The organism is Methylibium sp. Root1272 (assembly GCF_001425905.1).
Lineage (GTDB): Bacteria > Pseudomonadota > Gammaproteobacteria > Burkholderiales > Burkholderiaceae_C > Methylibium.
This window is the reverse complement of record NZ_LMDY01000017.1, coordinates 162,661-218,883: the sequence shown is the minus strand read 5'-3', so window position 1 is coordinate 218,883 and position 56,223 is coordinate 162,661. Positions and strand designations below refer to the sequence as shown.

Genomic DNA, 56,223 nt, shown 5'->3' with positions numbered 1-56,223 from the left:
GGCATCAAGCTGTGCGAAAGCTACAACCGCCAGTACGGTCGCCAGTACGTCAGCGCGATGCCGACCAACCTGTACGGCCCCAACGACAACTACGACCTGGCGACCAGCCATGTGCTGCCGGCCTTGCTGCGCAAGGCGCACGAGGCCAGGCTGCGGGGCGACAGCGAACTCGTGGTCTGGGGCAGCGGGACGCCGCGGCGCGAGTTCCTGTATGTCGACGACCTGGCCGACGCCTGTGTCCACCTGATGGAACTGGGCTACGACGGCCCGATCGTCAACGTGGGCTGCGGAGCGGACCTCACCATCCGCGAACTCGCCGAGACGGTGATGCACGTGGTGGGCTTCGAGGGCCGCATCGTCTTCGACAGCAGCAAGCCCGACGGCACGCCGCGCAAGCTGCTGGATGTCTCGCGCCTCGCGGCGCTTGGATGGCGCGCGAAGGTTCCGCTCGAGGCGGGGCTCCGCCTCGCCTACGCGGCGGCACCGTTCGCGCGCGCTGAATGAACCCTGGGATGATCGACATGGCCGACGACCACAAGAAGACTGCATTGATCACCGGCGTGACGGGTCAGGACGGCGCCTACCTGGCCGAGCTGCTGCTCGACAAGGGCTACGAGGTGCATGGCATCAAGCGGCGCGCCAGCCTGTTCAACACCGACCGCATCGACCACCTGTACCAGGATCCTCACGTGGACCACCAGCGCTTCGCGCTGCACTACGGCGACCTGACGGACAGCACCAATCTCATCCGCATCATCCAGCAGGTGCAGCCCGACGAGATCTACAACCTCGCGGCCATGAGCCACGTGGCGGTCAGCTTCGAGACGCCGGAGTACACCGCCAACGCCGACGGCATCGGCACCCTGCGTCTGCTGGAAGCGATCCGCATCCTCGGGCTCGAGAAGAAGACGCGCTTCTACCAGGCCAGCACCAGCGAACTCTACGGGCTGGTCCAGGAGACCCCGCAGAAGGAAACCACGCCGTTCTACCCGCGCAGCCCGTATGCCGTGGCGAAGATGTACGCCTACTGGATCACCGTGAACTACCGCGAGGCCTACGGCCTGTATGCCTGCAACGGCATCCTGTTCAACCACGAGAGCCCGCTGCGCGGCGAGACCTTCGTCACCCGCAAGATCACGCGAGCAGTGGCCCGCATCGCCCTGGGGCTGCAGGATTGCCTGTACCTGGGCAACCTGAGTTCGCTGCGCGACTGGGGTCACGCCCGCGACTACGTCGAGATGCAGTGGCTGATGCTGCAACAGCCTCAGCCGGAGGACTTTGTCATCGCCACCGGCGTGCAGTACAGCGTGAGACAGTTCGTCGAGCTCGCCGCAGCCGAGCTCGGCATCCGGATCGCCTTCACCGGCCAGGGCGAGCAGGAGATCGGCACTGTCACGGCGGTGGACGGCGCACGCGCGCATTGCAAGGTCGGCGATGTGATCGTGCGGGTCGATCCGCGTTACTTCCGGCCCACGGAGGTCGAGACGCTGCTGGGCGACCCCAGCAAGGCCAAGGCCAAGCTGGGCTGGCAACCGACCACGACGTTGCCGGAACTGGTGCGGGAGATGGTCGAGGCCGATTACGCTGCAGCCCAACGCGACAATCTGGTTCGGCGGGCAGGCTTCCAAGCCTACGACTACCGGGAATGACGGCGGCTGCGACCGACACGCAGGCCCCGGCGAAACCTCATCGGTGGTGTGGGTCGACCGGTTTTGGTGCACGGCTACACTCAACGTTCACCCCGTGAACAAGCCCAGCATGTCCCACGTCATTGCCGTCAACGCACCTGATGCGGATGCGGCACACCTGCAAGTCCTGCGCGTCCTGGAGCGGCAACCTGCGCTCTCCCAGCGTGAACTGTCCGCGGCACTCGGGCTGAGCCTGGGGAAAACGCACTACCTGCTGCGCGCTTTGTTGGACCGCGGCCTGGTCAAGGCGAGCAACTTCAGGCGCAGTGATCGCAAACTGGCGTATGCCTATCTGCTGACGCCGGCCGGGCTGCGAGAAAAGCTTCGCCTGACCCGGCGCTTTCTGTCGCGCAAGGAAGCCGAGTTCGAGCAGTTGCAGAAGACGATCGCCGCCTTGCGCCATGAACTGAATGACGAGGAGTCGCGCTCTTGAATACCGCGCTGACGGCCTCTGCGGCGCCAGGCAAACGCACGCCCTGGCAGATCCAGCGCGCCGTGCTGTTCGCGTTGCTCCAGCGCGACCTGAAGGCGCGCTTCGGTGGCCGCTGGCTGGGCGGGATCTGGACGCTCTTCGAGCCGCTGGCCCATGTCGTGATCCTGATGCTGCTGTTCGGGTACTTGCGCCACCGCGTCGTGCCGGGCATGCCGTTTCCACTGTTTCTGGTGACTGGCCTGATTCCGTACCTCATGTTCCGCAATCTCACACTGCGGCTGATGAGTGCACTGGACGGCAGCCGTGGACTGTTCGGCTACCGCCAGGTAAAGCCGATCGACGTGCTGACAGCGCGCGCCGGCATGGAGGTGCTGATCTACAGCGTGCTATTCGTCGTGTTCCTCGTGGCACTGGGTTGGGCGGGTTTTCAGTGGTTTCCGGACCGCCCACTGCACCTCGCCGTCGCGAGCACGGTGCTGATCGTCTTCGGCTTCGGCCTGGGGCTGATGCTGGCCGTGCTGACCGATGACTGGCCGCAGCTCCGGATCTTCGTCCGCCTGGTGTTCATGCCCTTGTACTTCGTGTCCGGCGTGATCTTTCCCTTGCATTCGCTACCAGCCGAGTTCCTGCCGTGGCTGCTGTGGAACCCGCTACTGCACTTGGTCGAAGTTCACCGTGGGGACTTCGTCGAGAACTATCGGGTCCTCGAACAGGTCGACCTTTCCTATCCGGCCGGGCTGGCCCTCGCGACGCTGGCACTGAGCCTGGCGCTGTACCGAGTGCGCCGTCGGCGGCTCCTGTCCCGTTGAGTGATCCCGATGATCGAGCTGCGCCACGTCACCAAGTCCTACCCGACGCCGCACGGACGGCGCTATGTCTTCCGCGACCTGAGCTTTCGGTTTCCAGACGATGCCAGCATCGGCCTGATCGGCCCCAATGGCGCTGGCAAGTCGACGCTGATGCGACTGCTCGGCGGCATCGACGCACCCGATCAGGGCAGCGTGATCAGCGACGTCAACGTTTCCTGGCCCGTGGGTCTTGCCGGCGGCATGCAAGGTACCTTGAGTGGCCGGGATAACGTGCGCTTCGTCTGCCGTGTCTACGGTGCCGTAGGCCAATCCATGCAGTCGAAGATCGCCGAGGTCGAGGCCTTTGCCGAGATCGGCGAGTACTTCGACCTGCCGGTCAAGTCGTACTCCTCCGGCATGCGCTCACGCCTAGCTTTCGGACTGAGCATGGCCTTCGACTTCGACTATTACTTGATTGATGAAGTGATGGCCGTCGGCGATGCACAGTTCCGCGCAAAGTGCCAGGTGGCGTTTCGCAATCGACTAGAGCGTTCGAAGCTCATCCTCGTGTCGCACAACATGGTGGACATCCGCGAATGGTGTGACGTCGTCGTGCTGATCAAGGATGGCGTCGCAACCCTTTATGAGGACGTGGAGGCTGGCATCCTGGCCTACCAGGGCCCGGTCGACAATGCTGCGCTCCGTCGGGCTGCCAGAGCAAGGCGCGCCGCGCGAGCGGCTCGCCTTGCTGCTCTGGTATCAAGCACCGCTCCGGCTACTCCTTCCCCCGAAGCCCATCCATCGACCCAGACTGAAGCCACCGCATGAATCAATTGTTGGCACTCAATCCGCGACGCCTGAAGCTGCTGTTGATCGCGTTGCCCTTGGTGCTGGCGGCGCTGTATTACGGCTTAGTCGCAGCCGACCGTTATGTCAGCGAATCCATCATCACGGTACGCCAAGCCAACCAGGAGCAGTCTCCCGTTCCAGGGATCGCGCTGATGCTAGCCGGTGTCAACCCGCCGTCTCGCGAAGAAACGCTTTACCTGCAGCAGTACATCCACTCGCTGGATCTGTTGAAGCGGCTCGACGCACAGTTGGGTTTGCGGGCGCACTACGAGGCAGAGAAGGCAGACCTGGTGTTCCGGCTTTACGGGGGTCACAGCCAGGAAGAGTTTCTCGACTACTACCGCAACCGCATTGAGGTTCACTTCGACGACCTGACCTCACTGCTCACGGTCCGCGTGCAGGGCTTCAAACCGGAGTTTGCACAGAAGCTGAACGCAGCCATCCTGGAGGACAGTGAGCGTTTCGTGAATGCCTTCTCGCAGCGCATGGCGCGTGAGCAGATGGGTTTCTCCGAGACGGAACTCGAGCGTGCTGCTATGCGGCTGCAGAAGGCCAAGGCCGATGTGCTCGCCTTCCAGACCAAGCACAAGCTGCTGGATCCGGTGGCGCAGGCACAGGCCAGCGGCACGCTCACGGCAGAGTTGCAAGCAGGGCTGGCGCGCCAGGAAACCGAACTGCGCAACGCACTGACCTACCTCAATAGCAACAGCTACCAGGTCAAGGCGCTTCGCAGCCAACTGGACGCTGCGCGCGCGCAGCTCGAAGTGGAGCGCCTTCGCGCCACATCCGGGCGCAGCGGGGAGCGCCTGAACCGACTAGCGGCCGACTTCCAGGAGCTGATCCTGCAGGCCGGCTTTGCCGAAGACTCCTACAAGGTGGCGCTGGCATCGGTGGAGAACTCGCGGATCGACGCCGCCCGCAAGATCAAGAGCCTGGTCGTCATCGAACCGCCCTCCTTGCCCGAGACGGCCATCTACCCGCGACGCATTTACAACCTGGTGACGCTGCTTGTCGTGAGCCTGCTGCTCTACGGCATCGTTCGGCTCGTGATCGCAACGATACGCGAGCATCTTGACTGAGACCGCTCATGCACAAAGATCAATCAATGAACTACAGCGGTCCAGCCTCTCTGTCGATGAGGGCTGCGCTCGTGCGGGCGGCAGGCATGCTGGCTCTGGTGCTGGCAACCATGGGCATGCACGGACCCGCACGCGCCCAGCAGACCTTCAACGATCCGTTGAATCTGGGCCCGCGAGGGCTCACCGAGATACCTGCTTTCGTACGTCCTGCGCAGCCGGCTGCGGCGGCGTCTGCGCCGGCCAGTGCGCCGCTGCCGCCAGGGGGGCCCTTGCCGCCGGATCCCTACACGGCACTGAAGCCCATCGTCTTCGGCTCGCAGATCTTCACCGGCCGCTTCGGTGGCCAGGCCTTCACCGGCTTCAACCCCGACTACCAGATCGCGGTGGGTGACCGCATCCACATCCGTATGTGGGGCGCCTTCAACTATGAAGCCGCTCAAGCAGTCGACGCCCAGGGCAACGTGTTCATCCCCAACGTCGGCCCGATCAGCGTGCTCGGCGTGCGCAATGTCGACCTGAACAAGCAGATCGAGGCCCAGGTCAAGCGCACCTTCCGCTCCAACGTCGGCCTGTATGCCACCCTCGAAGCCGCCCAGCCCGTCAAGATCTACGTCACGGGCTTCGTGAGGGCGCCGGGGCTCTACAGCGGCCTTTCGTCGGACTCCGTGCTCGCCTACCTGGACCGTGCGGGCGGCATCGATCCCGACCGCGGCAGCTACCTCGAGGTGGACGTGCTGCGCGGCGGGCAGCCGCGAGCCAAGGTCAATCTCTACCGCTTCCTGCTCGACGGGCAGATTGCGCCGCTCCAACTGCAAGACGGCGACACCATCGTCGCATCGCCACGGAAACACACCGTGCAGGTGGCCGGGGAAGTGCTCAACCCCTACATCTTCGAGTTCGGCCAGGCCCAGGTCAGCGGCAGCGAGCTGTTGGCGGTGGCCCGCCCGCGCCCCGCCGCCACGCACTTGAGCATCGTGCGCAAGGTAGGCGCCGAGCTTCGCAGCGAATACCATGCGCTGGCTGAAGCTTCAAGGATCACCATCCATGACGGCGATGAAGTCACCGTCACGTCGGACAAGTACCCCGGCACGATCCTCGTGCGCATCGATGGCGCGCACCTCGGCGAACGGACGCTCGTGCTGCCCTATGGCGCCCACCTGAAGGATGCGCTCGCCCGCTTGAAACCGGCGCCGCAGGCTCGGGTCGAAGCGCTGCAGTTGTTCCGGCGCTCAGTGGCGGCACGGCAGAAGGAACTCATGGAGTCCTCGCTGCGCAGCCTGGAAACCTATGCGCTCACCGCACGCTCGGCCACCAGCGAGGAAGCCGCGCTCCGCGGCCGCGAGGGTCAGCAGATCCTGGAGTTCATCGAACGGGCCCGCAAGATCGAGCCTCGCGGGCAGGTGATCCTGGCGCAGGGAACGGCGGCCGGCGACACCCTGCTCGAGGATGGCGACATCATTCGCGTGCCCGAACGCAGCAACCTGGTGCTGGTGAGCGGCGAGGTGTTGTTTCCGAACGCGCTGGTCTACGACAGCCGGGCCAATGCCACCGATTACATCAACCGCGCCGGTGGCTACACCCAGGGCGCCGACGAAGCCAAGCTCATCGTCTTGCGCCAGGACGGCAGCATTGCCGAGGGCAGGCGTGCAGCACTGCAGCCAGGCGACGAGATCATGGTGCTGCCGAAGATCGAGACCAAGAGCGTGGAGTTGACGCGTGGCATTACGCAGATCATCTACCAGATTGCGATCGCGGCGAAGGTGTTACTCGATCTGTAGCTTGCTGTCGTCCGCGATCAGAACCGCTCACTCTCCATGATGGGCGGGCGCCGATTGCCGCATCCCCAAGAAGAATGAAACGAATACTGACCGTCTTCGGGACCCGCCCCGAAGCCATCAAGATGGCGCCGCTGGTGAAGCGGCTCGAGGCCACGCCTGGCATCTACAGCCGTGTTTGCGTGACCGCGCAGCACCGGCAGATGCTCGACCAGGTGCTGGAGTTGTTCGAGATCGAGCCCCACCACGACTTGAACGTCATGCGGCCCGGACAGGATCTCTTCTCGATCACGAGCGAGGTACTGCAGGCAACACGGCGGGTCTACGAGGCAGAGCGGCCAGACATGGTACTGGTCCATGGTGACACCACGACCACCTTCGCCGCCTCGCTGGCAGCGTTCTACCAGCGGATTCCGGTCGGTCACGTGGAGGCCGGATTGCGCACCGGCAACCTCTACTCGCCCTGGCCGGAAGAAGCCAATCGCAAGCTCACGGCCAGCTTAGCTCGCCTCCACTTCGCTCCGACCCCCGCGGCGCGCGACAACCTGCTGCGAGAGAACGTCGCGCCGGACCGGATCGTGGTGACCGGCAACACCGTCATCGACGCCCTGCTCACCGTGCAGCACAAGCTGGAGAGCACGCCATCGCTGGGGGGCGGGTTTGCGAGACAGTTCTCGTTTCTGCGAGACGATGGCCGGATGCTCCTCATCACCGGGCATCGCCGCGAAAATTTCGGTGACGGCTTCGAACGCATTTGCGAGGCCTTGGCCTCGCTGGCCCGAAGGTACGAAGACCTGCAACTGGTCTATCCCGTGCACCTGAATCCCAATGTGCGTGAACCGGTGCAGCGCCTGCTCAGTGGCATTGGCAACGTGCATCTCATCGAGCCGCTGGACTACCTGCCCTTTGTTTACCTGATGAACCGCGCCACCGTGATCCTCACCGACTCCGGCGGTATCCAGGAAGAAGCACCGTCACTCGGCAAACCGGTCCTCGTGATGCGCGACACCACCGAGCGCCCCGAAGCGGTGGAGGCGGGCACCGTGCGCCTGGTCGGTACGTGCACCCGATCCATCGTCGACGGTGTCTCGCTGCTTCTGGACGATCGCACTGAGTACGAGCGCATGAGCTTCGCTCACAACCCCTACGGCGACGGCCATGCCTGCGAGCGCATTGCACAAATGCTCGCTTCGCAGCCCATCTGAGACGTCTTTCCGCCGAACACCATGAACTCACCCGAAACCTTCACAACCGTATCGATGATCGGGCTGGGCTACATCGGACTGCCGACGGCCGCGATGTTCGCCGCGCGTCGCACCAAGGTGATCGGCGTCGACATCAACGCCCACGCCGTCGACACAATCAACCAGGGCCGCATCCATATCGTCGAGCCGGAACTGGACATGATCGTCCATAGCGCAGTCACTCAAGGATGGTTGCGCGCGACGACGCACCCGGAAGCTGCCGATGCCTTCCTGATCGCCGTGCCGACCCCTTTCAAGGGAGATCACGAGCCTGACGTCAGCTACGTCAGGTCTGCCGCCGAATCGATCGCGCCGGTGCTACGCAAGGGCAATCTCGTGGTCCTGGAGTCGACTTCCCCGGTAGGAACGACCGAACAGATGGTTCAGTGGCTCGCAGACGCGCGCCCCGATCTTCGATTCCCGGTCGACGGCGCCGGCGACGTCGACATCAATGTTGCGTACTGCCCGGAGCGCGTACTGCCAGGCCACGTGGTGCGCGAACTGGTCGAGAATGATCGCATCGTCGGGGGACTCACCCCACGCTGCTCGGAGCGAGCCGTGGCGCTCTACCGTACCTTCGTCAAGGGCGAACTGCTGGTGACGAACGCGCGCACTGCCGAGATGTGCAAGCTGACTGAGAACTCTTTTCGGGACGTCAATATTGCCTTCGCCAATGAACTTTCGATCATTTGCAACAGGCTCGGCATCAACGTATGGGAACTGATCAAGCTGGCGAACCGTCATCCGCGCGTCAATGTTCTCCAACCCGGCCCCGGCGTCGGCGGCCACTGCATCGCTGTAGACCCTTGGTTTATCGTTCACAGCAGCCCCGCTGAAGCGCGCCTGATTCGCACTGCGCGTCATGTCAACGATGACAAGCCCCTCTGGGTGATCGATCAGGTCAGTGAGGCAGCCCTTTCGATCGCCGCGGAAAAGGGCATCGATGTGGTCAATGTCCGGATCGCGTGCTTCGGCCTCGCGTTCAAGGCCAATATCGACGATCTCCGCGAGAGCCCCGCTCTGGAGATCGCGCAAGTGCTCGCGGAACGTCATCCCGGAACGGTGGTCGCGGTCGAGCCGCACATCGATGCGCCTCCCGAAGCACTGCAGCGGCTCGGTGTCAAGCTGGTGACCGCAGAGACGGCGCTCAAGCACTGCGATGTCGTCGTCCTGCTCGTCGATCACAGACAGTTTGGGACGCTCAGCCTCGCTCAGCTCGCGCACAAGCGCGTCGTAGACACCCGCGGACTTACTTTGGCCTGAGCGATGGCTTTCTCCGTGATGCAACCAGCACATCCGAAATTCCGAGCGCTTCACTCATGACGCAAGACTCTGTCGCAGCCTTCTTCAGCGATCTCGAGCCGTTCTTCTATGGGCGGAGCATGACGTACGTCGATGTAGGCGCATTCGAAGGCGAGGTGCTTGAAAAATTGATCGAGTCCTCGCTCAAGGTTGGCGAGGCCCATTTGTTCGAACCGAACCCGGACTCTTTCGCCACTCTAGAGCGCCGCGCCAAAGGGATGTTCAAGGGTCGACGTCTGGCGCTCCATGACGTGGCTTTGGGAGCAGAGAGAGGTGTCGTCAAGCTGACGAAAGCACGCAGCATGACTCGCGTTGCGTACGAGCCGAAGAGTACGTCTGACGCATCGAGTTCGTTCGATTCAACGACGGTGGAACGACCGATCGTCACGCTCGACGAAATGCTGGATGTCATTACCGAGCGTCGCATTTCCCTGCTGAAGATCGACGTCGAAGGCTTCGAACTCGAAGTGCTCCGCGGTGCGCAGCGCTTGCTCAGCGAGCAGGCTGCCGATGTGATCTACATCGAAGCAGGCATGAATCCGGAGAGCCGGCAACACACCTACTTTCGCGATATCGACGCGGCACTGACAGCGCACGGCTACCGGTTGTTCCGTGTGTACGAGCAACAGCACGAGTGGCTAGAGGATTCGCCCTTCCTGCGGCGTGTGAATGCGGCGTACTTCAGTCGCCGATTCGGTGATGGCAACCCCTATCGCGTCACTCAGGAGTTGTTTCGTGTACGTGCTGAGGCGACACAAGCGAAGGCCGCGCTTCTGGCTGCCGAGCAGCGAACTGCTGATTTGACAGCAGCGCTTCTGGCCGGCGAGCAGCAAGTCATCGAGTTGATGCGACGGATCGAGGTCCAACAGACGACTTCTGCGGAACTTGCCGATCAACTCGCCGCACAGCAGCAACGCGCCTCGGCCACCGACCTCGAACTCGACGAGGCGCGGCGACTCGCCTCCGAACTTTCGAGAAAGTTCGACTCGCAGAAATTGCGCACAGCAAGAGCCGAGCTAGCTGCTTCCGTCGAGAAGTCTGCGTCGGCTGCCACCATCACATCACTCAAACGGAAGCAGCATCAGTTGACCGATCTCGGTCACGCCGTGATCAAGCAAGCCGTTCGCGCAGATCAATTGTCGCGTCAGTCGGATCTGCAACGCCAGCAGATTCAACAGCAGCTTGCCTACAGGCTGGGGAGCGTACTCGTTGCTTGCAGGCGCCAACCCTCTAAATTGATTGTCTTGCCGTGGCTGCTGATACGCGAAGGGCTGAAGCACCGGCACGACCGTCAGCTGCTGCGAACCGCCGATGCGGCCGCAGCGGGAGCATGGCAGCATCTCGGCGCCCGTCAAGCATGGCGACCCCAGTCCTTTCTGGCGAAGGCAGCACCGCAATGGCTCGCAATCGATACGACACCGGAAGTGGCATCGCTTGGCCTTCGGCTGAGACTGCAGGCGCCGGAAGGTGGTGCAGAGGATGGCGCCATGCTCCTTTTCGAGGGAACCGATGCGTCGGGAAAGACCTTGACGCTGAGCGACACCCACTTCGCTCGAGCGCCAGCGGTCGACGGTCGATACCAAAGACCGCTGGGTGTCGATATCGATACGCTGCACGACTTGCAGATCGCCTTGCCTGACGGCTGCCGAACAGTTCGCATCGCAGTTGTTCGCCACAGCGCTCGACACGTCTTTCGCGTTGTATTCGAGCAGATCAATCGCAGCACCCAGTTGCCGCAGGTTTCATCGCCAGCAGCGCCCATCGCCGAGAGGCCCCGCAGCACAACGACAGCGGAGGCCTCGCCACCGGGGCGGCTGAGGGTTTTGTCCCTGCTCGACCCGTTTTCAGAGCATTGCTTCGCGCCGGAGTTCGATCTCGTCCCACTCCGACGCGGTGGATGGTCTGATCAAGTGACTTCAGGGGCTTGGGACCTGTTCTTCGCCGAGTCGGCCTGGCGCGGAAATGGAGGGACGTGGAACTACTGCATGACGAAGTTCACCGGCACACAGGGCGACGACCTGCGCGGCGTGCTCGCCCTTTGTCGGTCTCGCGGCATCCCTACGGCCTTCTGGAACAAGGAGGATCCTGCAAATTTCGATGTCTTCATCGACGTTGCCAGACAGTTCGATCATGTCTTCACGACCGATGCAGACTGTGTGCAGCGCTACCGAACTCAGTTGGGGCATGACCGCGTTCATGTCTTGCCGTTTGCAGCGCAATCTGCGATGCATCATCCCATCCTGGAGGCGAATCGCAATGCGCGCGTGGCCTTTGCCGGTAGCTGGAACGGTATCAAATATCCTGCCCGCGCCAAGTGGCTTGACATCCTGCTGACGGCGCCGATGGCGCGAGGCATTCTCGACATTTTCGATCGGTATGCGGATGCCGCCGATTCAGCACAACGGTTCCCTGAGCGCTTTGGTACTGCCGTAAGGGGTGCAGTACCGTACGACGTCATCGCAGATCAGGTCTACCGGCGCTACGGCGTCATGATCAACGTCAACTCCGTCGAGGAATCGCCGTCGATGGTGGCTCGACGCGTGTTCGAGTTGGCGGCCAGCGGCACCCCGCTGATCTCCTCGCCCTCGCCCGCTTTGGAGGGCCCCTTCGCGAAAGTGGTCGATGTCGTGACAACGACCGACCAGGTGTCTCGCACGCTGGAAGAACTGCTCTCGGACGAACTCACGTCGTTGAGGCGCAGTGCACGAGGCGTCAGGCTCGTGCATGGCCAGCACACCTATCGACATCGCGCCGCCGAGGTCGCGAAGGCACTCAGTTTGCGAGGCGATTCGACCTCTCCGCCGGAAACCATCACGGCCATCTGCGTTTCCAAGCGACCCGGGTTCCTGGCCCAGATTGCATCCATGATGAATGCGCAGACGCATCCGAGCGTGCGGCTCATCTTTGTCGCACACGGAGACGGCTTCGATCTGGAAAAGGTCAAGGCGGCCTTTGATCGAAGGTTGGAGGCAACCGTGCTACATCTGCCCGGACAGGACTCGGTTTTGGCTGACGGCCTCAATCTCGCGATCGATCGCTCGACGACGCCGCTGCTGGCCAAGATCGATGACGACGATCACTACGGTCCCGACTACCTGGCCGACGCCGCACTTGCATTCAACTACAGCGAGGCCGGCCTCGTTGGCAAGGGATCCTATTTCTGCTTTGTCGAACGAACCAATCAGATGGCCCTACGGTTTCCATCGAAGCACTACCGCTACACGAAGTTGGTGCACGGCGGCACACTGGTCTGGGACCGTCGCCGAACCGGCGAACAGAGATTCGAACGAGTGCGCCAGGGTACCGACACAGCATTCCTGAAGGCACTGCAGGAACGCGCCGTACCCATACTCTCCACGGACCCCTTCAATTTCGTTCACGTGCGGTACGCAGATTCGGCGCAGCACACCTGGCACATCGATGACGATGAGTTTCTCCGCAAGGCCCGCATCCTGCAGGACGGCCTGAATCTCGATATCGCCTACATCTGACATCAAAGCGCAGCACCCATGAGCCCGATCGACATCGACCTCGGCCCGTTGGCCGATCCCCTGATGCTCGCCGTCCGCGAGCAGTACGAGCGTCATTACCAAGAGAAGTACGGTGACGACAAGAAGGGCTTGTATCTCGACGCCGACTGGCGACGGCTGCAGTACGCTGCGTCGCTGATTCCACCGGGAACCCAATCGATCCTCGAGGTCGGCGTCGGACCCGGCCCGATGCTCAATTACCTGACGCTGCTGGAGCGTTTTACCAGCGTCGTCGGCATCGACATTCGTCGGTACAGCAAGTTTCTACAGCTCACGCCTGCGCTCGACTTCCGCATCATGAGCGTCGACAAGCTGCAGTTCCCCGACCGCCACTTCGACGTAGTCTTCTGCATGGAGGTCCTCGAGCACGTGCCCACCGAGGTGATGATGCGCGGCATCGAGGAACTTCGACGCGTCACGAAGAACAAGCTGGTGATGAGCGTTCCGTTCGAAGAGCCGCTGCCGCTGCCCTCGTATCACCTGCAGCGCTTCGATGCACCCAGGCTCCAATCCGTCTTCCCGGATGCAGAGGTCAGCATGCTGCATCGCCCACGGCGTCGCGGTTGGGCTTGGGCCATGTTGACTGAAACGCCGGGGCATGGATTGCCCACGCCCTGATCCACCGTGGAACTCGAGTTCATCGGACACGACGATTGAAGCCGCTACCCACCAAGTTCGATCCGAGATCGCAGAGCGCCTCTCGGATTCTTGATCAGTTGCATCGAGATCATCCGATCAGCGTTGCTTCGACTGACGACGTCGCTGCGGTGTTGTCGTGGAATCGGGATCTGAAGGCCCTCGAGCAACTCAGCACACTGTTACCGGCTCGTGGCGGCATGAAGTACGACGAGGCCTCTCTCGCGCATCGGTCACAGCGTCGGATGAACAAGGCCATTCAGGTCGCCGGACAGGTGAGCGGCGGATCATTTCACACGGTTCTCGATATTGGCTGTGGCCGTGGCGACAACTTGCGCGGGCTCCAGCAACGTGAAAGCTATTGCTATGTCGGCCTCGACATCGATGATCGGCGATTTCCGGCAACCCGATCCCTGCAGGATGCAGAACACTCGGAGCAATTCATCTGCGCCTCGGCGGAATGCATTCCCTTGCCCACTGGCTCGGTTGATCTCGTTGTGAGCTTCAACGTCCTTGAACACTTACCGCAACCCGGCGCCGTGATTCACGAGATCACCCGAGTGCTGCGCAATGGCGGCGTCTTCTTCACGCAGTTCGGCCCTCCCTGGAACGCGCCCTTCGGTCCGCATCTGACGCGATTCAGTGGCGTACCGCACTTGCATCATCTCTTCCCGGACGACGTCGTTGCCCGATTCACGAAGCGCGAAGATGCCTATTGCACCGTGAACCGCTTGCCGCTCAAGGTGTACCGCCAACATCTCTGGAACACACCCTCGACGGATTGCCGCTATTACTGGGAGCACGTGACCTACGATCACGTCTGGGCGTGGCCTCATTTCCTGGAGACTCATCGGCCGACCGATCAGAGCGAGTGCATCGTCAATCGCGTCGACGCCGCGCTGGTCAAGACCGGCATCTGAAGACCCGGCGACCACGCCCCCGCATCAGTCGTCGAGCCGACGGATTCTCGCGTCGATCGCTGACAGCATCTCCTGGCCGAACCGCGCGTTCGCGTGGTGGAAGTCGTTTGCATCGGCAGCATGAAACTCCAGAGGCAGGAATCCATCGTTGGACAGAATGCTCGCTGCGAGTCCCGACATCGAACCGATCGATTCGACCCCGCGCGCCTGCAGCGCGCGTTGAACGACTTGCACCGCCGTGGCATGCAGGACCGCGCCAACGCGCGCCTCGATCGATCTCCCGAACTTCGGATCGTCGCGCCGCGGTGGCGGCGCATGCAGCGCGAAACAACGGACACCTGTTTCCGAAAGGTCGGTCAGGAACTGCATCGAGTATCGGAAGTGATGCAGGACGATCTGCTCGACCACGGCCACCGACAGTGGTTGCCGTGGCCGCTCGCAAACGGCCCAGGGACTGAATCGACGCCAAACGGGATTGCGCAGCAATATCGTCGTCGTGTACGGGATCGAAAAAACGAAGATCCGTCCATCGTCGCCTGAGATGGATTGGGCCCCGATCACTTCGGCGAGTTCACGCGCCGCATCTGCGTCGGTCAACACCACGTCGTTGTCGCGGCGTCGATGAAAGGCTCGCAACGTCGTCGGGAAGGAGAACAGCTTGCGGACGCTGGCCCGACCCAGCGCCGGAAGGTCTTGCGAACCAGGGTTCCGCTCAAGCGCATGACCGAGCGCGACCACGTGGGAATCCCCGAGAATCAGCACCTGCTTCAAGAAGCAGACCCCGCATCCAGCGTGGCTTCGTCACAAAGCGTCGCCAGTTCGATGCGGTTTTCCTCATCGACGCGTTGCTCGCAGGCTTCGACGGATGCCGAGGTCGGGTACGCGTCTTCTCCTTGCGGCCCCCGATAGGTCGCCACGAAGCTCGACATGACGCGTTGCACTCCTTGAGCCGTGACGTTTCGCATGTCCGCATCGAAGCATATCTCGGCAGCCCCGGCCGATGTCACGAGTTCATAGCTCGGGAAGTAGTCGACGTGGTCATGTCGTCGGCACAGTTCGCCTGCCACGGCCCGAAGCACGCTCTTGGAGTAGGAGGTCGCGACGACGACATGATCGCGCGAGGCCGTCGCCGCCAGAGGAACAGGCGACACCGTCAGCAAGAAGCGGAGATCCGGATTGCGCCGGCGAGCGCCGGCGATGAACAACTCCATGTCTTCCAGGACCTCCGAGAATCCTTGATTCCGGAAGCCGTGAACCGAAGCATCGAAATGCCCCGCGATCGTCCCCGGGCACAGAGGATAGGCAGTGCCGTCCCGTTGATCTAGCCACAGTTCGGTCAGCCCCATCGTGAACACCAGAACCTCGGACTCGCGGAACATCCTCTTGAGCGCACGCTCATGCGAACGCCGCAAGGCGATCAGTTCATCCAAGCTGGCAAACCCTCCGGGCTCGATCGTGGGCCGGTAGGCGTCATAGAACCGGCCTTCGGTCTCCCAGACCATCTCGGCGTGATGTTCACCGAACGCCCGCTGGAGCAACTGCAGCAGTTGCTTCGACGTATAGACGTTGCCCGACCGGACCGAGAACAGTCCGTAACCATAGGCAGCCTGCTGGTCGACGGGGAGCAATGACGGCCCAGGTTCGTAATCGATGAAGCTGTAGTTCCGCTCGCGCAAGACGCGGCCGATGTGCTGTGCGAAGCAACTCCCCAGCGTCGCGATTCGGGTCGACTGCGTGATCTCGAACTTCGGGGTGTCGAGGGAGATCGGCTCTTCGGAACGCCACGCCTTGACCGTACGCCGCCAGAAATGCCTGTCGGGAAGATCGGCGTAGGGATGCCGACTCATCGCGGCTGGCTCCCACGGGAGGTTGCGCGAGTCGATGTGGCCGGAGACTGCATGAGGACACGCTCCCTCACCGCAGGGAGTTCGCACTGGTTGGAAGGGCGTTCGCCGTGCCGGATGTCCAGCGCGACCGGCGTCACCGGTTTGCCGTCCAGTCGATTCCCGGCAAACCGGTTGCTCCAGGACGGGCACTCGTCCTTTCGTTCACAGTCCTTGCGCTTCGTCGCATCGCAGTACCAGTCCTGAAAGACGGCCGGCAGCGTTTGCCGGCGAAACTCGTTGTCGACGATCTGGTTCTCGTTCGAAGCATCGCGAAGCTTGATGGCGACGCCGCAGTTGTCGTCGAAGCTGTTGCCCTCGATCCGGTTCCGGTTGCTCCCGTGCGCCATGTAGATCGGATGCAGAAGGCTGCAATCCCCGGCATTGCGTACCCGCAGGAAACTGTTCCCCTTGACGATCGACTCGCTGATCCCCACGAACCGCAGCGCCGCGGTCGACGGAGGCCCCTGAAGACTGCCGATACCCTCGAAGCGGTTCGACAAGACCTTCACAGCAGATGCGAGCTGCTGCCCGACACCTGCTTCGAACGGCGCCTCGATCGACAACGCCGTGCTGTACCGACGCACGTCGAGGCCCTCGATCGTGAGCGGCAGCCGCATGGGGGTCTGCGCCAGAACGCGCAACCACGTGCCCTGGTTCGTCTCTCCATCGAAGATCGGCCGCTGCGTGGAGTCCACGGCCCGGATTGCGATCGGCGGTGGCTCGGTCTTCAGTCTCAGGACATTGCGCTGTCCTCGGTACGTACCCGGAGCCACCAGGATCTCCGTGCCACCCGCTCCGGCCTGCCGGATCGCCACCTGCAGGGCCCGCTCCAGAGACGCCACCGCAGTCCCCGGGCTCGCACCCGAATTGGCGTCCGCGCCGTCCGCCGCCATGTAGACCGCCATGCCCTGCGCCTCGGCCGCGAACGGAAGCGCCAGCATCAGGGTCCAGGCCGCTGCAAACGCCCGACTAAGCGCCAAAATATCGGACCAAGCTCGACGCCGGCCGAGGGTTGGACGTCCAGTCGCGCACAAGATGTCTGAAAGAGTATTCATGGTGGATTGCCCAGCTCGAATTGCCTGCGTGACGGTGGCCGCTGTCCACCGGCTGCTACCGACCATACGCCAAGACCGGTGGATTGGTCCTGACGACAGCGACCCGACGCCTACTGTAGGTCGAGCCGGTTTGCCTGTACTTTCGTGAATCCACTGTCCGCGGAGCACCGCTACGGCCTGTGCTGGTGGCGCCGCCGCATGACGACGCTGGAGCCCCTGCTGGAGGCCCGCGTGATCCATCCGCCGCTGCTCGGTCGAGAGGTCGATGCCCTGCTGGCCTGGGGCCGCAAGCGCGGTACGTCGCGCGCGCTCCGCTGGCCCTGGGCCGCCGACGTGCCCGTCTGGTACGCCGAAGACGGCTTTCTGCGCTCGGTCGGCCTGGGGCACCGCGACCCACCGCTGTCGATCGTGCTCGACCCGGTCGGCATCTACTACGACGCCACCGTGCCTTCGGGTCTGGACGCGCTGGTGCGGGCCGGTCATGACGCCGCACAGCTGGCCCGCGGCGAGGCCCTGGCACGGCAGTGGCGCGCTGCCCGTGTGTCCAAGTACAACCATGCCCCGGAGGCCGTCGTGCCGCACGCCGGCGAGCCCTATGTGCTCGTGGTCGACCAGACCCGCGGCGACGCCTCGATCCGCTGCGGCCTGGCCGACGAACGCAGTTTCCAGCGGATGCTGGAGGCAGCACTGGACGAGCACCCGCGGCACCGGGTGCTGCTGAAGGTGCATCCCGACGTCGTGGCCGGCCGCAAGCGCGGCCACTTCGAGTCGCTGGGTGCGGCCGCGTCACGCATCAGCGTGCTGGCCACGGACGCGCACCCGCCATCGCTGCTGGAGCCGGCACAGGCCGTCTACACGGTCACGTCGCAGATGGGCTTCGAGGCCCTGCTGTGGGGCAAGCCGGTCCGCAGCTTCGGCATGCCCTTCTACGCCGGCTGGGGGCTGACGACCGACGACCTGCCCGCTCCGGCCCGGCGCGTGATGCCGCGGCCGGTCGCGATGGCCGGCCTGGTGCATGCGGCGCTGGTCGACTACCCGCGCTATCTCGACCCCGACACCGGCCGGCGCTGCGAGGCCGAGCGGCTGATCGACTGGATCGCCGCCGCCCGCCACCGGAGCGCCGCGACGTGATGACGCCGCTGCAGGCTCTGCAGCGTTTGGAGCACCGCCTGCTCGAACGCCGCGCCGCACGCACGCCGTCGCTGCTGCAGCGGCTGGCGACCCTGTTGAGCAACGACCCTGCGCCGCCAGACGGTGCGCTCGCGCTGTGCATCGAACTCGGCCTGGTACGGCGCGCACGGCAGCTGCTGGACCGGTCGCCCGCTCTGCTGGCGCTGCCCGCAGCGATCCAGCTCGCCTGGCTGGAGGGCGACTTCGGCGCGCTCGACCGCTGCGCCGCCGATCCGGCCGCCGCGCCTGCGCTGGCGCGCGCGCCGCAGGCGGTGCAGAACCGCTGCCTTTCGATCCTGGCCTCACGCTCACCTCAGGCCGCGCTTGCAGTGGTGCAGGCGATGCCGCGGCGCCCGGCGTGCGCGCCGGCCGTCGCGCTGCGAGCCGGCGAGCCGGACACCGCTGCGGCCTGGCTCCGTGCGTGGCCGTGGCAGATGCACGCCGACTACCTGCTGCTGGCGGCCAACCAGGCCGGAGACGCACGGCAGCGCCTGGCCCTCCTCAACCGCTACCTCGCGCGCCACGGCCTCGCACCGCTGCAATGGCGCCAGGCTGATGCGCCGCTGGGCGTGACCCAGCTCTCGCCGATCGCGCGGGCAGGCACGGCGTCAACAGCAGCCGCCGCGTCGGCCGGAGACGCGCTGCTGTCAGTGGTGATCCCCGCCTACGACAACGCGGTGCACGTCCGGGCCGCGATCGAGTCGATGCTGTGGCAGACGCGAAGGCCCGATGAGATCCTGGTGATCGATGACGCCAGCCGCGATGGCACCGCCGCGATCGTCGAGGCGCTCGCCCGTGAGCACGCAGCGATCCGCGTGATCCGGCTGCCGCACAACCGCGGCGCCTACTTCGCGCGCAACCTCGGCCTGGCCGCCGCGCGCGGCCGCTTCGTGGCCTTTCACGACGCCGACGACTTCGCCCACCCGCAGCGCCTCGATCACGCCCTGGCCCCGCTGCTGGCCGACGAGCAGCTTCATGCGACGACCGGCCGTTGCGTGCGGCTGGCCGACGACGGGCAGTTCGGCGAAGCCCGCGTGTGGCCGTTGACACGCTGGACGCCGATCTCGCTGCTCGTGCGGCGCGAGGTCGTGCTGCGCCGGGTCGGTTACTTCGACGATCTGCGTTTCGGCGCCGACAGCGAGTACGTCGCGCGGCTCAGGCTGCTGCTGGGCGAGCGGCATCACCGCCTCGTCGCGAAGCCGCTGTCGCTGTTCGGTCAGCGCGCGGGATCGCTGACGACCTCCGGCGACGCCGGCTTCGACCGGCAGGGCTGGTCCGGGCCGCGGATCGCCTACCAGCAGGCCTGGACCGAGCGCCACCTCGCGCACCTGCTGCAGGGCGATGACCTCTTCAGGCCGCTGCCCGCGGAAGTGGCCGCGACGCTGGCGGACCTCGACGGCTGAGGGGCGGCTGGGCCGCGTCAGGCAGGCGGCGCAGCCCCGGACAGCCGGGCCGCATCGTAGTGCGTCGCCACGATGTCCCGCGTCAGTGCCAGGTCCTCGGCGCTGTAGGCCCACACGTCGCCCGGTGCCTGGCAGTGTCGCAGCACGGCCGTGCGGAGTGCTCGCCCGGCCACCGGGTCGTCGGGCCGCGCCGCTGCCGCGGTGAGCTGCTGCGCAAAATCTTCGCGGTTCACCCTCGTCACGCTCGCATGGCCGGTGTAGAAGCTGTCGGCAAAGCACAGCACAGGCTTGCCGTGGATCGCCGCCTCGAAGCCCACATTCGAGTTGAGGCAGACAAACACGACGGGGCGCTCGTGAAAGCGAGCCAGGTTTCCGCCGATCCACCGTGCACCGGTCGGCATGCGGTAATCGCGCACGTCCATCGGATGCTTCTTCACCAGCAGTTGCGCCTCGGGGAGCACGGCCCGCAGCTGCCTGGCCACGAAGTCGATGAACTCCTGGTTGTGCTTGAAGGGCGAATACATGACGAACTGCGAGTCCGTCGGCAGTTGGAGTGGCAGCACCACCACCGGGCCGTCGATCGGCGGCGGCTCGGCGACATGCGCCAGCGGCAGTTCGGGATGCTCCGCGCCGAATTGCTTGAGGGCGATGCGCAGATAGTTGAAGAAGTGGTAGCTCTTGTGCTGCATCGGCCGGCGTTGCGGCTGCAGCGAACTGAGCAGCCCATTGAGCGCCATGAAGCCGACGAAGCGCAGCTTCAGCCAGGGCTCGACCGCACGGCGCGGCGGCAACTCGAAGGGCGTGATCGCCTCGAGCACGGGCGATTGCAGCGCCTGCCTCAGGCAGAAGCGCGCATTCAGCCCCTGCGTGCTGAGGCTCGCCGTGCGATAGCGGAACGCGCCGCGCTCGAAGAACACGCAGACGACGCCCAGCGCCTGCGCCGCCACGTGCGCCGCCTGCGAGAACGGCCGGGCATCGGAAAACACCAGGCAGATGTCGACGCGTTCGGCAACGAAGCGCTCCTTGAACCACTCGACCGCGTGAGAGAAGGCGCGCCCGAATTCTGGCGAGCCGGACTGCGCCCAGCCCGCCCGCTCGAAGGCCTGCGGCAGGACATGCTCCTGCGCCGGCGCGCCCGGCTCCCAGACCTGGGCGCGGTCGCCCCCCGCGTACAGGCGATAGGCCGGACAGGACAGCAGGGCAATGACGCTGCCGCCCGAAGGCTGAGCCAACCGCGCCGCCAGCTTGTGGAAGTAGCGGCTGTACGGAGGGTCGAGATAGGCGACATTCATGCCGAGCGTTCTATGCGAGGGTCAACAGGAAAAAGCACGTCACCCGAGGAAGCGGCCGCGCTGGTGTCGCCGACAGCCTGGTACTCGGGCACTGCGCACATCAGCTGCCGTCGCACCTCGTCGGCCGTCGCGCTCTCCGGATGCAGCGCCCGGTCGACCAGCGCCGACACGCGCGACACGTCGGCCTCGATGCGCGCGATCAGCAACCGCGCGATCGGCGTGGGCAGCGTGTGGTCGGCGTCGGCCAGCAGTTCCTCGTAGAGCTTCTCGCCGGCGCGCAGGCCGCTGTACACGATGCCGATCTCGTCGACCGTGTGGCCCGCCAGCCGGATCAGGTCGCGCGCCAGGTCGACGATGCGCACCGGCTCGCCCATGTCCAGCACGTACACCTGTCCGGTCTCGCCGATCGCCGCCGCCTGCACCACCAGCCTCGCGGCCTCCGGGATGGTCATGAAATAGCGCGTGATCTCGGCGTGGGTCACCGTCACCGGGCCGCCCTTGGCAATCTGCTCCTTGAACTTGGGGATCACGCTGCCGCTGGAGCCGAGCACGTTGCCGAAGCGCACGGCCATGAAGCGCGTCGCATGGCCCTGCGAGGCCAGGTGAGAGATCACCATCTCGGCGGCGCGCTTGGTCGCACCCATCACGTTGGTCGGGTTCACTGCCTTGTCGGTGCTGATGAGCACGAAGCGTTCCGCGCCGGCTCGCGCCGCCTCGCTGGCCGCCTGCCAGGTGCCCAGCGTGTTGTTCTGCAGCGCCGCCCAGGCGTTGTGCTCCTCCATCAGCGGCACGTGCTTGTAGGCCGCGGCATGGAACACGATCTGCGGCTGCCAGCGGGCCATCACGTGCCGCAGGTGCGCGGCGTTCTTCACGTCGCCGATCAGGCGCACCAGCGGCAGCGCGGGGAAGCTGTCGCTCAGCGCCTGCTCGATGGTGTACAGGTTGAACTCGCTCAGCTCGTACAGCACCAGCATCGACGGCCCGTAGCGCGCCACCTGCCGGCACAGCTCGCTGCCGATGCTGCCGCCGGCGCCGGTGATCATCACGCACTTGCCCTTCAGGCACTCCGAGATGCCGGCTTCGTCCAGCACCACCGGCTCACGGCCCAGCAGGTCGTCCGGCTCGATGTCACGCACCCGGCTGACGGCGGCGCCTTCCAGCAGCTCCTCGGCCGAGGGCACGGTGAGCACCGGCAGGCCGGTCTCGGCGGCCAGGTCGATCACGCGGCGGCGCGCCGAGCCGCGCAGCGAGGGCATGGCGATGATGACGTGGCTGATGTCGAGCAGCCGCACGTGCTCGACCACGCTCGCCAGCGGGCCGATCACCGGCACGCCGCCGATGCGGGCGCGCTGCTTGGCCGGGTGGTCGTCCAGCAGGCCCGCCACCACCCAGCCCTGGTGCTGCAGGCCGGCCAGCAGCAGGCGCGCCGCGTCGCCCGCGCCGAGCACCAGCGCCCGGCGCGTCTCGCGGGCGCTGCCGGAAATGCGGGCACGCAGGTGTTCATAGAGCATGCGGTAGGCGATGCGCACGCTGGCCAGGCCCATCAACGCGACGATCGGGTGCAGCGCCAGCACCGCACGCGGGATGGCGCGCAGCTCGGCCCACATCACCACGCCGGCAGCCAGCCCGCCGGCCAGCACGCAGGCGATCGTCAGGCGCTTGATCTCGCCGAAGCCGGAGAAGCGCCACATGCCGCGCGGCACGCGCAGCAGCAGGAACACCGCCACGTAGAGAACCACGATGCCCAGCAACACCCAGCCGTCGTAGCCGGGCCGCGCACTGAGCCAGCGCTCGAAGCCGAGCCGGAACAGGTAGGTGAACTGCCAGCAGACGGCGATGACCGCGGCGTCGATCAGCAGCGCCAGCCGCTCGCGATGCGGGCGCACGCGGCTCAGCCGAGCGTCGAGCCAGTGCCACACGGAAGGCGTCGGGGTCATGAAGGGCGGGAAGACGGCACGGCAGCGATTATCGTTTTCCGCTTCCCAGCAGCAGTTTCACCGAGCGCCACAGCACGCACAGGTCGGACGCGGTCGACGCGCGGTCCGCGTAGTCGGCGGCCAACTGCAGCTTGCGCGGCAACAGCACCTCGACGTACTCGCGCTCGGGGTCGGCGGCCTGGGCCAGCAGCGCACTCTCGTCCAGGTGGGCCAGCGAGGCCGGATCGGTGATGCCGGGCCGCACCGCCAGCACGCGCTCGCGCAGCGCCGCCGGGTACTGCGCCACGTAGCGCGGCAGCTCGGGCCGCGGGCCGACGACGCTCATGTCGCCGTACAGCACGTCGATCAGCTGCGGCAGCTCGTCGAGCCGGCGCTCGCGCAGCCAGCGGCCCACGCGCGTGATGCGGGCGTCGTCGCCCACCGTGAGCGCCGGGCCGCGCAGCGGCGCGTCTGCCACCATGGTGCGGAACTTGTGGATGCGGAACGGCCGGCCGAGGCGCCCCACGCGCTCCTGGCGGAAGAACACCGGCCCGGGGGTGTCGAGCCGGATCGCCAGCGCGGTCAGCAGCAACAGCGGCGACAGCAGCAGCAGGCCGCCCACCGCGAACACCAGGTCGACCAGTCGCTTGGCCATGCCGGCGCCGCGCGCGATCAGCCCCGCAGCAGCAGCTGCCGCACGGCCGCGATCACGCGCTCGATGTCCGCCTCGCTCATCTTCGTGTACAGCGGCAGGCTCAGCATGCGCTCGTAGGCGTGCTGGCTGTGGGGAAACTGCGCTGCATCCAGGCCGTAGCGCTCGCGCCAGTACGGGTGCAGGTGCAGCGGGATGTAGTGCACGCTGACGCCGATGCCCAGCTCGAACAGCCGCTCGATGAAGCGGTCGCGCGCGAGCGGCGCGTCGTCGGTCAGCCGCAGCACGTAGAGGTGCCAGGCGTGCAGGTCGCCCGCGGCGGGTTCGGGCGGCAGCTGCACCGGCAGGTCGGCGTACGCCGCGCGGTAGCGCTGCGCGATCGCGGCGCGCCGCTGCTGGAAACCGCGCGCTCGCTTGAGCTGGTGGATGCCCAACGCTGCGGCGATGTCGGTCAGGTTGTACTTGTAGCCCGGCGCGACGATCTCGTAGTGCCAGCTCGGCGCTTGGGCCGTGAAGCGGTCGAAGGCGTCGCGGCTGATGCCGTGCAGGCGCATCACCTTCACGCGCTTCGCGAGCTCGGGGTCGCGCGTGACGACCATGCCCCCCTCGCCGGTGGTGATGGTCTTGTTGGCGTAGAAGCTGAACACCGTGGCGTCGCTCGCCAGCGTGCCGACCAGTGCGCCGCCGCAGGTGGTGGGCAGCGCGTGCGCCGCGTCCTCTACCACCTTCAGGCCGTGCCGGCGCGCAATGGCGAGGATCGCGTCCATGTCCACCGCCAGACCGGCGTAGTGGACCGGGATGATGGCCTTGGTGCGTGGCGTGATCGCCGTCTCGACTGCGGCCGGGTCGATGTTCAGCGTGGCCGGATCGATGTCGACCAGCACCACGTCGGCACCGAGGTAGCGCACCACCTCCGCCGTCGCGGTGAAGGTGTGGGTGGTGGTGATGACCTCGTCGCCCGGGCCGATGCCCAGCGCCTCGAGCGCGAGGTGCAGGCCAGCGGTGGCGGAATTGACCGCGATGGCCTGCAGCGACGGATCGCCCAGGAAGGCTGCGAAGTCCTGCTCGAAGCGCCGCGCCTTCGGTCCGGTGGTGACCCAGCCCGACCGCAGCGTGTCGACGACCTCGGCGATCTCCTCGTCGCCGATCTCGGGCAACGCGAACGGCAGGAAGGGCGGTGCCGTCATGGATTCGGGCGTCCGATCGCGTGGTACTCGATGCCGAGTTCCTTCATCAGCGCCGGCTCGAACAGATTGCGTCCGTCGAACACCAGCGGCGTGCGCAGCGTGGTCCGGATCGCATCGAAATCGGGACTGCGGAACTCCTTCCACTCGGTCACGATCACCAGCGCGTCGGCCCCCTTCAGCGCGGCCACCGCCGAGTCGGCGTAGCTCAGTCCCGCTTGGCCGGGCATGGCACGGCGGGCCTCCACCATCGCCACCGGGTCATAGGCCGTGACCTGGGCCCCCGCCGCGGTGAGTCGCTCGATCAGCACGCGGCTCGGCGCCTCGCGCATGTCGTCGGTACCGGGCTTGAAGGCCAGGCCCCAGAGCGCGAAGCGCTTGCCGCTCAGATCGCTGCCGAAACGGGCGACGATCTTGTCACCCAGCACCTGCTTCTGGCGCTCGTTGACCGACTCCACGGCACTCAGCAGTTCGAGCTCCTGACCCGCCTCGCTCGCCGAGCGGATCAGCGCCTTCACGTCCTTCGGGAAGCACGATCCGCCGTAGCCGCAGCCGGCGTAGAGGAACTGCGTGCCGATACGCGGGTCGCTGCCGATGCCCTGGCGCACCAGCTCGATGTCGGCCCCCACCGCCTCGGCAACGCGCGACAGTTCGTTCATGAAGCTGATGCGGGTCGCGAGCATGGAGTTCGCGGCGTACTTGGTGAACTCGGCGCTCTTCAGGTCCATCACGAGCACGCGGTCGCGGTTGCGCACGTAGGGCGCGTAGAGCGAACGCATCAGCAGGATGGCGCGCTCGTCGTCGGCGCCGATCACCACGCGGTCGGGGCGCATGAAGTCGGCCACCGCGGCGCCCTCCTTCAGGAACTCGGGGTTGCTGACGACAGCGAACTCGAGCTTCACGCCGCGCGCCGCCAGCGCTGCATCGATGGCCGCGCGCACCTTGTCGGCGGTGCCGACCGGCACCGTGCTCTTGTCGATGACGACCTTGTAGTCGGTCATGCGCTCGCCGATCGCGCGTGCCGCCGCCACCACGTACTGCAGGTCCGCCGAGCCGTCCTCGTCGGGCGGCGTGCCGACGGCGATGAACTGCAGCGTGCCGTGCGCGACCGCGCGATCGACGTCGGTGGTGAATTCCAGCCGCTTCGCCGCGGCGTTGCGCTGGACCACCTCTTCCAGCCCCGGCTCGTGGATCGGGATGCCGCCGGCATTGAGCATCTCGATCTTGCGTGCATCGAGGTCCAGGCACAGCACGTGGTTGCCCATTTCGGCCAGGCACGCGCCGGTGACCAGTCCGACATAGCCGGTACCCACCACGGTGATCTTCATCGCAAACACCCTCTCCAGTTCATCGATCCTTGACCAGCCATGCCATGCGGTGGGTGCGCAGCAGCGGCAGCACGGCGTTCGTCCAGGCCGGCAGCCCGGCATGCAGCCGCGCGGCGGCGCGCGCCAGCGGCGGAGCCAGGGTCAACCGCCGCACCGTGCAGCGCGCCTGCGGAAACAGCGCGCGAACCTGCGCCGTGGACACGCCCCGGACGTCGGCGTTGCGCGGATTGTCGACCGCGAAGTCGTAGTGCAGGACCCCGCCACCAGGCCGCACCCACCGCCAGATTGTCGCAGCCAGCCGTTGCCGGGTCGCGTCGTCCAGCAGCGAGGAAAACACCGTGAACAGCAGCACCGCGTCCTGGCTCTCGGGCGCCACGTGGGCGCGCGTGGCATCGCCCTCGATCAGTCGCACGGCGCTCGGCAGCACGGCGCGGGCCGCGACGACCCGATCCGCCTGCAACTCGATCCCCGCCAACCGGCCCGGCTCGGCCCCCAGCCGCAGCAGGTCGAGCAGGTTGCCCCCGGCGCCGCAGCCGACCTCGAGCAGGTCGCGCCCCGTCAGATCCGCCCAGCCGTGCGCACGCCACAGCGCGACCATCGCGCGCAGGCGCTCCTGCTGGGCCTGCAGCGCGGCGGCATCGAACAGGCCATAGCGCCGCGCATCGGCCCGTGGGTCGCGGCGGGCATAACGCTCGGCAACAGCCCGGGCCTCGTCGTCGTCCTCGACCAGCGGGCTCATCGGGTCAGCGTGCCGAAGGCGGGCGACGGCGAGCGGCCGCGCAGCACGTCGAACCAACCGCACAGCGTGCCGAGGCCGTAGCCAGCGTGGTAGGTCGCGATCACCAGCGGCAGGCGCAACAGCAGCTCGTAGCCCTCGTCACGCGCGATGGCCAGCGACACGGCCAGCACGTACACGCCGTACAGGTTGCCCAGCAGCACGGCGCCTCGGCCGGCAGCCGGCCACACCAGACCCAGCAGCGCCGACAGGGCGAGCGCCGCGACGAAGGCGCCCGGCGCCAGCTGGCGCAGCGCCGCCGCCTGCCCATGCTTGCGCATCACGAAGGGCTTCCAGTAGCCGTATTGCAGTTGCTGCCGGAACAACTGGCCCAGCGTCTCGCGCGGGCGGTAGGCCGACACGATGCGCGCGCTCTGCCAGACCACCGCGCCGCGGCGCGTGAGACGCAGGTTGTGCTCGTCGTCCTGGTTGCGCACCAGGTCCTCGTCGAACAGGCCGTAGCGGTCGAAGGTGGCTCGCGGCCAGCAGCCGAGGTAGACGGTGTCGACCGGGCCTTCGTGGTCGAGCGCGCGCGAGCGCGCCCCGCCCGTGACCCAGCGCGACTGGAAGGCCGCCGCGACGGCCTCCTGGGTGGCGCCCTCGCCTTCGGCGCGCCACGGACCGCCGACATTCGCCGCGCCGGTGCGATCCAGCGCGGCCAGGCACTCGACGATGTAGTCGCTTTCGTAGCGGGTGTGGAGATCCATGCGGACGATGACCTCGCCACGCGCGCGCTCGATGCAGCGGTTCAGCCCGCTCGAGACGATGCGCCGCGGGTTGTCGATCATCGCGAAGCGCGGGTCGGCCGCACAGCGCTGCGCCAGCAGGTCGCGCGTGCCGTCGTCGCTCATGCCGTCGGCCACCAGCACCTCGAGCGCCACGCCCTCCGGCAGCTCCTGCGCGGCCACCGCGTCGCAGAAGGCCACCACATGTGCCCGCTCGTTGCGGCAGGGGGCGATCACGCTGATGCGACGCTGGTTCATCGAGAGGCCTTTCTGTTCATGCGGTCGGCGCCGGCGCCCTCAGCCGCAGCGAATCGTAGAGCGCCGCCATGCGATCCATCTGCACCCGGCGCGACGCGCGCTGCACCGCCAGCTCACGGTTGCGCTGGCCTTCACCGCGAGCGAGATCGGGCTCGTCATGCAGCCGCAGCAGGGCCGCGGCCAGCGCACTCGGGTCGCGCGCCGGGACGATGAGATCGGTGTCGCCGGCGATCCACTGCCGGTTGGCGGGCAGGTCGCTCGCCACCACCGGCAGGCCGCAGGCCATCGACTCGAGCAGCGAGACCGAGGTCGCGTCGCTGCTCGGCACGCTGAGCGACACGCGCGAGCGCTGCAGCGTTGCGATCATCGCCGCGTCGCCCACCCGCCCCAGGAAACGCACCGATTCCGCCGGCAGCGCCAGCTCGGCGGCCAGCGCCTTCAGCGCTGCCTCGTCGGGCCCGCCGCCGAGCAGGTGCAGCGTGGCGTTGGCCTGCGGACGCACCGCGCGCAGCCGCGCGAAGGCGCGCAGCACGGTGTCGATGTTGTAGTTGGCCTCCCAGCTGCGCAGGCTGGTGATCTCGAAATCGGCGGCCGGCTTGCCGGGGCGGAAGCGGTCGGTGTCGGCACCCCACAGCACCTCCTCGCAGCGCGCCGTGACGCCGTAGCGGCGGATCTCGGCCAGCATGTCCTGCGAGTCGGCGGTGATGAGCCGCGCGCGCTTGAGCGACCAGCCCACCAGCGCCGTCATCGCGCCGCCGCGCAGGCCCGGTGCGCGCGGCGTGACCAGGATGTCGGAGCCCCAGGCCGTCAGCACGCGCGGCACCTGCGCGCCCAGCGAGCAGGCCGCCGCCCACAAGCCATAGGAGGTGACGTAGTGACCGTGCAACCACTGCGGCGACAGCCGGCGCGCGAGGCGCTGCACCTCGGGCAGCGCGAGGAACCAGCCCGCGCCGTCGCCGCCGGGCCGCACCGCGATCACGTCGCTGGCGCCCGGCACCTCGGCCGGGCGGCGCGTGAGCACCACGCAGTCGAAGCCGCGGTCGGCAATCTCGCGCACCCAGCGCTGCGTGTGCAGGTTGCTCGCGTCGGCGAAGAACAGGATGCGTTTCATGACGACACCCCGCTCGCMGCGTACGGCAAGCGACCCTCCGTGAGGGTCGGGCCTTGCTTGGGGCGGCCCGGCGCTACGGCCCGCGGCATTGACGACACCCCGCTCGCAGCGTACGGCRAGCGACCCTCCGYGAGGGTCGGGCCTYGCTTGGGGCGGCCCGGCGCTGCGGCCCGCGGCATTGACGACACCCCGCTCGCCGCGATGATCGCCACTGAAGGTCTCACGCGTCTTCCCCGCGCGCCCAGGCTTCGTAGGCCAGCCGCGCCGGCTCTCCGTAGCTGGCCTCGTGCTGCTCGATCCACGCCCGGTCGAGCTCGCGCGTGTCGCCCACCACCCGCGCCGGCTGGCCCTCGACGACGGCGAAGGCCGGCACGTCGCCGCTCACGTAGCTGCCGGCCTTGACCAGCACGCCGCGGCCGAGCGTGCTGCCGGGCGCGATCACGCTGTGCGGCCCGATGAAGCTCCAGGCACCCAGCGCCACCGGCGCGCGCTGCACGCCGGCCGGCGCCGCGTGGCCCCAGTAATGCTCGCGCTCCAGGCGCAGTGCCAGGTGGCTGGAATGCGTCAGCACCGAGACGAAGTTCGTGATCTGGCAGCCTTCGTCGATGCGCAGGCCGCCCGAGGCGTCGATGAAATTGAACTGCCCGATGAACACGTGGTCGCCCAGCACGAGCCGTTCGCGGGCCTCCACGTGGGTGTGGCTGCCGATGCGGCTGTGGGCCCGCCAGCTGCCGTCGGCGCTGCGCACGCCATAGACCATGCGAGGCGCGACGAGGCGCTGCCAGAGGCCGATCAGGGGTCGTGTCAAGCCGTTCATGCCGGCCCGGATTGTGGCTCGCGCCGGCCGCCGAACAAGGCCGTCCAGGGCAACTTGGTATCGCGAAGAAACAGCGCCAGCGCGACCACGATCGCCACGCCGTAGGCCAGCGAGGTCGCGAGCGCCGCGCCCGCCGCCCCGTGGCGCGGGATGCTCCAGGCCGCGATGGCCAGCGTGAGCGTGAGCGACAGGCCGGCGATGCCGGCCGACCACTGCGGCCGGCCGCGGTGGTTGGTGTAATAGGCCGACAGGCTGGACGCCGCGGCGTAGCCCGCGATGCCCGGCAGCAGCAGCGCCAGCGGCAACACCGCGCCGGCATAGTCGGGACCCAGCACGGCCGGCAGCGCGAACGCGGCGCCCGCGTACAGCAGCGGCGCCGCCAGCAGCGTCGCGAGCAGGTTCACCTGCACCGCGCGCAGGGTGGTCCACGCGGCCTGCTGCGCGTCGGGCGCGCCGATGCGGTGGTAGGCCGACACGGTGACGGCCGACGACAGCAGCCACAGCAGCTCGGCCACCTGCACCGCCACCGAGTAGACGCCCGTCTCGGCAAGCCCGCCGTGGCGCTCCAGCAGGAACAGCGTGGCGCGGTAGTTCAGCAGGCTCACCAGGTTGGTCGCGCCGATCGTCGCAACGAAGCGCCACCGATCGCGCAGCACGCCGGGCTGCGGCGCGGCCGGGCCGGCATCGTGCCGTGCGGCCCATCCGGTGCCGATGCCGACCAGTGCCTTGCCGAGCACCCAGGCTGCCAGCACCGCGAGCACGGTCGGCGCGGTGCCCGCCGGCGGCCACACGGACCCTGCGGCCAGCAGCAGCGCCAGCACGAGGGCCGGCGCCGCCACCTGCGGCACGTTGAGCGGGCCCATGCGCCCCTGGCCCAGCCACAGGCCGCTGGCGGTCGGCACCAGCAACAGGAAGGGCGCGGCCAGCGCGAGCAGCCACAGGTGGCGGTAGGGCACCGCCTCCGCCCACGCCGACACGACCAGCAAGCCCGCGGCAGCCGCCAGACCCAGCCCCAGCGCCGCGCGCAGCAGCGCAGCGAGCAGCGGTGCCGGCGGCGCCTCGCGGTGCGACACCTCGCGCGCCAGCAGCAGGCCCAGCCCGGAGAACAGCGTCAGCAGCGCGGCCTCGACCGCGACGAACAGCGCGAACGCCCCTTGCACCGCCGGCCCGAGCCGGGCCACCGTGACCAGGATGGCCAGGCCGAGCAGCACCGCGGCGAGGCGCGCCGCCAGGTTCAGGGCGGCGCCACGGGCGAGCGAGCGTGGGGGCATCGGGGCGGTCGGCAGCGAGGAAGGGCGGCGACCGATTGTCGGGGACGACGCTGCCTCCGCCGGCCCCGGCCCGGGGTTCCGGCCGCCGGGACGGAGCCAGTCTCTAAAATCCGCCGCTTGCCTGCCGCGTGCGCCCTGCCCGCGTGCCGGCACTCCCAGGACCGACTCATGACCACCACGCCCCCGAACGCCGCCGCGCCCGGCACCGACGACAACCAGCTGATCGCCGAACGCCGCGAGAAGCTCGCGGCGCTGCGCGCGCAGGCCAAGGCCACCGGTGGCGCGGCCTTCCCCAATGATTTCAAGCCGGGCGACCATGCCGTCGACCTGCACCGCCTGCATGAGGGCAAGACCGCCGAGGAGCTGGAGGCGCAGGCGATCCCGGCCCGCATCGCCGGGCGCATGATGCTCAAGCGCGTGATGGGCAAGGCCTGCTTCGCGACGGTGCAGGACGGCTCGGGCCGCATCCAGCTCTATGTCACCTCCGACGCCGTCGGGCCGGAGGCGCTGGCCGCCTTCAAGCACTGGGACCTGGGCGACATCCTCGGCGCCGAGGGCACGCTGTTCAAGACCCGCACCGGCGAGTTGAGTCTCAAGGTGAGTGCGATCCGCCTGCTGACCAAGAGCCTGCGGCCGCTGCCCGACAAGTTCCACGGCATGGCCGACCAGGAGCTCAAGTACCGCCAGCGCGAGGTCGACCTGATCATGGACGAAGCCTCGCGCGAGCGTTTCCGTGCGCGCAGCAAGGCCGTGAGCTCGATCCGGCAGTTCATGGTCGAGCACGGCTTCCTCGAGGTCGAGACGCCGATGCTGCACCCCATCCCCGGCGGCGCGAACGCCAGGCCCTTCGTGACCCATCACAACGCGCTCGACCAGCAGATGTTCCTGCGCATCGCGCCCGAGCTCTACCTGAAGCGCCTGGTGGTGGGCGGCTTCGAGCGGGTGTTCGAGATCAACCGCAACTTCCGCAACGAGGGCGTGTCGGTCCGGCACAACCCCGAGTTCACGATGATGGAGTTCTACGCGGCCTACTGGACCCATCACGACCTGATGGACTTCACCGAACAGATCCTGCGCCACGCCGCGCGCAAGGCGGTGGGCACGGCGCAGCTCAGCTACGGTGGACAGGCGGTCGACCTGGAGGCGCCGTTCGCGCGGCTGAGCGTGCGTGACTCGCTGGTCGCCCATGCCGGGCTGAGCGCGGCCGAGGCCGTCGACCCGGGCGTGCTGCGCGCGAAGCTCGAGGCCCATGGCGAGAAGGTACCGGCGCAGCGGTCGCTCGCCGAACTGCAGTTCGGCCTGTTCGAGGCGGCGGTCGAAGAGAAGCTGTGGCAGCCGACCTTCATCGTCGACTACCCGGTCGAGGTGTCGCCGCTGGCCCGCGCGTCCGACAGCGACCCGGCCATCACCGAGCGCTTCGAGCTCTTCATCACCGGCCGCGAGTTCGGCAACGGCTTCTCGGAGCTCAACGACCCCGAGGACCAGGCCGCCCGCTTCGCGGCCCAGGCCTCGAACAAGGACGCCGGTGACGAGGAGGCGATGTACTTCGACGCCGACTACATCCGCGCGCTCGAGCACGGCCTGCCGCCCACCGGAGGCTGCGGCATCGGCATCGACCGCCTGATGATGCTGTTGACCGACTCGCCGAACATCCGCGACGTGATCCTGTTCCCCGCGCTGCGGCGCGAGGGCTGAACCGAGCGGCGCGCGCCGCAGCGTGGCGTCGACGCAGACTCTCCCTATGCAGTCGATCGCATAGGTCGACCGCCTGCGCGCCTGCTCCGCTGTTGCTCCACCAGGTAGCAAGTGACGCCGCCGCCGCCTCGGATGGCGCAGCCGGTAGCAATCCTTCTTCGCGATTACTGCAATGGATCGGTCGTTGCGCGGCCCCCTGTGCCGCGTGGCACGAACCCTGCCCTGTCAGACGGCAAGGCAACGGGCGCGCGGCAAATGCAGCGCGGTCCGACCGATGGCTCGCTCATCCCACTTTCTTTGGAGACACCCCATGCGCTACGCCAATCCCGGCTCGTCCGATTCCAAGGTCGCTTTCAAGGCCCAGTACGACAACTTCATCGGCGGCAAGTTCGTGGCGCCCGTGAAGGGACAGTATTTCGACGTGATCACGCCGATCACCGGCAAGACCTACACGCGTGCGGCCCGCTCCGGCCCCGAGGACATCGAGCTGGCGCTCGATGCCGCCCACGCCGCCGCCGACAAGTGGGGCCGCACCTCGGCGGCCGAGCGCGCCAACGTGCTGCTGAAGATCGCCGACCGCATCGACGCCAACGTGGAGCTGCTGGCCTACGCGGAATCGGTGGACAACGGCAAGCCGATGCGCGAAACGCTCAACGCCGACATCCCGCTGAGCGCCGACCACTTCCGCTACTTCGCCGGCTGCGTGCGCGCCCAGGAAGGCGGCGTCAGCGAGATCGACGAGACCACGGTGGCCTATCACTTCCATGAGCCGCTCGGCGTCGTCGGCCAGATCATTCCCTGGAACTTCCCGATCCTGATGGCCGCGTGGAAGCTCGCGCCGGCCCTGGGCGCGGGCAATTGCGTGGTGCTGAAGCCGGCCGAATCGACCCCCGTGAGCATCCTGGTGCTGGCTGAGCTGATCGCCGACCTGCTGCCCCCGGGCGTGCTCAACATCGTCAACGGCTTCGGCCGCGAGGCCGGCATGCCGCTGGCCACCAGCAAGCGCATCGCCAAGATCGCATTCACCGGCTCCACCTCCACCGGCCGCGTGATCGCGCAGGCCGCAGCCAACAGCCTGATCCCGGCCACGCTGGAACTCGGCGGCAAGTCCCCCAACGTCTTCTTCGCCGACGTGATGGACAAGGACGATGCCTTCCTCGACAAGGCGATCGAAGGCCTGGTGCTGTTCGCGTTCAACCAGGGCGAGGTCTGCACCTGCCCGTCGCGCGCCCTGATCCACGAATCGATCTACGACAGCTTCATGGAGCGTGCGCTCAAGCGCGTGGCCGCGATCAAGCAGGGCAGCCCGCTAGACACCGACACGATGATCGGCGCGCAGGCCTCGAAGGAACAGCTGACCAAGATCCTGTCCTACCTCGACCTGGGCAGGCAGGAAGGCGCGCAGGTGCTGATCGGCGGCCAGCAGGCCCAGATGAGCGGCGACCTCGACGGCGGCTACTACGTGCAGCCGACGATCTTCAAGGGCCACAACAAGATGCGCATCTTCCAGGAAGAGATCTTCGGGCCGGTGCTAGCCGTGACCACCTTCAAGGACGAAGCGGAAGCCCTCGCCATCGCCAACGACACGCTGTACGGCCTGGGCGCCGGCGTGTGGAGCCGCAACGGCAACGTGGCCTACCGCATGGGCCGCGCCATCAAGGCGGGCCGCGTGTGGACCAACTGCTACCACGCCTACCCCGCGCACGCCGCCTTCGGTGGCTACAAGGAGTCGGGCATCGGCCGCGAGAACCACAAGGTCATGCTCGACCACTACCAGCAGACCAAGAACCTTCTCGTCAGCTACAGCGAGAACAAGCTCGGCTTCTTCTGATCGCGAAGCCGGCGCTGCGCCTGCAAACCAGAGGGGGTGGGCATCCACCCCCTTTTTCAATGGGTGACCCACATGGTTGAAAAAGTCATTGCCACACCCGCGACGGTCGAGCTCATCGAGCTGCTCAAGCAGAAACATGGCGAGCTCATGTTCCACCAGTCGGGTGGGTGCTGCGACAACAGCGCCGCCAACTGCTACCTGCCCGGCGAGCTCACCATCGGCGCCGGTGATGTGTACCTCGGCGACATCGGCGGCTGCCCGTTCTACATCAGCAAGTCACAGTACGAATACTGGCGCCACACGCAGCTGATCATCGACGTGCTCGACGGCCACGGCGGCGGCACCTTCTCGCTCGAAGGGCCGGAAGGCAAGGCCTTCCACACGCGCTCGCGGCTGTTCACCGACGAAGAGTTCGCACAGATCCTGGACGACGAACGCGCGGCAGCTCAGCGGTGACGGAAGACCGGCTTGCGCTTGTTCGCGAACGCGTCCATGCCTTCCTTCTGATCCTCGGTGCCGAACAGCGACTGGAACATGCGCCGCTCGAACCACACGCCGTCGGACAGCGGCGACTCGTAGGCGCGGTTCACGCACTCCTTGGCCACCAGGATGGCCGGCAAGCCCATCGCGCCGATCGCATCGGCCGCCTCCTGGGCCTCCGCCAGCAGGCGCTCGGCCGGCACCACGCGTGACACCAGTCCGGCGCGCTCGGCCTCGGCAGCGTCCATCATGCGTGCCGTCAGGACCAGGTCCATCGCCTTGGCCTTGCCCACCGCGCGCGGCAGGCGCTGCGTACCGCCGGCGCCGGGAATGATGCCGAGCTTGATTTCCGGCTGCCCGAAGCGCGCCGTGTCCGCGGCGATGATCAGGTCGCACATCATCGCCAGCTCGCAGCCGCCGCCCAGCGCGTAACCGGCCACCGCCGCGATCACCGGCTTGCGCACGCTGCGCACCGCCTCCCAGTTGCGGGTGATGAAGTCGCGCTTGTAGGCGTCCATGTAAGTCTGAGAGGCCATGCCGCCGATGTCGGCGCCAGCCGCGAAGGCCTTCTCGCTGCCCGTGATGACCACGCAGCCGATGGCGTCGTCGGCGTCGTAGGCCCGCAACGCATGCCCCAGTTCGTCCATCAGCGCATCGTTGAGCGCATTCAGCGCCTTGGGCCGGTTCAGGGTGATCCAGCCGGTCTTCAGCGCGGCGCTGCCGCGCACTTCGGTCAGCAGATGCTGGTAGTCCATGTCGGAGGGTCCTTTCGCAGTAGGCGCCACTGTAACGGCCAGGGGCGTGCTGTCTTGCGCAGTTGTCTCGCTGCCGGCGTCCGGGCCTGCCCACGGCCACGACAACTTACGATAGGCTTACATTCTTGCGAGGCCCGCAGGAACGCATGAGCACCATCTACCGCAAGACGGAACAAGGTCGCACCGAGATCGCCACCCGCGCCCAGCGGTTGGCGCCGCGTCTGAGACAAGCGCTGATCCTCATCGACGGCAAATGCTCGGACGACGAGCTGCGCAAGCTGATCCCTGCGCCGGCAGACGACATCCTGCACGCGTTGCTGGAGCAGGGCTACATCGAAGTGATCTCCGTCACCGCGGTGCATGTGGTGCTGCCCGCCAAGGAAGTCCGGCCCCCGGTCAACGCCGTGGTGCTGACGCCCGGCGAGACGCGGCAGCGCGCCGTGCGCTGGATGAGTTCCCACCTTGGCCCCTACGCCGATTCGATGAACCTGCGCGTCGAGAAGGCCAAGACGCCCGAAGCGTTGCAGGCCGCGCTGGCACTGGCAGGCAACGTCGTGCGGCAGCAGCTCGGCGAGGCGAAGGCCCAGGAGTTCGAGCAGCACGTCGGCCTTGCGCCCACCGGCCACTGAGGCCGGCAGATCGCTGCGGCCCGCGCGCCGGTCAGCGCAGCGCCGATCCGCCAATCGGCTCGTCGGCCGCCTGCTGCGGCAGGCGTTCGATCATCAGGTCGATGAATTCATCGGCCCCGCGTCGGATCACGATGCGCACCGGCAGGTACTGGAGGCTGGGAGCGAACCAGGCCTCGATGCTGAGCGAACTGGCGTCGCCTTCCCGCTGCGGCCGCAGGTGCCATGCCGGCACCGGGCCGAACGGGGTGGCCAGCGCCTCCTCGCCGATCACGTCGTACACCCACCGATCCACGCGCCGCGGCAGCGCCAGCGGCATCTCGATGCGTCCACCGGGATGCAGGCGCTCGGCACCGGTGGTGAACAGGTAGGTCAGTTGCACGAACTGGCTGGCGGTGTCCTGCAGCGCCGGCAGGCCGGGATGGCGCTGGCCGTTGGCGAGCGTCACGCCGTCGGCGTCGAAGCGCAGGCTGGCCGTTCGCGTGCGGCCGAAAGCCACCTGAGTCTGCTCGTCGTAGCGGCGTGGCACCAGGCCTTGCGGGGTGATCTCGCCGTCGCTCGTCATGCGCCGCTGCATCAGCGGTGCGAAGCCCGGCCCGACCACCACATCCAGGTGCACCTGGTAGCGATCGCCGTCGCGCAGCCACTCGACCTGTGCGGTGCCGAGCACCTCTCCGCGCACGTAACCGGTGAGCGTGTAGCTCAGGCGGGTCGACGCCGGCCAGGCGAAGGCGGGTTCCCCCGGCGGTGGGCTGCCGGGCGCGCTCGCCGCGGCTTCGCCGACCGCCGCCGGCGCAGCGCCATCGGCCAGCGCAGGCGTCGACTCGGACGCGGCCGCTTCGGGCGCGGAGGCCGGCGCTGACGCCACTTCGGCGATCGGCTCGACCGGCTCGGCTTGCGGCGCCGACGCCGGGATCGCCACCGGCGCAGCCGCGGGGGCTGGTGCCCGGCGCCGCGGTGGCGCTGCCGGTGTCGGCGCAACGACCGGCGGGGCCTCCTGCTGCAGTTCGCGAACGAAGGCGGCTTGCAGCCTTGGCGGTCTGTCCGCGGCCTGCGAGTTCTCGCCGAGCAGCGCACCGACGCGATCGGCCAGCCACAGGTGCAGCAGCAGCGTGAGGCCAACCAGCAGCACGAACACGCCGCGCCGCACCGAGCGGCGCGGACGCTGCGGTACCGACCTCACGGCCGGGCGGTCAGGCGCCGCCGAGCCAGGCGTGGCGGCGCGCCCGGCCCACGGCGTCGGCCTGAGCTTGCTGGACCAGCGTCACGGCGCCGCTGGCCCGCGCCGCCGGCAGCGTCAGTTCGAGCAGACGCTGGTCGCGTGCCGCCAGCAGCGGCATCGGGCGCTCGCAGGCCTGCAGGGCGCTCAGGTCGTCGATGCGCTTGAGGCGCCAGCCGTCGATTGCCACCAGCTCGTCGCCGGCCGCGAGCCCGGCGCGCTCGGCCGCGCCGCCACGCAGGACCGACTGCAGCTTCAGCAGGCCGCCGCTGTCGCTGAGCCGCGCGCCGAGCCGCTGCGCCAGCACGGGCGGCTCTTCGCTCCACGCCACGCCGAACTTCGCCAGCAGCGGCTGCAGCGGCAGTTCGCCGGTACCGTGCACCCAGGCGGCCAGTTCCCGCGCCAGCGAGCGGCCGCCGACCTCGGCCAACACCGCGGCGATGTCGGTCTCGGCGATCGGCCCGCCGCCGCTGCGCGCCCACAGGCCGCGCATCACGTCGTCGAGCGTGCCGGCGCCCTCGCTGCGCAGCGTCAGGTCGAGCGCCAGCGCGACCAGCGAGCCCTTGGTGTAGTAGCTGACGGTGGCGTTGACGGTGTTCTCGTCGGGCCGGTAGTACTTGACCCAGGCGTCGAAGCTGGCCTCGGCCACGCTCTGCACCGCGCGCCCCGGCGTGCCGAGCACGTTGTTGACCGTCTTGGCCAGCAGCTTGAGGTAGCGCGCCTCGTCGATCAGGCCGGTACGCCGCAGCACCAGGTCGTCGTAGTAGGACGTGAAGCCCTCGAAGAACCACAGCAGCTCGGTGTAGTTCTCGCGCGTGTAGTCGTAGCGCTCGAAGTCGCGCGGCCGCAGCCGCTTGACGTTCCACGTGTGGAAGTACTCGTGGCTGATCAGGCCCAGCAACGTCACGTAGCCGTCGCCCGCCGACTTCATGCCGCTGCGCGGCAGGTCGCGGCGGTTGGCGATCAGCGCGGTGCTGGCGCGGTGCTCCAGGCCGCCATAGCCGTCGTCGACCGCGTTGAGCAGGAAGACGTAGCGCTTGAACGGCGGCTTCTTGCCGCCATGCCAGAAGGCGATCTGCGCCTCGCAGATCCGCCGGGTATCGGCCAGCAGGCGCTCGCCGTCGAAGCTGGGCAGCGCACCGGCCACGATGAACTCGTGCGGCACCCCCGCCGCCTTGAAGCTGCCGCGCCAGAAGCGGCCCAGTTCCACCGGGTGGTCGACCAGCTCGTCGTAGTCGGCCGCTTCGTGCTCCCGGCCGACCGCCGGCAGCGCCGTCGCGACCTGCCAGCCGCGTGGCAGCTTGCCGATCCGCAGCCGGTGCGGCTCGTGCTCGCGGCCGTGCACACGCAGGAACATGCCAGTGCCGTTGAAAAAGCCGCGCCTGGCATCGAGATAGGCCGCGCGCACCGAGGGGTCGAAGGCGTAGACCACGTAGCTCACCACCAGCGCGGCGCGGCCGCGGCAGTGCGCCACCCAGCCGGCCTTGTCGGCCTGCACCAGAGGCACCGCGCGATCGCCCTGCCGGGCCTCGAGCTGGGACAGGTGACGGGCGAACTCCCGCACCAGGTAGCTGCCGGGGATCCACACCGGCAAGCTCAGCGCCTGCTCGGCGGCCGGCTGGGCCAGGGTGAGGGTGACGCGGAACTGGTGGGCCAGGGCATCGGCCACCTCGAGGCGGTAACGGATCATCGAGACGTCTTGTCCGGAAAGTGGCCTAGCTGCCGGCCGCGGCGATGAAGCAGCTGAGGCTGGCGACCGCGCTGAGCCGGAAGCGCAGCACCAGCCAGGCCCCCAGCCCGTGGGCCGGGTAGATGCGGCGGTCGACCGCATAGCAGACGACCAGCAGCGCACCGAGCAGCGCGAGGCCGGCATAGGGCGGCATCACCACGGCGATCCAGGCCAGCAGCATCGGCAGCACGGCCCAGGCGAACCGGCTCGGCGAGGGTACCCGCTGCCGCAGGCCCAGACCCCAGTGCACGCCACCGAGGAAGGACACGATCAGCGCCGCGTACTTGGCCAGCGCATCGGTCACGTAGGGGTGCGCATCCGGCCGCACCAGCCAGGTCAGCAGCGCGCCGAGCACGAAGGGGATCAGGCCGGCATAGCCGAGGCGCAGCGCCAGCGGGTGCGGAGGCAGGTTGACGTCGGCGGAGGAGGCAGATCCCACGGGGGCCATCGAGAAAGTTCGGAGCGCGGACGGATTGTCGCCGCAGCCGCGCACACGCGCTGCGGCACACCGCGCGACCGGCTCAGGACTTGCCGACGCCGGCGAGCTGCTTCTCGAGTTGCGGTGCCGTCAGCATGCCCGGCACGCGGGTGCCGTCCTCGAACACGATGGCCGGCGTACCGTTGACGCGGTGCTTGCGGCTGAGCTCGACGTTGCGTTCCACCGGCGACGCACAGGCGCCCAGCAGCTTGGGCGGCTGCACGTTGTCGACCATCCAGGCGCGCCACGCCGCCGAGGCGTCCTTGGCACACCAGATCGCGTTCGCCTTGTCCGGCGAATCGCCACCCAGGATGGGCAGCAGGAAGGTGTAGACCGTCAGGTCCTTGACGTTCGAGAGCTCCTTCTCGAAGCGCTTGCAGTAGCCGCAGTTCGGGTCGGCGAAGACGGCGATCTTGCGCGCGCCGGTGCCGGTCTTCCAGACCACCGCGTCCTTCAGCGGCAACGAGCCGAAGTCGATCGCGCTGAGCTTGGCGACGCGCTCCTCGGTGAGGTTGCGCTTGGTCTTCAGATCGAGGATCTCGCCGCGGATCAGGTAGGCGCCTTCGGCATCGGTGTAGAAGACGTCGTTGCCGATGCGCACCTCGAACAGGCCGGCGATCGGGGCCTTGTTGACCTCGTCGATCTTCGCGCTGCTGTTCAGCCGCTCGCCGAGCGCCTTGCGGATCGCCGCCTCCTGCGGCACCTGGGCCACGGCCGTCAGCGCGAGGGTGGTGGCGATGGCCGCGGCGGTGGCCGCCGCCAGCACGGCTGTCTTGAACTTCATGGTGATCCTCGGTACGAGCGGGTCGAGCGGGCCCGTCAGCCCCGCAACGCGCGGTCTGTGAGCCAGCGCTTGAGCACCGGCAAGTGATTCACGAGAGTCAGGCCGCGGTTGCGGAGTTCCTTGATCGGGGCGCTCTCGTGGGCAAAAAGTTGCAGCAGGCCATCGGTCACGCGGCCCATCGCCCAGGTGGGTGCGGCGCGGCGGCGCGCATAGCGGACCAGCAAGCGCTCGTCGCCCAGCGAACGCCAGGCCTCGCGCTGCTGGCGTTCGGCGATCACCGCGCACAGCGTGTCGACATCGGCCAGCCCCAGGTTCAGCCCCTGGCCCGCCAGCGGATGCACCACGTGGGCGGCGTCGCCCAGCAGCACCCAGCCGGGCCCGTGCCAGCGCGTCGCGCGTGCCAGCCGCAGCGGCCAGGCCGCGCGGGCGCCGCGCAGCTGCAGCCGGCCCGCCTGGCCTTGGCTGGCCTCGTTCAGCGCCTGCTCGAAGGCGCTGTCGTCCAGCGCCAGCAGTTCGGAGGCGCGCGCCTCCGGCAGCGACCAGACCAGGCCGTAGCCGCCCACCTCGTCCGGCAGGTCGAAGGGCAGCAGCGCCAGCACGTCGGGCGCGCGGAACCACTGGCGGGCGATGCCCTGGTGCGGCCGGTCGCTGGCCAGCCGCGCGGCGATCGCGCGCTGGCCGTAGTCGTGGCGTTCGACCTCGACGCCGAGCGCCTCGCGCTCGCGCGAATCCTTGCCCTCGCACAGCGCGATCAGCTCGGCCGGCGGCGCCTGGTCGAGCACGGCCACGTGCGGCGAGAAGCGCAGCGCGGTCGCCAGCTCGCGCTCCAGCGCGGCGGCGTCGACGATCCACGCCAGCTCGCCGACGCACTGCTGCCACGCGCTGAAGGCCAGCGTGCCGCCAGCATCGCCGGCCACCTGCATGTCGAGCACGCGGGTCGCGGCCGGCGGCGTGGCCGCACGCAGGACGTCCCAGACCCGCAACTGCTGCAGCAAGGCCACCGCACGCGCGCCGAGTGCGTAGGTGCGCACGTCGGGGCCCTCGGGCGCGGGTGCACCGGACAGCGCCACGCGCAGCCCCAGACGTGCGAGCGACAGGGCCAGGGCCTGCCCCACCGCACCGCGGCCCCGCACGCTCACGTCGAAATGCTTCATTGCGATTCACATTGTAGGGAGCCCCCTCGCCGCGCCAGGGCCGGCGGCACAATGCCCCGACCGCTTGATAACAGGCCCTAGCCCGCACCATGCCCGTCTGGCTCCGCCGCTCCCTGATCGCCCTGGCCGTGCTGCTGGGCCTGGCCGCGGCCGCCGCGGCCTACCTCGTCGCAAGCTTCGACCCCAATCGCTACAAGGGCTTGCTGATCGACTGGATGCGCGAGCACAAGGCCCGCACGCTGGCGATCGACGGACCGATCGGGCTGTCGGTCTTTCCCCGCCTCGAGGTGACGCTGCGCGACGTGAAGCTCAGCGAGCACCAGCGCCCCGACGAATTCGCGGCGCTGCAGGAGGCCACGCTCGCGGTGCAGGTGATGCCGCTGCTGAAGCAGCGGCTGGCGGTCGACCGCGTGTCGGCGCGCGGCGTGCGCGTGAACTACCGCCGCGACGCCGATGGCCGCCGCAACATCGACGACCTGCTGAGCCCTGCCACCGATGCGAAGGACGCTCCGGCGGCCGACGCCTCCTCCCAGGCGCTGGCGTTCGACATCAACGCGATCGAATTCAAGGACCTGCAGGCGACGGTGAAGGACGTGCCGCTGGGTCTCGACGGCCGCTTCGTGGTCAAGGAATTCAGTACCGGCCGACTGGCCGACGGCGCCGAGTCGCCGATCCGCTTCGTCGGTCAGGCCGCGCTGGCACAACCGAAGCTGAACGCCGACGTCGAACTCACCGGCCAGCTGAAGCTGAGCCTGCCGGCCGGCGCGCCCGCCAGCGTGGCGCTGCGCGACCTCGCGCTGTCGCTGCGCGGTGATGGTTTCGACGTGAAGCAGCTCGACGCCCGCCTCGCAGGCACGCTGGCCTACGACGGCCCGAGCGGCGCCCTGCAGGCCGACAAGCTCCGGCTCACGCTGTCGGGCGAACGCCTGGGCGTGGCGCTGAAGGACAGCACGGTGGCGCTCGACTCGCTGCGCTTCGACCCGCCGAAGCGCTCACTGCGACTCGACGCGCTCGACGTGACGCTGGCTGGCCGCCGCGGCGACGACCGCATCGCCGCCCAGCTCGCCTGGCCGAAGCTCGAGGTCGCGGGCGACGCGCTCAAGGGCAGCGCCTTGAAGGGCAGCGCCTCGCTCCAGGGCGGGCCGGCGGTCGGCACGGTGCAGATGGACTTCGAATCGCAGGCGCCGAGTGGCAGCTTCGAACGCATCCGCGTGCCGGGGTTGCGGCTCGCCGTGAAGGGCAGCGGCGCCGGCCGCAGCGTGGCCGGCGAAGTGCGCAGCGACCTGACGCTGGTCCCGCAACCACTAGCCGCCGCGCTCGATGCGCTGTCGCTGAAGCTCGCCTTCACCGACCCGGCGCTGCCGCCCGTGAACCTTGCGTTGCAGGGCCAGGCGCAGGCCGGCGCCAAGGACGCGAGCTGGCGCTTCGACGGCGCGATCAACGATCAGAAGTTCACCGCCAGCGGCCGCGCCGACCTGTCGAAGCCGGTGCCCTATGTCGATGCCCAGGCCCGCTTCGCGGCGCTGGACCTGACGCGCTTCGTCGCGCCGTCGACCGGCAAGCCCGCGCCGCCCGGCGCCAAGCCCGGCGCCGACACCCCGATCGACCTCAGCGGCCTGAAGACGCTCGACGGCCGCTTCAGCCTGCGCGCCGGCACGCTGGTCTACCCACCCTACCGCGTCGCCGATGCGGCGCTGGAGGCCACGCTGGCCGGCGGCGTGCTACGGGTCAGCGACCTGAGCGGCCGGGCCTGGGGCGGGCGCTTCGCGGCGCAGGCCTCGGCCCAGGCGGCCGCCGACCCGAATGCGCAGCGCATCGGTTTGAAGCTCGACGCGGCCGACGTCGACATCGCCGCGCTGCTGACCGATGTGGCGCAGTTCAAGAAGCTCGAAGGCAAGGGCCGCGTGACGGCCGACGTCACGACGCAGGGCGCCAGCGTGCAGCGCCTGAAGCAGGCGCTCGACGGCAAGGCCGCGTTCCAGCTGCGCGATGGCGCGGTGCGCGGCATCAACCTCGCGAAGACGCTGCGGCAGTGGCGATCGGCGGTGACGCTGAACAAGGACGCCGTGCAGACTTCGAGCAACGAGGAGAAGACCGACTTCTCCGAGATCAGCGCCAGCTTCGACATCGCCGACGGCGTGGCGCGCAGCAAGGACCTGTCGGGCAAGAGCCCGTTCCTGCGTGTCGGCGGCGAAGGAATGGTGGACATCGGCCGCGGCCGCGTCGACTACCTCGCCAAGGCGACCGTCACCGGCACCACCGAAGGCCAGGGCGGCGCCGATCTCGCGCTCCTGAAGGGCGTGACCGTGCCGGTGCAACTGGTCGGCCCGTTCGAGGCGGTCGACTACAAGGTGCAGTGGTCGGCGGTGAGCGCCGAGCTGCTGAGCGGAGCAGCGCGCGGCGCGCTGGGCGACCGCGCCAAGGGGCTGCTGGGGGGCCTGCTGGGCGGCAGCGCCGCGCCGACGTCGGCCGCCAGTGGCGCCTCGGCGCCGTCCGCCAAGGAACAGACCAAGGACAAGGCGAAGGAGAAGGCCAAGGACGAGCTGAAGAAGCTGTTCGGGCGCTGATGCGATGAGTGATATCGATGTGACGATTGCCGGCCTGCACGTGCACCCGGTCAAGTCCTGCGCGGGCGTCAGCGTGCCGGAGGTGCTGCTGATCGAGACCGGCTTCGAGTTCGACCGCGCCTGGATGGTGGTCGACGCCGACGGCGAGTTCCTCAGCCAGCGCGAGCTGCCGCGCATGGCGCTGGTGAGCACCGAGCTGCGCCACAGCGAACTGGTGCTGCGCGCGCCCGGCATGCTGGCGCTGCACCTGGCGCTCGACACCGTGGAGACCGCAACGCGGGTGCGCGTGTGGGACGACGAGGTCGCCGCCTATGACATGGGCGACCTCGCCGCGCAGTGGTTCAGCGACTTCCTGCGCCAGCCGCTGCGCCTGGTGCGCTTCGACCCCGAACAGAAACGGCTCTCGAGCCGTGCCTGGACCGGCCCGCTCGAGGCCGAGAACGCCTTCAGCGACGGCTTTCCGATCCTGGTGATCTCCGAGGCCTCGCTCGAGGCGCTGAACCTGCGGCTGGCGGCCAGGGACCAGCCCCCGGTCACGATGCAGCGCTTCCGGCCCAACCTCGTGCTCGCCGGGCTCGACGCGCACGGCGAGGACCATCTCGACGAGATCACCTTCGACACCGCCGAGGGTCCGGTGCGCCTGAAGCTGGTGAAGCCCTGCCCGCGCTGCCCGATCCCGAATGTCGACCCCGCCACCGGCGTGCCGGGCCACGAACCGGGCGACACGCTGGCCGGCTACCGCGCCGACGAGCGCGTGGGCGGCGCGATCAGCTTCGGCATGAACGCGGTGATCGTCGAAGGCATCGAGTGCGTGCTGAAGGTCGGTCAGGCGGGCGGCGCGAGCATCCGGTTCTGAGCCGCGGGGCTTGATCAGGCCGGCCGACGCGCCGGCAGCGGGATGCGCTCGGTCTCGCCCGGCACCCGGCCCATCCGGTCGGCCTCCCAGTCCGCGGCCGCCTGCGCGATGCGCTCCTTGCGAGAGGACACGAAGTTCCACCAGATGTGGCGCGGCCCCAGCGGCGCGCCGCCGACCAGCATCACCCGTGCCGCACCGCCCGCCGCGCGCAGCGTCGCGGTGCTGCCGGCGGGCAGGACCGCCAGCGTGAAGGGCTCGACGCGCTCGACGGCGCCATCGATCTCCACCTCGAACGGCGCGTCGACGCCGTACAGCGCTCGCTCCTCGGCCTCGGCCGGAGTCGGCAGCGCCAGCACCGCGCCGGACGCCAGCGCATAGTCGACATAGAGCGTCGGCGACAACGTGCCGACCGGCGACGCCAGCCCGTGCGCGCGGCCGATCAGCACCCGAAGCTCGGCGCCGCCGACCTGGCGTTGCGGCAGTTGGGCGGCCGCGGTGTGCTCGAAGCGCGGCACGGTCTCCTCGTGCTCCACCGGCAGCGCGGCCCACAACTGCAGGCCATGGCTGCGGCGCGCGACGGTGCGCAGGTCTTCGGGCGTGCGCTCGGAATGGACGATGCCCTGCCCGGCCGTCATCCAGTTGACCGCGCCGGGTTCGATGCGCTGCGAGACGCCGGTCGAGTCGTGATGCTGCATCGCGCCCTCGAACAGGTAAGTCACCGTGGCCAGCCCGATGTGCGGATGCGGCCGCACATCGTGGTCGTCGGCCGGGCCGGCGGTGATCGGACCGAAGTGATCGAAGAATACGAAGGGACCGACGGCCTGGCGGGTGGCCGATGGCAGCAGGCGGCGCACCGTGAAGCCGCCGCCGAGGTCCTTGCTGTGGGGGGTCAGGATTTGCAGTGGCATGCAGGGCTCCCGCAGACGCGTTGCGGCGAGTGTCGCGCGTTTCGCACGGGCTCGCGCAGCACCGCGCGCGGACGCCCCAATGACCAACGGCGCCCCGAGGAGCGCCGTTCGCGTGGAAGGCGCAGCGTGGCCGCTGCGCGGGGCTGCCGTCAGCCCACCGTGTCGATCACGCCGAGCTCGGCGCTCGTCATCAGCGACTCGATGTCCATCAGGATCAGCATGCGCTCGGCCACCGTGGCGATACCGATCAGGTGGCTGGTGTCGACCACCGCGCCCATCGACGGTGCCGGCTTGATGGCTTCGTGGGGCAGGTCCAGCACGTCGCTCACCGAGTCGACCACGGCACCGATGACGCGACCCTTGACGGCCAGCACGATCACGGCGGTGATGGGCGTGATCTGGGCATCGCAACCGAACTTCACGCGCAGGTCGACCACCGGCACGATCACGCCGCGCAGGTTGATCACGCCCTTCAGGAAGCTCGGGGCGTTGGCGATGCGGGTCGGCGGCTCGTAGCTGCGGATCTCCTGCACCTTCAGGATGTCGATGCCGTACTCCTCGGCACCGAGGCGGAAGCTGAGGTACTCGCGGCCCGGCTGGGCGGCAGCGCCGGCGCGCTTGGCCTGGCGTTGGGCCTCGTGGCGGGCCACTTGGGTGGCGTCGATCATGTCCATGGTGGATCCTCTCGGTGCGATGTCGGAGCGCGGCGGACGTGCGGTTGGCGCGGCGCAGCGGGATGTCTGAATGGTTTACGGCGGTTGCGGCGCAGACTGAAGGCCGGCGTACGCAACCTTGCTCGGATCAGAAGGTTTCCCAGTCGTCGCCCGGCGCGGCGGTCGCCGCTGCGGCGGCCACGACCGGGGCCGGCTTGGCCGACGTCACGGAATCGCGCAGCACGGGCGGGGCCTTGGCGACTCGCGCCGTTGGCGCGGCCTTGACCGGCGCACGCGGCGCGCTCGGCGCGGGCAGGCTCGGCGTCACGGCGGCCGGCCGCGACACCACGCCGTGCGCATCGACGCGGAACACCGAGACCGACGCGGCCAGCCGGATCGCCTGGTCCTTCAAGCTCTCGGCCGCGGCAGCGCTTTCTTCCACCAGCGCGGCGTTCTGCTGCGTCATCTGGTCGAGGTTGGTCACCGCGGTGTTGACCTGGCCGATGCCGTCCGACTGCTCGGCGGCGGCGGCGGTGATCTCGCCGATGATGTCGGAGACGCGCTGCACCGAGCCCACGATCTCGCTCATCGTGCGGCCGGCGTCTGCCACCAGCTTGCTGCCCGACTCGACCCGCTCGACGCTCGCGCCGATCAGGTCCTTGATCTCCTTGGCGGCCTGGGCGCTGCGTTGCGCCAGGTTGCGCACCTCGCCGGCCACGACCGCGAAGCCGCGACCCTGTTCGCCGGCGCGCGCCGCTTCCACCGCGGCATTGAGCGCCAGGATGTTGGTCTGGAACGCGATGCCGTCGATCACGCCGATGATGTCGGCGATCTTCTTGCTGCTCGCGTTGATGTCTTCCATCGTCGACACGACCTGCGACACCACCTTGCCGCCCTTGGCCGCGGTGGCCTGGGCCGACGAAGCGAGCTGGTTGGCGGTGCGGGCGGACTCGGCGGTCTGCTTCACCGTGCCGGTGAGTTGCTCCATCGAGCTGGCGGTTTCCTGCAGGTTGCTCGCAGTCTGTTCGGTACGGGCGCTGAGGTCCTGGTTGCCGGTGGCGATCTCGCTGCTGGCGGTGGTGATGCTGTCGGTGCTCAGGCGCACGGCGCTCACCATCTCGCGCAGCGAGTTCTGCATCTTGCCCAGGCTGCGCTGCAGGTCGGCGACCTCGTCACGGCCGGCGGCGTCGATCGGCTGCGACAGGTCGCCGGCGGCGATCGCCTGCGTGCTGGCCGAGGCACGGCGCAGCGGCGCCGTCACGGAACGGGTCAGGACCCAGGCGCTCAGGCTGCCGAGAAAGATGGACACGCCGGCCAGCACCAGCAGCATCAGCTTGCTGCGCTGCACGTCGGACTTCACGGCGGCGGCACTCTGGACGGCGAGTTCGCGCTCGAAGTTGCTGAAGTCCTCGATCGCCGCCAGATAGACCTTGGAGGCCGGCAGCAGGCTCTTCTCGAGCAGCGCCTCGACCGCGGCGGCATCGCCGGCCTTCAGCAGCGCCAGCGCCGCTTCGCGCTGGCCGATGTAGGCCTTGCGCTTCTCGGAGATGTCGCCGAACAGCGCCTTGCTGCGCTCATGGCTCAGCTCGGCCTCGAGCTCCTTCTGGACGCGCGTGATCTGCTCGCTGGTGTCCTTCATCTGCGGCGTGAGGAAGGCCGTCATCTGCGGCATGCCGCCCGACTTCACGATCGCGATCGTGCGGCTGACGTTGAGCGTGGTCAGGCTCTTCCATTCGTCGGCCCGCGCCACGCGGTGCTCCACGTCGAGCGCACCGTCGAAGCCCTGCTCGGTCATCACGAGCCGCGAGAACGAGAGCATGACGATCAGCACCAGCAACAACAGCACGGTGCCGAAGCCCGCTCCGAGTCGGGCGCCGATCTTCAGTTGGTCGAGTTTCATTCTTCAGTCTTTCCGGGAGAGCGGGAGTCGGTTCGGGCGAGGGCGACGCTTCTTCAGTGGCGCGAGCGGCGCACCAGCGAACCCACGTCGAGGATCAGCGCGACGCGACCGTCACCCATGATGGTGGCGCCGGAGATGTCGTCGACCTTGCGGTAGTTGGCCTCGAGGTTCTTCACCACCACCTGCTGCTGACCGATCAGCTCGTCCACCAGCAGCGCGATGCGGCCGCCCTCGGCCTCGATCACGACCATGATCTCGCTGGCGTGCTCGTCGTTCGAGCGTGGCACATGGAACAGCTGCTCGAGCTCGAGCACCGGCATGTACTCCTCGCGCACCTCGACCACGCGACCGCTCCCGCCGACGGTCTTGATGACGTTCTGTCCGACCTGGAAGCTCTCGACCACGCTGGACAGCGGCAGGATGTAGACCTCGTCGCCGACGCCCACGCTCATGCCGTCCATGATGGCCAGCGTGAGCGGCAGGCGCACCGCGACGCGCATGCCGTAGCCCTCGGCGGAGTCGATCTCGACGGTGCCGCCGAGCGAGGCGATGTTCTTCTTGACCACGTCCATGCCGACACCGCGACCGGACACGTCGGTCACGACCTCGGCGGTGGAGAAGCCGGGCTCGAAGATCAGCGCCCACACCTCGCCATCGCTCAGCGAGTCGGGCGCATGCAGGCCGCGCTCGCGCGCCTTCTTCAGCAATTTCTCGCGCGACAGGCCCTTGCCGTCGTCACGCACCTCGATGACGATGCTGCCGCCCTGGTGGGACGCAGCCAGCGTGATCGTGCCGACCTCGGGCTTGCCCTTGGCGCGGCGCTCGTCGGGCATCTCGATGCCGTGGTCGCAGGAATTGCGCACCAGGTGGGTCAGCGGGTCGGTGATCTTCTCGACCAGGCTCTTGTCCAGCTCGGTCGCCTCGCCCTGCGTCACCAGCTCGACCTGCTTGCCGAGCTTGCTGGCCAGGTCGCGCAGCATGCGCGGGAAGCGGCTGAACACCGTCTGCATCGGGATCATGCGGATCGACATCACCGCTTCCTGCAGGTCGCGGGTGTTGCGGTCCAGCGCGGTCAGGCCCGAGACCATGCTCTGGTAGAGCACGGGGTCGAGATGGGTGCTGTTCTGCGCCAGCATGGCCTGGGTGATGACGAGCTCGCCCATCAGGTTGATCAGCTGGTCGACCTTCTCGACCGACACGCGGATCGACGATGCCTCCAGCGTGGCGGCCGGCGCCTTGCCTTCGGCCCTGGCGGCCGCCTTCGGCGCGCTGGCGACCACCGCCGGCGCTGCGGCCTCGGTGTCCGACGGGGCCGAGGCACCGGGGGCGCCCGGGGCGTTGTCGAAGAAGCCGAAACCCGGGTCTTCCTCGGTCATCGGAGATCCGGGCGCGTTGGGATAGAAGCCGTAGCCGGGCGCGACGCGCTCGCCGCTCCAGGGCCGCAGCTGCACCTCCTCGCGCGAGACGTGGAAGCTGAACAGGTCGAGCAGGTCGGCGTCGCTGCTCGGCGTGGTGACGCGGAAGCGCCGCAGGCCGTCCTGCGGCATGCCGCCGTCGATCGGATCGATGGTGCCGAGGCCCTCGATCTCCTTGAAGAGCTCGATGATGCTGTCGGCCAGCTCGGGCTTCTGCAGCGGCCCGAGCGTCAGCTCGAGGATGCGGTCGCCCTGCATCGTGACGGGCACGTCGTCCGCCGCATCGACGGGCACGGGCGCAGCGGCGGGTGCCTGCGCGGCCACGGCGGCGACCGGTGCGGCAACTGCCGCGGGTGCCGCCTTGGCGGTCGGGGCCGGTGCCTGGCCACCGACGAAGGCGCGGATGCTGACCAGCAGTTCCGAGGTGTCGAGCACCTCGCCGCCGGCGCCCTGGTGACGCGCCAGCTGCGAGCGCAGCGCGTCGCCGGACTGCAGCAGCACGTCGACCATCGCCGCCGTCGGCTGCAACTCGTGGCGACGCAGCTTGTCGAGCAGCGTCTCCATCTGGTGCGTCAGCTCGGCCACGTCGGCGAAGCCGAAAGTCGCCGCGCCCCCCTTGATGGAGTGAGCGCAGCGGAAGATGGCGTTGAGTTCCTCGTCGTCGGCCGCGGCGACGTCGATCGCGAGCAGCTGCTGCTCCATGCGATCGAGGTTCTCGCCGGCTTCCTCGAAGAAGACCTGGTAGAACTGGCTCAGGTCGATGCCGGCGCTCTGGTTGGCGCTGGCCGTGTTCGTGTCGCCCATGTCGATTCCTCGTGTCTCGTCGTGACGGGGCTCAGCGAATGACCTTCTTGATCACTTCGAGCAACTTGGCCGGATCGAAAGGCTTGACCATCCAGCCGGTCGCGCCGGCAGCGCGGCCGGCCTGCTTCATCTGGTCGCTGGACTCGGTGGTCAGGATCAGGATGGGCGTGGCCTTGAAGCTCGGGTGCTCGCGCAGCTTCTTGGTCAGGCCGATGCCGTCGAGCTGGGGCATGTTCTGGTCGGTGAGCACCAGATCGAACTGGCGTTGCGCGGCCTTGTCGTAGGCGTCCTGGCCATCGACGGCCTCGGTGACGTCGTAACCAGCGCTCTTGAGGGTGAAGGACACCATCTGCCGCATCGATGCGGAATCGTCCACGGCCAGGATTGAATGCATTGCGCTCTCCGGATTTCTCGGTGACTTATCGGTTGCTGGAGGAACTACTTGAGTGCGGCGACGCCGCGCTAGAACAGCTCGACGGTGCCGGCGTCCATTTCGTCCTGCGTCACGGGATTCGGACGCAGCGGCGGCGGGGCGATCACCGCCTCGCCATCGCCGTCGGCGCCGAACGCGTCGCGCGCCAACTGGTCGGCGCAGTTGCGCAGGCGCTGGTGGGTGTGGGCGATCAGCTGGGACGCCATGTCCTGGAATTGCAGGGCCGTGACGGCCTCGCCGAGCAGGTGGCGCACGTTGCGGACGGTGCCGGCGTCGATCGTGTCGCCGCCGTCCAGCTGGCCGACGGCGCCATGGAAGCGCTGCATCAGCGCATCGCAGGTGTCGGCGAGCAGTCGTTGCAGGCGGTCGAGATCGTTGCTGGCCATCATCAGATGGTCCTGCAGGTCAGCGGCCAGCAGCAGCGGCAGCGCCGGCTCGGCGGAGGTCTGGGCTTGTGGCATCGTTGTCTTCGCAAGTGGGCACAGCGCGAACGCTGCGGGCGTGCGCCCGTCCTCACGCGCTCAGGGCGCGCTGCCTCCGGCCGGGTGCGGCTTGGCACAATTCTTCGCCAGCCCGCCGTTCGGCGGTGTCAAGATCACGGGGCCAAACGACGGCCAGTTCGACCCTTTCACCCATGCCGGCACCCGACTTGTCCACCCTGCCCTCCCCCCTGTCCTCCGCGCCGTTGCGGCTGCGGGTGCTGCACCTGGAGGATTCGGAACTCGATCACGAACTGATGCTGGCCCACCTGCGGCGCGGCGGCATCGATCCCGACGCGCTGCGCGTCGAGTCCGAGGCCGGCTACCGGGCCGCCCTGGCCGAACCCTGGGACGTGGTGGTCAGCGACTACAACCTGCCCGGCTTTTCGGGCCTGCGCGCGCTGGAGATCCTGCGCGACAGCCGGCTCTTGATGCCCTTCATCCTGGTCTCGGGCGAGATCGGCGAGCAGGTGGCGGTGCAGGCCATGCTGACCGGCGCCAACGACTATCTGCTGAAGGAGAACCTGGCGCGGCTGGTGCCGGCGATGCTGCACGCGATCGAAGGCACCGAGGCGCTGCGCGCCAAGCAGGAGGCCGACCTGGCCCTGGGCCAGAGCGAACAGCGCCTGCGCGAGCTGGCCCAGCACCTGCAGGCGAACATCGAGGCCGAGCGCACCGCGATCGCCCGCGAGATCCACGACGACGTGGGCGGCTCGCTGACCGCTCTGAAGTTCGACCTCGCCTGGATCGAGCGACACGCCCGCGACCCGGCGGTGGTGCAGCGCGTCCAGGGCGCGCTGGAGACCGTGACGCTGGCGATCGAGTCGAGCCAGCGCATCATGCACAACCTGCGCCCCGCCATCCTGGAGCAGGGCCTGCTCGCGGCGCTGCAGTGGATGACCCAGCGCTTCGAGAAGCGCAATGGCGTGGTGACGGTGTTCCGCACCAGCCGCGACGAGTTGCCGCCGCTGCCGGCGGGGGTGCCGCTGGCCGCCTACCGCACCGCGCAGGAAGCCCTGACCAACATCAGCAAGCACGCCTACGCCACCCGGGTGGAAGTCGACCTCACGGTCGCCGGCCGGGTGCTGTCGCTCGAGGTCAGCGACAACGGCCGCGGCCTGATCCAGGAGGACCTCGCCAAGGCGCGCTCCTTCGGCATCCGCGGATTGCGTGAACGCGCGGCTCAGGTCGGCGGCTGGGTCGACCTGTCCAGCGGACCGGGCGGCACCACCATCATCCTGTCGGTGCCGCTCGAGGCCGGCGGGGACACCGGCGCTGGCGAGTTCGATGCCCTGCAGGACGACCCGGACGACCCCACCTCCTGGGACATGCTGCGGTGACAGGCCGGCCCGACGGGCTGCGGCCGCGGTAGAGTGGAAGCATGCAGCCACCCTCCCTCACGGCCTCCAAGATTCGCCCGGACTGCCTGGCGGCAGGCGGATGGCGGCCATGACCGTCCGCGTCATCCTCTGCGACGACCACGCGCTGATCCGGCGCGGCATCCGCGACACCCTGTCGGATGCACCCGACATCGAGGTGGTCGGCGAGGCGGGCGACTACGGCGAGCTGCGCAGCCTGCTGCGCGACACCCCCTGCGACGTGCTGGTACTCGACATCAATCTGCCCGGCCGCAGCGGACTCGACGTGCTGCACGCGCTGAAGGAGGAAGGCTCGGCGCTGCGCGTGCTGGTGGTGTCGATGTACCCCGAGGACCAGTATGCGATCCGCGCGCTGCGCGCCGGCGCCTATGGCTACGTCAATAAGGGCAGCGACACCCAGCTCATCGTCGAGGCGGTGCGCATGGTGGCCAAGGGCCGCAAGTACATCACCCCCGAGATCGCGCAGATGCTGGCCGAGAGCCTGAGCCAGCCGACCACCGAGATCGCCCACGAGAAGCTGTCGGACCGCGAGCTGCAGACCCTGGTGCTGATCGCCTCGGGCAAGCGGCTGTCGGACATCGCCGCCGAACTGACCCTGAGCCCCAAGACCGTCAGCGTCTACCGCGCCCGCGTGCTGGAAAAGCTGGCCTTGACGAACAACTCCGAACTCACGGTCTACGCCATCCGCAACGGCCTGGTGTGAGGCTCGGCTGCGGCCTGCCTGACCCGTCGTCATTCCTCTGTGCAACGCCCCGGGAGAGCCGCGATGCTGAGCCTGCGCCCCAACTGCGAATGCTGCAATGCCGATCTGCCGCCCGACGCGGCCGACGCGCGGATCTGCAGCTTCGAATGCACCTTCTGCGCCGACTGCGCCGACACCCGGCTGCAGGGCCGCTGCCCCAACTGCGGCGGCGAGCTGTTGGCCCGCCCTCGCCGGCCGGCTGCGGCGCTGGCCCGTCATCCGGCCTCGACCGAGCGGGTGTTCAAGCCCGCGGGCTGTGCGCCGTCCGGCGCCTGAACCCCGATGCAAGCCGAACGCAGTGTGCGCCTGAGCGGCGGTTGCCTGTGCGGCGCGGTGCGCTACGAACTCGACCGGGCGCCCGGGCCGATCGTGCTCTGCCATTGCGGACAGTGCCGCAAGGCGCAGGGCTCGGCCTTCGCCACCGTCGCCCCAGTCGCCACAGAAGCGTTCCGGCTGGTGCGCGGTGCCGATCGGCTGCGCGGCTTTCAGTCCTCGCCGGGCAAGTGGCGCAGCTTCTGCGGCGACTGCGGTTCGCCGATCCATAGCCGCCGCGACGACCGGCCCGCGATGCTGCGGCTGCGCGTGGGCAGCCTCGACGAGCCCTTCGACCAGCCGCCCGCCGCGCACATCCACGTGGCGTCGAAGGCGGCGTGGTGGACGATCGACGACGCGCTGCCGCAATACCCGGGCATCGAACCGGGCCGCTGACCGTCCGGCCCTACTGCAGGGTGCGCAGGTGCACCACGCGCTGCTGGGTGCCTGGGTGGGTGGAGGTGGCCTTGATCATCGGCAGGTGCTGGAACAGGACCAGCGGCGTGTCCTCGGGCTCGCCCAGGTGCCGGATCAGCCGCATCGCGAAGGCGTCGGCCTCGTACTCGTGCTCGTGCGACAGCTGCGAGGCCTCGCGGCCCAGCACGCCGGCAATGGCGTCGGTGTGCGCCTGCACCACCTCCCCGGGGATGTGCCGCTTGTAGAGTTGCCCGAGCTGCGCCCAGTGCCGATGCATCACATGGCCGAGCTCGTGGGCCAGCACGAAGCTGCGCTCGCTCTCGCTCATGTCGGCGAGCGACACGTTCGCGGCGACCACGCGCCCCATCAGGCACACCGCGAGCAGCGGACCCCGCACGACCAGCAGGCGGACGTCGCCCGGCACGTCCGCCGCGGCCAGCACCCGCTGGAAGCTGCGGCGCACCACCTGCACAGCAGGGTCGGCATCGTCGACCTGGGCTTCGGTCAGCGCGTCGAGCTGCATCTGCTGCGAACGCTGCAGGACGGCGAGGATGTCGTCTTCGCACCATGCTGGTGCCGAAATGGAAACAAGCAGGGACAACAGGACGGCGCGCATGGGAACCTCCGCTCGCCAACACTAAGGGTTGACCCTAGACCCCATGCAATCGCCGTACCAGATTCGCACAAGATCGGCGACTGTCGTGCGGTTCTACCGCTTCGAGCCGCCGTGCCGCTCTACTGGAACTGCGCCAGCATCCGCTCCAGCGCCATCGTGAACGGCTGCTCCATGAAGGGCAGGGTCAGCGTGATGCCGACCAGTCCGACGCCGAGCGTGATCGGGAAGCCGATCGCGAAGATGTTGATCTGCGAGGCCACGCGCGAGATCAGGCCCAGCACGAGGTTCATGAACAGCAGCATCGTGATGATCGGCAGCGCGATCCACAGCCCGAGGCGGAACACCTCCGCACCCCAGAGCTGGGGTTGCAGGCTCGACAGGAAGGCGAGCGGGGCGGCCTCGGGGGCGGCCACCGGGAAGGCGTGGAAGCTCTGGATCACGGCGGCGGTCAGCAGCAGGTGGCCGTTCATCACGACGAACAGCCAGGCCGCACTGGTGCCGAAGAAGCGGCTCACCGCAGTGGATTGCGAGGCGCTGATCGGGTCGAAGAAGGCCGCGAAGTTCAGGCCCATCTGCAGGCCGATCATCTCGCCTGCGAACTCGATGCCGGCCATGACGATGCGCGCCGAGAAGCCGAGCGCCAGGCCGATCACCAACTGCTGGACCACGGCCTCGAAGGCCTGCGCGCTGTCGAGCGCGATCACCGGCATCGGCGGCAGCGAGGCCTGGGCCGCGACGGTGATGAAGAAGGCCAGCGCCACCTTCACCCGCACCGGCACGCTGCGCATGCTCAGCACCGGGGCGCTGATGAACAGCGCCAGCACCCGCAGGAAGGGCCAGACCATCGGGCTCAGCCACGCGGTGAGCTGGGCCTCGTTGAAGGTGAACATGGTCGGTTCGTCGG

General features: G+C 68.2%; 51 protein-coding genes (1 of these 51 only partly in view). 24 read left to right on the top strand and 27 right to left on the bottom strand.

Annotation, left to right across the window (positions count from 1 at the left end; all coding sequences use genetic code 11):
- The 12 genes from ASC67_RS18090 to ASC67_RS20390 form a co-directional block, all read left to right on the top strand.
- Nucleotides 1-504, top strand: the 3' portion of a protein-coding gene (locus ASC67_RS18090) for a GDP-L-fucose synthase (RefSeq protein WP_056325069.1). 429 nt of this gene lie to the left of the window's left edge; only the last 504 of its 933 coding nucleotides appear in the window; its start codon lies beyond the left edge, outside the window; it ends in the stop codon at nt 502-504.
- An 8-nt stretch (nt 505-512) separates the two neighbouring features.
- Nucleotides 513-1,649, top strand: a complete 1,137-nt coding sequence (gene gmd, locus ASC67_RS18085) for a GDP-mannose 4,6-dehydratase (protein ID WP_235566377.1) — start codon at nt 513-515, stop codon at nt 1,647-1,649.
- Between the two features lie 109 nt (nt 1,650-1,758).
- The gene (locus ASC67_RS18080; RefSeq protein WP_056325064.1) at nt 1,759-2,121 is read left to right on the top strand and encodes a MarR family EPS-associated transcriptional regulator; all 363 of its coding nucleotides are present in this window, start codon (nt 1,759-1,761) and stop codon (nt 2,119-2,121) included.
- Complete coding sequence (locus ASC67_RS18075; RefSeq protein ID WP_235566376.1) at nt 2,118-2,930, top strand: ABC transporter permease; 813 nt, start codon at nt 2,118-2,120, stop codon at nt 2,928-2,930. The genes ASC67_RS18080 and ASC67_RS18075 overlap by 4 nt, the downstream gene beginning before the upstream one ends.
- Nucleotides 2,931-2,939: 9 nt before the next feature.
- Entirely contained in the window at nt 2,940-3,737 is a 798-nt protein-coding gene (locus tag ASC67_RS18070; protein ID WP_082536118.1) for an ABC transporter ATP-binding protein, read from the top strand.
- Nucleotides 3,734-4,837 (top strand): capsular biosynthesis protein, encoded by a 1,104-nt coding sequence (locus ASC67_RS18065; RefSeq protein ID WP_056325061.1) that lies wholly within the window; start codon nt 3,734-3,736, stop codon nt 4,835-4,837. Before ASC67_RS18070 ends, ASC67_RS18065 begins: the two co-directional genes overlap by 4 nt.
- 56 nt (nt 4,838-4,893) lie before the next feature.
- Nucleotides 4,894-6,615 carry a polysaccharide biosynthesis/export family protein gene (locus tag ASC67_RS18060; RefSeq protein ID WP_056325058.1) on the top strand — a complete coding sequence of 574 codons (1,722 nt, stop codon included), beginning with the start codon at nt 4,894-4,896 and terminating at the stop codon, nt 6,613-6,615.
- A gap of 74 nt (nt 6,616-6,689) precedes the next feature.
- The gene (gene wecB, locus ASC67_RS18055) at nt 6,690-7,817 is read left to right on the top strand and encodes a non-hydrolyzing UDP-N-acetylglucosamine 2-epimerase (protein WP_056325053.1); all 1,128 of its coding nucleotides are present in this window, start codon (nt 6,690-6,692) and stop codon (nt 7,815-7,817) included.
- 21 nt (nt 7,818-7,838) lie between these two features.
- Nucleotides 7,839-9,119 carry a UDP-N-acetyl-D-mannosamine dehydrogenase gene (gene wecC / locus ASC67_RS18050; protein ID WP_056325049.1) on the top strand — a complete coding sequence of 427 codons (1,281 nt, stop codon included), beginning with the start codon at nt 7,839-7,841 and terminating at the stop codon, nt 9,117-9,119.
- 56 nt (nt 9,120-9,175) lie between these two features.
- Nucleotides 9,176-12,649: an FkbM family methyltransferase gene (locus ASC67_RS18045; protein ID WP_056325046.1), complete on the top strand. Its 3,474-nt coding sequence runs from the start codon at nt 9,176-9,178 to the stop codon at nt 12,647-12,649.
- Between the two features lie 18 nt (nt 12,650-12,667).
- A complete protein-coding gene (locus ASC67_RS18040; RefSeq protein ID WP_056325042.1) occupies nt 12,668-13,306 on the top strand; it encodes a class I SAM-dependent methyltransferase in 639 nt (212 codons plus the stop codon).
- A gap of 35 nt (nt 13,307-13,341) precedes the next feature.
- Nucleotides 13,342-14,244: a class I SAM-dependent methyltransferase gene (locus ASC67_RS20390; RefSeq protein WP_156466815.1), complete on the top strand. Its 903-nt coding sequence runs from the start codon at nt 13,342-13,344 to the stop codon at nt 14,242-14,244.
- A 24-nt stretch (nt 14,245-14,268) separates the two neighbouring features.
- Here ASC67_RS20390 and ASC67_RS20705 read toward each other — a convergent pair whose 3' ends face one another.
- Genes ASC67_RS20705 through ASC67_RS18020 form a run of 3 tightly spaced genes read right to left on the bottom strand, consistent with a single transcriptional unit; the run spans nt 14,269 to nt 17,071 of the window.
- On the bottom strand, nt 14,269-15,015 hold the full coding sequence (locus ASC67_RS20705; RefSeq protein ID WP_156466814.1) for a hypothetical protein: 747 nt from the start codon (nt 15,013-15,015) through the stop codon (nt 14,269-14,271).
- Entirely contained in the window at nt 15,012-16,091 is a 1,080-nt protein-coding gene (locus ASC67_RS18025; protein WP_082536107.1) for a GSCFA domain-containing protein, read from the bottom strand. The genes ASC67_RS20705 and ASC67_RS18025 overlap by 4 nt, the downstream gene beginning before the upstream one ends.
- Complete coding sequence (locus ASC67_RS18020; protein WP_056325028.1) at nt 16,088-17,071, bottom strand: right-handed parallel beta-helix repeat-containing protein; 984 nt, start codon at nt 17,069-17,071, stop codon at nt 16,088-16,090. Before ASC67_RS18020 ends, ASC67_RS18025 begins: the two co-directional genes overlap by 4 nt.
- A 258-nt stretch (nt 17,072-17,329) precedes the next feature.
- On the opposite strand from ASC67_RS18020, the gene ASC67_RS18015 reads away from it, so the two are divergent.
- Together ASC67_RS18015 and ASC67_RS18010 are read left to right on the top strand one after the other, a co-directional pair.
- Nucleotides 17,330-18,316 (top strand): beta-3-deoxy-D-manno-oct-2-ulosonic acid transferase, encoded by a 987-nt coding sequence (locus tag ASC67_RS18015; protein ID WP_056325014.1) that lies wholly within the window; start codon nt 17,330-17,332, stop codon nt 18,314-18,316.
- On the top strand, nt 18,316-19,758 hold the full coding sequence (locus tag ASC67_RS18010; RefSeq protein ID WP_056325011.1) for a glycosyltransferase family A protein: 1,443 nt from the start codon (nt 18,316-18,318) through the stop codon (nt 19,756-19,758). The genes ASC67_RS18015 and ASC67_RS18010 overlap by 1 nt, the downstream gene beginning before the upstream one ends.
- A 17-nt stretch (nt 19,759-19,775) precedes the next feature.
- On the opposite strand, the gene ASC67_RS18005 is transcribed toward ASC67_RS18010, so the two are convergent.
- The 10 genes from ASC67_RS18005 to ASC67_RS17960 form a co-directional block, all read right to left on the bottom strand.
- A complete protein-coding gene (locus ASC67_RS18005; RefSeq protein WP_056325003.1) occupies nt 19,776-21,050 on the bottom strand; it encodes a hypothetical protein in 1,275 nt (424 codons plus the stop codon).
- Nucleotides 21,047-22,987, bottom strand: a complete 1,941-nt coding sequence (locus ASC67_RS18000) for a nucleoside-diphosphate sugar epimerase/dehydratase (RefSeq protein WP_056325000.1) — start codon at nt 22,985-22,987, stop codon at nt 21,047-21,049. Before ASC67_RS18000 ends, ASC67_RS18005 begins: the two co-directional genes overlap by 4 nt.
- 28 nt (nt 22,988-23,015) lie before the next feature.
- A complete protein-coding gene (locus tag ASC67_RS17995; RefSeq protein WP_056324998.1) occupies nt 23,016-23,621 on the bottom strand; it encodes a sugar transferase in 606 nt (201 codons plus the stop codon).
- Nucleotides 23,622-23,638: 17 nt separating this feature from the next.
- Nucleotides 23,639-24,805, bottom strand: coding sequence for a DegT/DnrJ/EryC1/StrS aminotransferase family protein (locus tag ASC67_RS17990; protein WP_056324994.1), 1,167 nt, complete (start codon nt 24,803-24,805; stop codon nt 23,639-23,641).
- Entirely contained in the window at nt 24,802-26,130 is a 1,329-nt protein-coding gene (locus tag ASC67_RS17985; protein WP_056324990.1) for a UDP-glucose/GDP-mannose dehydrogenase family protein, read from the bottom strand. Before ASC67_RS17985 ends, ASC67_RS17990 begins: the two co-directional genes overlap by 4 nt.
- Nucleotides 26,131-26,149: 19 nt before the next feature.
- Nucleotides 26,150-26,869, bottom strand: a complete 720-nt coding sequence (locus ASC67_RS17980; protein ID WP_056324988.1) for a class I SAM-dependent methyltransferase — start codon at nt 26,867-26,869, stop codon at nt 26,150-26,152.
- A complete protein-coding gene (locus ASC67_RS17975; protein ID WP_056324985.1) occupies nt 26,866-27,888 on the bottom strand; it encodes a glycosyltransferase family 2 protein in 1,023 nt (340 codons plus the stop codon). The genes ASC67_RS17980 and ASC67_RS17975 overlap by 4 nt, the downstream gene beginning before the upstream one ends.
- A 16-nt stretch (nt 27,889-27,904) precedes the next feature.
- Nucleotides 27,905-28,999 (bottom strand): glycosyltransferase, encoded by a 1,095-nt coding sequence (locus tag ASC67_RS17970; RefSeq protein ID WP_056324982.1) that lies wholly within the window; start codon nt 28,997-28,999, stop codon nt 27,905-27,907.
- Between the two features lie 220 nt (nt 29,000-29,219).
- Entirely contained in the window at nt 29,220-29,816 is a 597-nt protein-coding gene (locus ASC67_RS17965) for an acyltransferase (protein ID WP_056324979.1), read from the bottom strand.
- Nucleotides 29,813-31,087: a lipopolysaccharide biosynthesis protein gene (locus ASC67_RS17960; protein ID WP_056324976.1), complete on the bottom strand. Its 1,275-nt coding sequence runs from the start codon at nt 31,085-31,087 to the stop codon at nt 29,813-29,815. The genes ASC67_RS17965 and ASC67_RS17960 overlap by 4 nt, the downstream gene beginning before the upstream one ends.
- Nucleotides 31,088-31,255: 168 nt before the next feature.
- Here ASC67_RS17960 and lysS point away from each other — a divergent pair, with 168 nt between their 5' ends.
- The 3 genes from lysS (at nt 31,256) to ASC67_RS17945 (ending at nt 35,069) form a co-directional block, all read left to right on the top strand.
- Nucleotides 31,256-32,782, top strand: coding sequence for a lysine--tRNA ligase (gene lysS, locus ASC67_RS17955; RefSeq protein ID WP_056324973.1), 1,527 nt, complete (start codon nt 31,256-31,258; stop codon nt 32,780-32,782).
- Nucleotides 32,783-33,092: 310 nt separating this feature from the next.
- Nucleotides 33,093-34,613, top strand: a complete 1,521-nt coding sequence (locus tag ASC67_RS17950; RefSeq protein ID WP_056324970.1) for an aldehyde dehydrogenase family protein — start codon at nt 33,093-33,095, stop codon at nt 34,611-34,613.
- Nucleotides 34,614-34,685: 72 nt separating this feature from the next.
- Nucleotides 34,686-35,069 carry a DUF779 domain-containing protein gene (locus ASC67_RS17945; RefSeq protein WP_056324967.1) on the top strand — a complete coding sequence of 128 codons (384 nt, stop codon included), beginning with the start codon at nt 34,686-34,688 and terminating at the stop codon, nt 35,067-35,069.
- On the opposite strand, the gene ASC67_RS17940 is transcribed toward ASC67_RS17945, so the two are convergent.
- Nucleotides 35,060-35,848, bottom strand: a complete 789-nt coding sequence (locus ASC67_RS17940) for an enoyl-CoA hydratase (RefSeq protein WP_056324949.1) — start codon at nt 35,846-35,848, stop codon at nt 35,060-35,062. The two genes, ASC67_RS17945 and ASC67_RS17940, sit on opposite strands and share 10 nt — an antisense overlap.
- A gap of 146 nt (nt 35,849-35,994) precedes the next feature.
- Between ASC67_RS17940 and ASC67_RS17935 the strand changes: the two genes are divergently transcribed.
- Nucleotides 35,995-36,477 carry a hypothetical protein gene (locus tag ASC67_RS17935; RefSeq protein ID WP_056324946.1) on the top strand — a complete coding sequence of 161 codons (483 nt, stop codon included), beginning with the start codon at nt 35,995-35,997 and terminating at the stop codon, nt 36,475-36,477.
- Between the two features lie 31 nt (nt 36,478-36,508).
- Here the strand turns inward: ASC67_RS17935 and ASC67_RS17930 are convergent, their stop codons facing one another.
- From ASC67_RS17930 to ASC67_RS17910, 5 genes are all read right to left on the bottom strand, one after another.
- A complete protein-coding gene (locus tag ASC67_RS17930) occupies nt 36,509-37,657 on the bottom strand; it encodes a DUF3108 domain-containing protein (protein WP_082536106.1) in 1,149 nt (382 codons plus the stop codon).
- 10 nt (nt 37,658-37,667) lie between these two features.
- Nucleotides 37,668-39,383, bottom strand: coding sequence for a M61 family metallopeptidase (locus ASC67_RS17925; protein ID WP_056324941.1), 1,716 nt, complete (start codon nt 39,381-39,383; stop codon nt 37,668-37,670).
- 25 nt (nt 39,384-39,408) lie between these two features.
- Nucleotides 39,409-39,870 carry a DUF3429 domain-containing protein gene (locus ASC67_RS17920; RefSeq protein WP_056324938.1) on the bottom strand — a complete coding sequence of 154 codons (462 nt, stop codon included), beginning with the start codon at nt 39,868-39,870 and terminating at the stop codon, nt 39,409-39,411.
- A 73-nt stretch (nt 39,871-39,943) separates the two neighbouring features.
- The gene (locus tag ASC67_RS17915; protein WP_056324935.1) at nt 39,944-40,684 is read right to left on the bottom strand and encodes a DsbC family protein; all 741 of its coding nucleotides are present in this window, start codon (nt 40,682-40,684) and stop codon (nt 39,944-39,946) included.
- Nucleotides 40,685-40,719: 35 nt separating this feature from the next.
- Nucleotides 40,720-41,838, bottom strand: coding sequence for an FAD-dependent monooxygenase (locus tag ASC67_RS17910; RefSeq protein WP_056324931.1), 1,119 nt, complete (start codon nt 41,836-41,838; stop codon nt 40,720-40,722).
- An 89-nt stretch (nt 41,839-41,927) separates the two neighbouring features.
- On the opposite strand from ASC67_RS17910, the gene ASC67_RS17905 reads away from it, so the two are divergent.
- The gene (locus ASC67_RS17905; protein ID WP_056324926.1) at nt 41,928-44,405 is read left to right on the top strand and encodes an AsmA family protein; all 2,478 of its coding nucleotides are present in this window, start codon (nt 41,928-41,930) and stop codon (nt 44,403-44,405) included.
- A gap of 4 nt (nt 44,406-44,409) precedes the next feature.
- The gene (locus ASC67_RS17900) at nt 44,410-45,261 is read left to right on the top strand and encodes an MOSC domain-containing protein (RefSeq protein WP_056324923.1); all 852 of its coding nucleotides are present in this window, start codon (nt 44,410-44,412) and stop codon (nt 45,259-45,261) included.
- Nucleotides 45,262-45,275: 14 nt separating this feature from the next.
- On the opposite strand, the gene ASC67_RS17895 is transcribed toward ASC67_RS17900, so the two are convergent.
- The 6 genes from ASC67_RS17895 to ASC67_RS17870 all read right to left on the bottom strand — a co-directional run bounded on the left by ASC67_RS17895 (nt 45,276) and on the right by ASC67_RS17870 (nt 51,835).
- A complete protein-coding gene (locus tag ASC67_RS17895; protein WP_056324920.1) occupies nt 45,276-46,169 on the bottom strand; it encodes a pirin family protein in 894 nt (297 codons plus the stop codon).
- A gap of 149 nt (nt 46,170-46,318) precedes the next feature.
- On the bottom strand, nt 46,319-46,843 hold the full coding sequence (locus tag ASC67_RS17890) for a chemotaxis protein CheW (RefSeq protein ID WP_056324915.1): 525 nt from the start codon (nt 46,841-46,843) through the stop codon (nt 46,319-46,321).
- Nucleotides 46,844-46,970: 127 nt separating this feature from the next.
- Nucleotides 46,971-48,722, bottom strand: coding sequence for a methyl-accepting chemotaxis protein (locus ASC67_RS17885; protein WP_056324910.1), 1,752 nt, complete (start codon nt 48,720-48,722; stop codon nt 46,971-46,973).
- A 53-nt stretch (nt 48,723-48,775) separates the two neighbouring features.
- Nucleotides 48,776-50,941 (bottom strand): chemotaxis protein CheA, encoded by a 2,166-nt coding sequence (locus tag ASC67_RS17880; RefSeq protein WP_056324906.1) that lies wholly within the window; start codon nt 50,939-50,941, stop codon nt 48,776-48,778.
- Nucleotides 50,942-50,972: 31 nt separating this feature from the next.
- Entirely contained in the window at nt 50,973-51,335 is a 363-nt protein-coding gene (locus ASC67_RS17875) for a response regulator (protein WP_011828184.1), read from the bottom strand.
- 68 nt (nt 51,336-51,403) lie between these two features.
- Nucleotides 51,404-51,835 (bottom strand): hypothetical protein, encoded by a 432-nt coding sequence (locus ASC67_RS17870; protein WP_056324901.1) that lies wholly within the window; start codon nt 51,833-51,835, stop codon nt 51,404-51,406.
- 173 nt (nt 51,836-52,008) lie between these two features.
- Between ASC67_RS17870 and ASC67_RS17865 the strand changes: the two genes are divergently transcribed.
- The 4 genes from ASC67_RS17865 (at nt 52,009) to ASC67_RS17850 (ending at nt 54,682) form a co-directional block, all read left to right on the top strand.
- Nucleotides 52,009-53,193, top strand: a complete 1,185-nt coding sequence (locus ASC67_RS17865; protein WP_056324896.1) for a sensor histidine kinase — start codon at nt 52,009-52,011, stop codon at nt 53,191-53,193.
- Between the two features lie 109 nt (nt 53,194-53,302).
- Nucleotides 53,303-53,935 carry a response regulator transcription factor gene (locus ASC67_RS17860; protein WP_056325342.1) on the top strand — a complete coding sequence of 211 codons (633 nt, stop codon included), beginning with the start codon at nt 53,303-53,305 and terminating at the stop codon, nt 53,933-53,935.
- A gap of 63 nt (nt 53,936-53,998) precedes the next feature.
- A complete protein-coding gene (locus ASC67_RS17855) occupies nt 53,999-54,250 on the top strand; it encodes a DUF1272 domain-containing protein (RefSeq protein WP_056324891.1) in 252 nt (83 codons plus the stop codon).
- A gap of 6 nt (nt 54,251-54,256) precedes the next feature.
- Entirely contained in the window at nt 54,257-54,682 is a 426-nt protein-coding gene (locus ASC67_RS17850; RefSeq protein WP_056324888.1) for a GFA family protein, read from the top strand.
- 10 nt (nt 54,683-54,692) lie between these two features.
- On the opposite strand, the gene ASC67_RS17845 is transcribed toward ASC67_RS17850, so the two are convergent.
- Nucleotides 54,693-55,319: a M48 family metalloprotease gene (locus tag ASC67_RS17845; RefSeq protein WP_056324883.1), complete on the bottom strand. Its 627-nt coding sequence runs from the start codon at nt 55,317-55,319 to the stop codon at nt 54,693-54,695.
- Between the two features lie 119 nt (nt 55,320-55,438).
- Entirely contained in the window at nt 55,439-56,209 is a 771-nt protein-coding gene (gene fliR / locus ASC67_RS17840) for a flagellar biosynthetic protein FliR (protein ID WP_056324878.1), read from the bottom strand.
- Between the last annotated feature and the right edge of the window lie 14 nt (nt 56,210-56,223).

Excerpts from the sequence above, each read along its gene's own strand:
- ASC67_RS18045 (WP_056325046.1), top strand. The coding sequence starts at position 9,176 with ATGACGCAAGACTCTGTCGCAGCCTTCTTCAGCGATCTCGAGCCGTTC.
- ASC67_RS18025 (WP_082536107.1), bottom strand. The coding sequence starts at position 16,091 with ATGAGTCGGCATCCCTACGCCGATCTTCCCGACAGGCATTTCTGGCGG.
- ASC67_RS17855 (WP_056324891.1), top strand. The coding sequence starts at position 53,999 with ATGCTGAGCCTGCGCCCCAACTGCGAATGCTGCAATGCCGATCTGCCG.
- ASC67_RS18040 (WP_056325042.1), top strand. The coding sequence starts at position 12,668 with ATGAGCCCGATCGACATCGACCTCGGCCCGTTGGCCGATCCCCTGATG.
- ASC67_RS17980 (WP_056324988.1), bottom strand. The coding sequence starts at position 26,869 with ATGAGCCCGCTGGTCGAGGACGACGACGAGGCCCGGGCTGTTGCCGAG.
- ASC67_RS17880 (WP_056324906.1), bottom strand. The coding sequence starts at position 50,941 with ATGGGCGACACGAACACGGCCAGCGCCAACCAGAGCGCCGGCATCGAC.
- gmd (WP_235566377.1), top strand. The coding sequence starts at position 513 with ATGATCGACATGGCCGACGACCACAAGAAGACTGCATTGATCACCGGC.
- fliR (WP_056324878.1), bottom strand. The coding sequence starts at position 56,209 with ATGTTCACCTTCAACGAGGCCCAGCTCACCGCGTGGCTGAGCCCGATG.
- ASC67_RS17985 (WP_056324990.1), bottom strand. The coding sequence starts at position 26,130 with ATGAAGATCACCGTGGTGGGTACCGGCTATGTCGGACTGGTCACCGGC.
- ASC67_RS17970 (WP_056324982.1), bottom strand. The coding sequence starts at position 28,999 with ATGAAACGCATCCTGTTCTTCGCCGACGCGAGCAACCTGCACACGCAG.
- ASC67_RS18080 (WP_056325064.1), top strand. The coding sequence starts at position 1,759 with ATGTCCCACGTCATTGCCGTCAACGCACCTGATGCGGATGCGGCACAC.
- ASC67_RS17950 (WP_056324970.1), top strand. The coding sequence starts at position 33,093 with ATGCGCTACGCCAATCCCGGCTCGTCCGATTCCAAGGTCGCTTTCAAG.
- ASC67_RS17875 (WP_011828184.1), bottom strand. The coding sequence starts at position 51,335 with ATGCATTCAATCCTGGCCGTGGACGATTCCGCATCGATGCGGCAGATG.
- ASC67_RS17850 (WP_056324888.1), top strand. The coding sequence starts at position 54,257 with ATGCAAGCCGAACGCAGTGTGCGCCTGAGCGGCGGTTGCCTGTGCGGC.
- ASC67_RS17890 (WP_056324915.1), bottom strand. The coding sequence starts at position 46,843 with ATGGACATGATCGACGCCACCCAAGTGGCCCGCCACGAGGCCCAACGC.
- ASC67_RS17870 (WP_056324901.1), bottom strand. The coding sequence starts at position 51,835 with ATGCCACAAGCCCAGACCTCCGCCGAGCCGGCGCTGCCGCTGCTGCTG.
- ASC67_RS18000 (WP_056325000.1), bottom strand. The coding sequence starts at position 22,987 with ATGACCCCGACGCCTTCCGTGTGGCACTGGCTCGACGCTCGGCTGAGC.
- ASC67_RS17895 (WP_056324920.1), bottom strand. The coding sequence starts at position 46,169 with ATGCCACTGCAAATCCTGACCCCCCACAGCAAGGACCTCGGCGGCGGC.
- ASC67_RS17885 (WP_056324910.1), bottom strand. The coding sequence starts at position 48,722 with ATGAAACTCGACCAACTGAAGATCGGCGCCCGACTCGGAGCGGGCTTC.
- ASC67_RS17990 (WP_056324994.1), bottom strand. The coding sequence starts at position 24,805 with ATGACGGCACCGCCCTTCCTGCCGTTCGCGTTGCCCGAGATCGGCGAC.
- ASC67_RS18020 (WP_056325028.1), bottom strand. The coding sequence starts at position 17,071 with ATGCTGGCGCTTCCGTTCGCGGCCGAGGCGCAGGGCATGGCGGTCTAC.
- ASC67_RS18060 (WP_056325058.1), top strand. The coding sequence starts at position 4,894 with ATGAGGGCTGCGCTCGTGCGGGCGGCAGGCATGCTGGCTCTGGTGCTG.
- ASC67_RS17975 (WP_056324985.1), bottom strand. The coding sequence starts at position 27,888 with ATGAACCAGCGTCGCATCAGCGTGATCGCCCCCTGCCGCAACGAGCGG.
- ASC67_RS18065 (WP_056325061.1), top strand. The coding sequence starts at position 3,734 with ATGAATCAATTGTTGGCACTCAATCCGCGACGCCTGAAGCTGCTGTTG.
- lysS (WP_056324973.1), top strand. The coding sequence starts at position 31,256 with ATGACCACCACGCCCCCGAACGCCGCCGCGCCCGGCACCGACGACAAC.
- ASC67_RS17900 (WP_056324923.1), top strand. The coding sequence starts at position 44,410 with ATGAGTGATATCGATGTGACGATTGCCGGCCTGCACGTGCACCCGGTC.
- wecB (WP_056325053.1), top strand. The coding sequence starts at position 6,690 with ATGAAACGAATACTGACCGTCTTCGGGACCCGCCCCGAAGCCATCAAG.
- ASC67_RS17995 (WP_056324998.1), bottom strand. The coding sequence starts at position 23,621 with ATGGCCAAGCGACTGGTCGACCTGGTGTTCGCGGTGGGCGGCCTGCTG.
- wecC (WP_056325049.1), top strand. The coding sequence starts at position 7,839 with ATGAACTCACCCGAAACCTTCACAACCGTATCGATGATCGGGCTGGGC.
- ASC67_RS18070 (WP_082536118.1), top strand. The coding sequence starts at position 2,940 with ATGATCGAGCTGCGCCACGTCACCAAGTCCTACCCGACGCCGCACGGA.
- ASC67_RS17940 (WP_056324949.1), bottom strand. The coding sequence starts at position 35,848 with ATGGACTACCAGCATCTGCTGACCGAAGTGCGCGGCAGCGCCGCGCTG.
- ASC67_RS17925 (WP_056324941.1), bottom strand. The coding sequence starts at position 39,383 with ATGATCCGTTACCGCCTCGAGGTGGCCGATGCCCTGGCCCACCAGTTC.
- ASC67_RS18005 (WP_056325003.1), bottom strand. The coding sequence starts at position 21,050 with ATGAATGTCGCCTATCTCGACCCTCCGTACAGCCGCTACTTCCACAAG.
- ASC67_RS17905 (WP_056324926.1), top strand. The coding sequence starts at position 41,928 with ATGCCCGTCTGGCTCCGCCGCTCCCTGATCGCCCTGGCCGTGCTGCTG.
- ASC67_RS17945 (WP_056324967.1), top strand. The coding sequence starts at position 34,686 with ATGGTTGAAAAAGTCATTGCCACACCCGCGACGGTCGAGCTCATCGAG.
- ASC67_RS17845 (WP_056324883.1), bottom strand. The coding sequence starts at position 55,319 with ATGCGCGCCGTCCTGTTGTCCCTGCTTGTTTCCATTTCGGCACCAGCA.
- ASC67_RS17865 (WP_056324896.1), top strand. The coding sequence starts at position 52,009 with ATGCCGGCACCCGACTTGTCCACCCTGCCCTCCCCCCTGTCCTCCGCG.
- ASC67_RS17935 (WP_056324946.1), top strand. The coding sequence starts at position 35,995 with ATGAGCACCATCTACCGCAAGACGGAACAAGGTCGCACCGAGATCGCC.
- ASC67_RS18010 (WP_056325011.1), top strand. The coding sequence starts at position 18,316 with ATGACGCCGCTGCAGGCTCTGCAGCGTTTGGAGCACCGCCTGCTCGAA.
- ASC67_RS17860 (WP_056325342.1), top strand. The coding sequence starts at position 53,303 with ATGACCGTCCGCGTCATCCTCTGCGACGACCACGCGCTGATCCGGCGC.
- ASC67_RS17965 (WP_056324979.1), bottom strand. The coding sequence starts at position 29,816 with ATGAACGGCTTGACACGACCCCTGATCGGCCTCTGGCAGCGCCTCGTC.
- ASC67_RS17960 (WP_056324976.1), bottom strand. The coding sequence starts at position 31,087 with ATGCCCCCACGCTCGCTCGCCCGTGGCGCCGCCCTGAACCTGGCGGCG.
- ASC67_RS17910 (WP_056324931.1), bottom strand. The coding sequence starts at position 41,838 with ATGAAGCATTTCGACGTGAGCGTGCGGGGCCGCGGTGCGGTGGGGCAG.
- ASC67_RS17915 (WP_056324935.1), bottom strand. The coding sequence starts at position 40,684 with ATGAAGTTCAAGACAGCCGTGCTGGCGGCGGCCACCGCCGCGGCCATC.
- ASC67_RS17920 (WP_056324938.1), bottom strand. The coding sequence starts at position 39,870 with ATGGCCCCCGTGGGATCTGCCTCCTCCGCCGACGTCAACCTGCCTCCG.